Origin of the sequence: Elioraea sp. (genome assembly GCF_022842375.1) — a bacterium.
In the GTDB taxonomy this organism is placed as follows: Bacteria; Pseudomonadota; Alphaproteobacteria; order Acetobacterales; family Acetobacteraceae; genus Elioraea_A.
In genome coordinates this window covers 1-55,206 of the sequence record NZ_JALHPR010000022.1, presented here as the reverse complement: position 1 = coordinate 55,206, position 55,206 = coordinate 1, and the positions used below count along the sequence as shown (strand labels likewise).

Genomic DNA, 55,206 nt, shown 5'->3' with positions numbered 1-55,206 from the left:
AGGGCCGAGACGGCCTCGTCGCACACGAGGAAATCAGGCTGGCTGGCGAGCGCGCGGGCGATGCCGATGCGCTGCTTCTCGCCGCCCGAGAGCTGGTGCGGATAGCGGCCGCGATAGGCAGGCGAGAGGCGAACGAGCGTGAGCAGCCGATCGACTTCCTCGTCGGCCGCCGCACCGCGCGCGATGCCGAACAGCGTGACGGGGCGGCGGATGATCTCGGCCACCGTCTTGCGCGGGTTGAGCGAGCTGTCGGGGTTCTGGAACACGATCTGCGCGCGGCGGCGGAACCCGGCACCCGGGCGTTGCGGTACGGTTTCGCCGGCAAAACGCAGCGTGCCGCCGTCGCTCTCGATCAGCCGCAGCACGAGGCGGCCGAGCGTCGTCTTGCCGCAGCCGGATTCGCCGACGAGGCCAAGCACCTCGCCCTTGCGCACGACAAGGGAGACGCCATCGACGGCACGCACCACGGCCTGTGGCGCGAGATGCGGCCGCCCTCCCGCGAACGAGACGCGGCCCAACCAGCCGCCGAGCGCGAAGCTGCGTGACAGCGCGTTGGCTTCGAGCAACGTCTCGCCCTCGCCGCGCACCGTGCGTTCGGGCAGCGGCGGCACCGGCCAGGCAAGCTCTTCCCCCGCCCTGCGGCAGCGCGCGAGCCGCCCGGTCGCTTCCTCGCCGGGCGGCGAGACGAGCGCCTGCGGCGCGCTGCACGGCGGCTCGACGAAGGCGCAGCGTGTGCGGAAATTGCAACCCGGGTCCGGCTTCGTCAGGTCAGGCAGGCCGCCGGGGATCGGCACCAGTCGCCCGATCCGGCCCTTGTCGGCCCGCGGCAGCGCGCCCATCAGCCCGCGCGTGTACGGATGTGCGGGGATATCGAGCAGCGTGGTGGCCGCCCCCTGCTCGACGACGCGGCCGGCGTAGAGGACCGTCAGGTCATCGCACAGCCGATCGACGATGCCGAGATTGTGGCTGACGAGGAGCAGCGAGAGGCCGCGGCGCGCGCGCAGGCCCTCGAGCAAGTCGAGGATTTGTGCCTCCACCGTCACGTCGAGCGCTGTCGTCGGCTCGTCGAGCAGCAGGAGATCGGGCTCGCAGGCCAGCGCGCCGGCGATCACCGCGCGCTGCTTCATCCCGCCCGACAGCTGGTGCGGATAGGCGCGCGCCACCGTTTCCGCGCGCGGCAGGCCGACCTCGGCGAGCAGCGCGATGGTGCGCGCATCGGCCTCTGACTGCGACATCCCCTTGTGCAGCACCAGCGGCTCGGCGATCTGCGACCCGATGGTGAGCGCCGGATTCAGCGCGGCGGAAGGGTCCTGGAACACGACACCGATGCGCCTGCCGCGCAGCGACGCTGCGTTCGCGAACAGATCCTCGCCATCGAACCGCGCGGCATCCGCCGCGACCGTCGCCCCCTCGCCCAGCAGGCCGAGGATGGCGAGAACGACCGACGACTTGCCCGACCCGCTCTCGCCGACCAGCCCCATCGCCCCGCCACGTGGGATCGCGAGCGAAATGGCCTGGAGTGCGGCGAGTTGCCCCCGCCCCGTGGCGTAGCTGACGGAGAGGCCGCGGAGGTCAAGCAGCGGCCCCTTGCCGGCCTGGCCGGGATCAGCCACGGCCGCGCAGCCTTGGGTCAAGCAGTTCGCGAAGCCCCTCGCCGAGCAGGTTGATCGCGATCAGCAGAACGCAGAGGCAGAGGCCGGGTGCGAGCCCGATCCACGGCGCCTGCTCGATGAACGGCCTGCTTTCGGCAATCATCAGGCCCCACTCGCTCGCAGGCGGTTGCGCACCAAGGCCCAGGAACGAGAGGGCGGAGCCGAGCAGGATCGCGAAGGTGATGCGCAGCGCCGTCTCGACGATGATCGGTGGCCAGGCATTCGGGAGAATTTCCGCCGCGAGGATCCAGGCGGCACTCTCGCCACGCGCACGTGCCGCCTGCACGAAGTCCTCGGCAAGAAGGCCGAGCCCGACCGCGCGCACGATGCGCGTCATGATCGGCACATAAACGAGGCCGACGGCGACGATCGTTTTCCACAGCGCAGGCTCGGTCACGGCAAGGACCAGAAGGCCGAGCAGGATGGGCGGCACGGAGATCAGCACGTCGACCGCGCGCATGATCGCCTCGCTCAGCCAGCCGCGATCGAACGCGGCGATCAGCCCGAGCGGAATGCCGAGGACGAGCGAGAGCGCGGTGGCGCCGAAGCCCATGCCAAGCGAGTAGTGCGCACCGGCAAGCACGCGCGAGAACACGTCACGCCCGAACTCGTCGGTGCCGAACCAGTGCGCCGCCGATGGGGGCTGAAGCCGCACGCGTACCGAGAACGCGTCCGGGTCATACGGCGCGATCCAGGGGCCGATGATGGCGAGCAGCGCGATCGCGCCGACGACGATGCCGCCCCAGACGAGTGAGGAGGGCAGCGCGCGTGACCGGCCGCGCTCGCCCGGGGCGGCGATGCTGCTCATGCCGCGGCACGCCCGTAGCGGATGCGCGGGTTGAGGAAGGCGTAGAGGATGTCGGCCACCAGGTTCGCGACCGCATAGACGGTCGTGACCACCATCATGCCGGCCATCAGCAGCGGCAGGTCATGGTTCTCGATCGCGAAGATCAGCAGCCTGCCGAGCCCGGGATAGGCGAACACGGTTTCGACGACGACAATACCGCCGATCAGGATGCCGACATCGACGGCAAGCACCGTCACGGTCGGCAGCAGCGCGTTCGGCAGCGCATGGCGGCGCAGCACGCGCCCCTCCGGCACGCCGCGCGCGCGGGCGGCCAGCACGTAGCCGCTCTCGAGCGTCTCGATCATCGAGGAGCGGGTGAGGCGCGACACATGCGCGATCAGGCCGCTGACGAGGGTGAACACCGGCAGGATCAGATGCGTGGCCCAGCGCAGCACGCCGCCCTCGCCGATCGGCGTGTAGCCGGTGGCGGGAAGCCAGCCGAGCCAGGCGGCAAAGAGCAGGATCAGCAGGATGCACCAGAAGAACTCGGGCACCGCGATGAAGAAATACTGCGCCAGCGTCAACACGCGATCCGACAGCGTTCCCTTGTGCACGGCAGAGTGGATGCCGAGCGCGATGCCGATGATCGCGACGAGCACGATCGAGATGCCGGCCAGGATGGCGGAGTGGGCGAGCGCATCGGCGATGAGCGGCCCGGCCGGGCGGTCCATCACCAGCGATCGTCCGAAATCACCGCCGAGCAGGCCGCTGAACCAGCGCCAGTATTGCAGCCAGAGCGGATCGTTCAGCCCGAGCCGCGCCTCGAGCGTGGCGACGGCTTCTGCCGTCGCGTACTCGCCGAGGATCATGTAGGCGACGTTGCCCGGCAGGAGGTGAACGATGCCGAAGATCAGCAGCGTCATCGCCCAGAGAACGCCGAGCACTGCGAGCAGGCGGCGCGCGATGTAGCTGGCCATGCGCGCCGCCTCCGGGCTTCAGGTGCCGATGCTGCCGGCGCGCAGATCGAACCAGCGCATCGGGTGCGTCTTCACCCCGCGCACATTGGCGCGGTAGGCACAGGCGAAGTTGACCGAATAGGCGATGAAGCCCGGCGGATCCGCCACCATCGCGCGCTGCAGCGCGAGGTACTCCACCTTCTGTTTCTCCGGGTCGCCGGTCAGCCGCGCCGCGGCCAGCGCACGATCGACCTCGGCGTTCTTGTAGTGCCAGAGGCGCTGGTTCCAGCTTCCCTCGGAGTGCAGGAACGGGTGCGTGCCGGTATCGAGCGTCGGCCGCGCGAAGTAGCCGTCGATGTAGAACGGCGCCTTGCCGGACACCTCGGCGTTGTAGCGGGCGAAGGGCACGCGCTGGATCTCGATATCGAAGCCCGCGGGGCGGGCGAGCTGCTGCAGCGTCACGCCAAGACGCTCGCGCACCGGACGGCCCACGGGGATCACGAGCGGCACCTTCACGCCGTTGCGGTGACCGGCCTCGGCCAGCAGGCGGCGCGCGCCCGCCGGATCGGCCCGGTTGGCGGGAATGTCGGACACGAAGAATGGGTGGTTCGGCGGGATGGGGCTGTGCGTCGGCGCACCTTCGCCGAACAGCACGAGCTCGACCACGTCACGCTTGTCGACCGCCATGTGGAAGGCACGGCGGACGCGGATGTCGTTGAACGGCGCGATCGCGTTGTTCATGATCGCCGCGTCCCACGACCCCGTCGGCACGCTTTCCACGCGCAGCCCGCTGTTGCCGCCGAGCGGCTTCACCTGCTCGGGCGGGATGTCCCACACCACCTCCATGTCACCGGCCTGGAGGGCGGCGATGCGCACGCTCATCTCGGGAACGATCCGGAGCTCGACCGTATCGAAGCGCGGCTGCCCGGCCTCGAAATAGTCCGGGAACCGGGTGAGGATCATGCGGTCGCCGGGCGTATAGCTCCGCATCATGAAGGGGCCCGTGCCGATCGGCGCGGTGGCCAGCTGGTCGACCAGGTCGTGCGGGATGATTTTCACCTGGCGGTCCGACAGGATGTCGGCGAACCCACCATAGGCGTAGGAGAGGCGGAAGATGACCGTGTAGGGGTCAGGCGCCTCCATCTTCTCGATCATCGTGTAGTTGGTGCGCGGTGCCGCGGCGGTCGCGGGATCGAGGATGCGCGTGTAGGTGGCGATTACGTCCTGCGCGGTCATCTCGCGACCGTTATGGAACTTCACGCCGCGGCGGAGCGTGAAGGTCCAGGTCTTGAGATCGTCGCTGAAGGTCCACTTCTCGGCAAGCTCAGGCTCGACCACGAGGTCCTCGCGCATGCGCGTGAGACCGTTGAAGACGAGGTTGTCGTAGATGTACTCCTCGCCGATCGTGGTCTTGGCCGGGTCGAGCGTGCGCAGCGACGCGCCGAGCGCGATCCGGAAGGTGCCGCCGCCGGCCTGCGCGCGGGCATTGCCGGAAAGGACGAAGGGTGCAGCGAGTGCGGCCGCACCAAGGTCACGTCGCGTCAGTCTCACCATCGAAGCCTCCTGTTCGTTGCGCGGAACCCCTCCGCGTCACGATGATCCTTTGGCAGCGTTCGGCGTTACCGCGCGGATGACGAACTCATCCATCCAGGGGATATACTCCTCCCAGAGCGCGCGCAGCCGGGCGATCGGGTCGGCGCCGCTGTCGATGCGGAGATCGACGAGCGGGAACACCTCCTTGTCCACAACAAGAAGGCTCGCCGAGAACACGGGCCCATGCTCGCCGCCCGCCGCCAGCCCGGCCTCGAGGCCGCGCAGCAGACGTTCGGCGAGATGCGCGGCAGGATCGGCCGCGAAGGCCTCGGCCATCGCCGTCGGCACGCCATCATTGGCGAGGATGTTGCCGATGGCCACGCAGTCCTTCGCGTGTCCTGCGCCGAGCGCGGGCTTCACGCGTGCACCATGGACATGCGCCGTGCGCCCTGCGGCATCGATCGCGGCGAGCTGTCGCCAGTCATGATCGGGCGTCGAGGCGACGAGGGCTGCGAGCGTCTCCTCCGCCGTACAGCCGGAGCGGAGCAGCGCGAGCCCGAGCGGGCCGAGGCGCGGATCGGTGCGGTGCTGCGTCAACACCGCGCCGTAGCCGGGCGCGCAGAACGGCACGCGCGAGCCCACGGCGATATTCGAGGTCGACACCGCGGCGCCGAACTGGCCGGTGCGCGCGCACCGCCCGATAAGCGAGAACGTCATGGCCCCCACAACCCTGCTTGCAACCGGCGTTACGGCGCCGTATCGCCGGCGCTCGGTCTCCCGCGCGCATTGAATGCGGAGCCGCGCCGAATGTCCACCCCCAGCGCGAGAGAGGCCCATCCACCACTGGCTCTTGTGCGCTCTCGCCTTCGGTGCTGCGATCATGTCCGGAACAAACACCAGCGGGAGAGGTGATGATGGCACACGAGCGCTTGCGCAAGTTCAACACGCGCGATGTCTACGGGCCACAGGCGCTCGACAATGACGTGTGCATGGTCGTGCGCGCCGGCCGGCATGTCTTCCTGCGCGGCCAGACGGGGTTCGACCTCGACAACAAATTCGTTGGCGTCGGCGACCCTGCGGCGCAGACGGAACAGGCGATGCGGAACGTGAAGGTGCTGCTCGAGGAGGCAGGATCGCAGCTCTCGCACATCTGCCAGCTGCACATCTACATCCTCGACCGCGCGCATCGGGGCCTCGTCTATCCCGTGATCGGGCGGCACCTGAAGGGCGTGTTTCCGGTGATGACGGGGCTGATCATCGCCGGCCTGGCCATCCCCGAGATGCTGGTCGAGATCGACATCACCGCGGTGATCCCGGAGGGCGAGGGCTGACGCGTGGCCTCACGCCGTCAGCCGCGCTGCCGTCGCGACCTCGAGCGGGGGCGGGAGACCTTCGCCCCCGCACGCCGCGAGCAGGATCGTTGCGGTGACGGCGGCCGCGGTCTTGAGCTGGTGCGGGGTCACCTTGTCGCGCGTGTCGGCGCGGGTGAGCAGGAGGGAGAGCGGCGTGTGCGGCCGCTCGAACCCCGCACAGAGGCGGAACGCGGGAATGCCGGCGCGGAGGTAGTTCGCGTGGTCGGAGTTGCCCATGAAGCGCGGCGCGATGCCGAGCGAGAGGCCAGCGGGCGCGAGGGCGCCGCGCAGGAACCCGGCCATGCCCGGCACGCCGGAGGTGAGCGCGGTCAACGCATCGTCACCCGCCACGCTGTCGAGATTGACGTTGAGCTTCCGCCGCGCGCGCTCCCCCTCCCCCATCGCAGCGAGATGCGCAGCGGAGCCTGCGAGCGCCCATTCCTCGATCGTGAAGAACGCGACCTCGAGCCCGTGCGCGAGCCCAGGAACGACATCCGCCACCGCGCGCGCGGCCGCAAGCGCGCAGGCAAGGCCGGAGGCGTTGTCGATCGCGCTCTCGGCCAGGTCATGCCCATCGAGATGCGCGGAGAGGACGATCAGCCCCGCGCCACGCCCCGGAATGGTTCCAAACAGGTTCTGGGCGGCCGTCTCACGGAACGTTCCGGCCACGTGCAGCGTCACCACCTGCCCATCACGCTCCGCCAGGCGCGCGCCGGCCTCGTGGCTGATGCCGGCGCAGGGGATGTGCCCAGGCCCGCCATCGCCGGAGGAGCCCGTGACGGGGCCTGCGGCGGGAACGTGGTTGGCGATCAGGAAGCCGGCGGCACCGGCGGCGCGCGCGGCATCGTACTTCTTCCGCCGGTGCACGTGGTCGCGCCCGATCATGAACTCGTGGCGGACGAGGACGATGGCGCCTCGCACCCGCTCCCCCTCCCGCGCGATATCCTCCGGCAGGCCACGCCCGCAATCGACCAGGGGGGCAGAAAGCCCAGCCTCGCCCGTCGCCGGCGAGCGCACCAGCGCGGCGGCGTCAAGCGCCGCCCCATCGGCGAGCACGACGCGCGCGGGCCCGCGCGACCACCCGCGATAGGGGACGGTCTCGCGGCGTACCGGCGCGATCTCTGCCAGCGCTGTTGCGAGGAAGGCTTGTGCCTTCGCCTCGCTTTCGGTTCCGGCAAAGCGGCCGCCGCAGTCGCACAGTGCCGCGAAGTCATCGACGATGCGCCGTTCGGCCCAGATGCGGCCGAGCACGCGCGCCAGGACTTCGTCAGCCAATACCTCGTTCGTCATGCCGAAGCTCCTTTGCGTCACCGCCACCAGCATGCCACCGCTCGCGCTCACACGGGAGACACCGATGATCGATCCGAAAGTGCACGAAGCAGCACTCGCACCGCTGCTGCCCCACATCCTTGCGATGACCGAGCGCGTCGTCTCGATCGACAGCGGCACCTATGACGCCGCGGGCGTGAACGCCGTGATTGATGTCTGGGCCGGCATGCTCGCCGAGATGGGCTTCACCGTCGATCGCAAGCCCCTGCCCGGCCGCGGCGACCAGATGACGGCGACGCTCACCCTCGGCAACGGCCCGCGCCTGCTCGTCCTCGGCCATGCAGACACGGTGTGGCCGGCGGGAACCGTCGCGCAATGGCCGTTCTCGCGCGACGGTGACCGTATCACCGGCCCAGGCGTGGGCGACATGAAGACGAACGTGGTGATGGCGCTATTCACGCTGCGCCACCTGCTCGGCACCGGTCTGAAGGGGCTCGGCGCCATCACCGTGCTGGTGGTGCCGGACGAGGAGATCGGCAGCCCGCAGAGCCGCGGCTGGATCGAGGGCCACGCACGCGATGCCGATCTCTGCCTCACGCTTGAGCCGTGCCGGCCGAATGGCGGCGTGGTGATCGGCCGCGGCGCCGTCGGCGCGCTCTACGTCACGGCAACGGGTGTCACGGCGCATTGCGGCAGCTATCGCGAGCTGGGGGCCTCGGCGGTCTCCGCGCTCGCACCCCTCGTCGCCGAGTTCGAGGCGTTGACGGATGCATCGCGCGGGCTCGCCGCGACCGTCGGCATCTTTCGCGGCGGCGCTGCGCGCCAGGTGTTTCCGGGCGAGGCGGAGATCCACCTCGACCTGCGCGCACCAGACAAGGCGGGGGCGGACGGGCTGCTCGCCGCGGCGCGTGTGATCGCGGAACGAAAGCCGGCCGATCCCCGCGTGAGCATCGCCATCACCGGCGGGTTCGGCCGCCCGCCCTTCCCGACGACGCCGGGCACGCGCACGCTCTATGCCTGGGCCGAGGAGGCATGCAAGGCGATGGGCCAGCCGATCCACGAGGTGGTCGCGCGCGGCGGCTCTGACGGTTCCTTTGCCGCAGGGCTTGGCGTGCCGACGCTCGATGGCCTCGGCGCCGTCGCGCATGACACGTGCAGCCGGCGCGAGACGGTGGAGGTGTCCTCCATCATCCCCCGCTCCGCCGTTCTCGCCCACCTCATCACGAGCGCGGCGTCGGGGAGGAAGCTCGCGTAGGCCCTCAGGCGCCGGGCGCGGCCTCCGGCCGCTTGGCTCGCCGCACCAGCAGCGGCGCGCAGTTCGCGCGCTTGAAGCAGGATAGGGATCACGACAGCGGCAGGCTGAGCGGCGCGATCTGGTCGCCGCCCCGCCCGGCATAGTCGTTGAGGCCGCTGTCGCGCAGCATCTTCGCCTGACTCTGCGCCAGGATGCCGGCGGCCTCCGAGACATCGAGCATGGTCGGCTTTCCGTCGGCCAGCACCTGCTTCCCTGCCACAAAGACGTGCCGCACCGCGCGGTCGGCCGCGTGGAACACGAGGCTGCGCAGCGGGTCGCGCGGTGGCGCCATCTGCGGATGCGCGAGATCGACGAGCGTGACATCCGCCGCCGCCCCGACCTGGAGCCGCCCGAGATCGGACCGGCCCAGCGCATCAGCGCCGCCGACGGTCGCTGCATGGAACACCATCGCCGTATCCGCCGCATGCAGGTCACGGCCTGCGTTGCGCGCGAGCAGGATGGCAAGCCGCATCTCCTCGATGATGTTGTGGGGCGCCACATCGGTTCCCATTGCCATGCGCACGCCACGGGAACGATAACGGCCGAAATTCTTCAGGTGCTCGCCATAGCGCGCGAAGGGCGACGGGCAATGCGCCACGGCGACGCCATGCTCCGCCATCAGCCCGAGGTCACGCGCCGTGTGCCAGCCGATGGATGGATGCTCGTCGATGAAGATGGCATGGCCGAGGATGGCGCGCGGGCTGAGCAGGCCGAGCGAGGCGGCCCACTGGATGGGCGTCGTGCCGTGGCGCCGCACCATCTCGCGCACCTCCACCACCGCCTGGGCGATATGCGTCGTGAAGGGCCGCCCCTTCTCGGCCGCGAGTGCGGCCGCATCGCGCAGCAGGCCTTCCTCCACCGTATCGATCTGCGCGGGGTAGACGATGCCGCGCAGCAGGCCCGACGCGTCGCTCTCCGCCTCGTCCATCACGGCCTGGGCGCGCTGGAACCCGGCGCGGCCGCGCGCCTCGTCCCACCGCCACTCGACCGATTGCGGCGCGCTCATGCCCCAGCGGGCGGAGGCAAAGCCGGGCCCCACCCAAACGCGCAGGCCGGATTGGCGCATCACGTCCATCCACCCCTCGAAGGGGGAGGAGAGATCGACCACCGCCGTGACGCCGGCGCCCATGAGCTCGGCATAGGCAAGGCGCATCGCCGCCTCGTTGCCCTCGCGGTCAAGCCGGAAGGCCTGGCTGCGCTCGAACAGGCCGCTCATCTGCTGTTCGGGAACGCCGTGATCCTCGCGGATGCCGCGATACGACGGCTCCGACGTCGGGTGCGTGTGCACGTTCACGAGGCCGGGCATGACCAGCATCTGGCGTGCATCGATCGCCCTCGCGCCGTGCGGTGGCGGCGCCTCGCTCGCCGGCGCTATCGCGGCGACGCGGCCGCCCGAGAGCAGCACGTCGACATCGCGCGCATACACATGGCGCTTTGCGGAACCGTCCCACACGACGGCCCAGGAGGCGCCGCGGAGAAGCGTTGTCGTCATGTCGGTCATGGGGCTGCCTTCAGGTCCATCGCGAGGGTGCGCTCATCGTTGCGCGGGGTGTAGGCAAGGCCGCGGCGGGCGGCCCAGATATTCACCTGGTGGTGAAGCGGAATGATCGCGAGATCGGTCATCGCGACGCGCGTGGCTTCGCGGTAGAGCCCCTCGCGCGCCGGCAGCTCGAGCGTGGCGAGCGCACGGTCGAGCACCGCGTCGAACACGGGGTTGGCATAGAGCGATCGGTTCGTGCCGCCGCGCCCGCGCGCACGGTCGGGCGAGGCGATGAGCGCTCCCATGGGGCTGTCCGGCTCTCCCGTTCCCGTGCCCCAGCCGAGCAGCTGGATCGAGAATTCGTCCCGCGCGCTGCGGCCGAAGAACACGGCCGACGGCATCGCCTCGACGCGCGTGCGAACGCCGATGCGCGCCCACATCTGCGCGATCGCCTGGATGATCTGCGCATCGTTCACGTAGCGGTCGTTCGGCCCGTGCAGCGTGAGCGCGAAGCCGTTCGGGAAACCCGCCTCGGCCAGCAGCCGGCGCGCTGCCTCGGGGTCATGGGCGTCAGGCTTCAGCGCAGGCTCGTGGCCGATCACGCCCTCGGGCAGGAACTGGCCCGACGGCGCCGCCTGCCCATCCATGACCTGCGAGACGATGCCCGCCCGGTTGATCGCAAGCGACAGCGCACGGCGGACGCGCACGTCCTTCAGCGGGCTCGCCGCCACGCGCGATCCATCGATCGCCGTGACGAAGGGCGTATCGTCGCGCCGGTGATCGAGCGCGAGGTAGATGTTGCGCACCCCCGGTGCGGCGAACACCGCGAGGCGCTGGTCGCGCGACACGGTCGCGACATCGCGCGTCGGCACCTGGTCGATCAGCTGCACGTCGCCGGCCTGCAGCGCGGCCAGTCGCGCGCTGTCGTTGGCGATCAGCCGCACCGTCACCTTCGACCAGGGCTGCGCCGGCCCCCACCAGGCATCGTTGCGCTCGAACACCGCGCGATCGCCCGGCGTGAAGGAGACGAGCCGGTACGGCCCGGTGCCGATGGCCGCGCGGCCGCTGTTGTAGTCGGCCGTCGTCGCGCCTTCGCCATGCCTGCGGCCAACCATCGGCAGGGCCTGCATCAGCGCGGGGATGAGCGGCGAGGGCGCTGCCGTGCGCAGCCGCACCGTGCGCGGATCGACGACGATCACCTCCTGCACCGGGCGGGTGTATTGCGCGTAGCTCGAGGGGCTGTTCGGCACCGCGGGCACGCGGACGAAGGTGAAGGCGACGTCGTCGGCCGTGAACGGCGTGCCGTCATGGAAGCGGGCGTCGGGGCGGAGCCTGAACTCCCACGTCGTCGCGTCGATCGGCGCCCAGCTCTCGGCAAGCGCCGCCGTCGGGCGGAGGTTGTGGTCAGGATGCAGCAGCCTGTCGAACACGTGCTGCGTCAGCGCGCTGTTGGGCGTGAGGTTGTGGAAGTGCGGATCGAGCGAGGTGAAGGCCCCGCCCACCGCGATCGTAACCTCCGCCGCGGCGGCAGGTGTCGCGAGTGCCAGGAGAAGTGCGGCGGCGCATCGGACGGTCCCGGCCATCTGATCCCCCATGTTCCAGTTTCCCGCAGATGATGCGACACTCGCGGGGGCGTATCAATCCGCCACCGGCCCGACCGAGCAGATGGACCAGCGATGAACCTCCTGATCACCAATGCCCTCGTCGTGACCTGCGACGACGGCCGCCGCATCCTCGAGCGCAGCGCCGTCGCCGTCACCGGCGACAGGATCGCCGCGGTCGGCGAGACGGCGGCGCTGGAGCGTGACTTCCCCACGCATGAGCGCATGCCTGGCCGCGGCCTTGCCGTGTTCCCGGGCTTCATCAACGCCCATACCCACACCATCCTCACCTCGCTGCGCGGCACGGTGGAGGACTGGGACGGCAACGCCGTCTACGGCTACATGTCGCCGATCTCCTACACGATGGAGGGGGAGGAGCGCGCGGTGATGGCGCGCCTCGGCTGCCTCGAGGCGATCCGCTCGGGTGCCACGACGCTGGTCGATCCGTTCCGCCACGTTCCCTCCTACGCACGGCAGATGGCCTCGACTGGCCTCAGGCTCTGGCTTTCCGAGAACTGCGCCGACATCGACACGCGCCGCATCCGCTTCGGCGACTATGCCGTCGACGAGGCCTTTGGCCGAACGTTCCTCGATCGCACCATCGCCGGCATCGAGGCGTTCCACGGCTCCGAGGGCGGCCGCGTGCAGTGCCAGATCGCCGCGCACGCACCCGACAATTGCAGCCCGGCGATACTGCGCGCGCTGAGTGACCTCGCCGCGAAGCACGGCCTGACGCGCACCATCCACCTCGCGCAGAGCGTGGAGGAGATCAACGCCGTGCGTGCGATGCGCGGCTGCACGCCGGCGGAATACCTGCACCGCGAGGGCTTCCTCGGCCCCGACCTCGTCGGCGCGCACTGGACCTACTGCACGCCCGAGGACATCACGATCCTCGCCGAGAGCGGCACGCAGATGGTGCACTGCCCGGCCAACTCATCCCGCCGCGGCCCTCACCCCGTCTTGATCGGGCTGATCCGCGATGCCGGCATCACCATCTCGCTCGGCACCGACAACATGACGGAGGACATGTTCCACGCCCTCAAGATCGGCCAGATCCTGCACCGTGGCGGACGTGGGCGCGCAAAGGAGCTCGGCGTTGACCCGCAGCCCGAGCAGACGCTCGACATGATCACGCGCAATGCCGCGCGCTCCGTCGGGGCGGAGGCGTATCTCGGCCAGGTGGCGCCGGGCATGAAGGCCGACCTGACGGTGATCGACCTCAACCAGCCGGCGATGCGGCCGCTCATCCGCCCGATCGCGAACCTGGTGCATTACGGCCACCCCGGCATCGTGCATTCGGTGATGGTGGACGGCGCGTTCGTGATGCGCGACCGCCGCGTGCTGACGATCGACGAACCAGCGCTGCTCGCCGAGGCGCAGGCCGTGACGCGGCGCGTGTGGGAACGGATGATCGCCGCGAACCCCGACATCCCGCCGCCACCTGGTGGCCTGCGCTGGTACGATGCCTGAGGTGTTTCGAGCGACACCGCTCGACGCCGCGCCCCGGCTTGCGGCCGCCCTCGGCCTCGGCGCGCTCTGGGTCAAGCGGGAGGACCTTGCCGGCACGGCATTCGGCGGCAACAAGCTGCGCCAGATCTCACTGATCCTCGCCGAGGCGCGCAAGGCGGGAGCGGATACGGTGATCACGACTGCCGCGAGCCAGTCGAATTTCTGCCGCGCGCTTAGCGGTGCTGCCGCGCGCGCCGGGCTTGCCTGCCACCTGCTGCTGCGCCGCGCCGGCGGCACCGCGATGCAGGGCAACCTGCTGCTCGACCACGTGTTCGGTGCTGCGATCCACTGGACCGACGTGACCGACCCGTGGGACCCGGCCATCGACGCTGAGCTCGATGCAATCGCGCAGGCGGTGCGGCGCGAGGGTGGGCGTCCCTATCTCGTTCGCCTGCCCGGACGAACCGCAGCACTCGCTGCCTCGGCGTGGGCGCATGGCGCGGCGGAGCTCGCCGCTGATCTCGCCGCCGTCGATGCACGGCCCGACGCTGTCGTCGTCGCCTGCGGCTCGGCGCTCACGGCGTGCGGCCTTGCGCTTGGGCTGCCACGTGCGGGTGTCACGGCATCCGTTCTCGGCGTGTCGGTGCAGCAGCCCGTTACGCGGCTCGGCCCCTGGTGCGATGACGTGATCGCGCGGACGGCCATGCTGCTTGGCTGGACCGACGCGTCGCATCGCCTGGTGCTGACCGACGACCAGATCGCCCCGGGCTATGGCCGCGCGAGCGAGGCCTCGCGGCCCGCCGTGCTGCTCGCCGGCCGTACTGAGGGCCTGGTGCTTGATCCCGTCTATACCGGCAAGGCGCTGGCCGGCCTCGCGGCGGCGGTCGGCGGCCTGATTCCGCGCGCCGGCTCTGCCGTGCTGATCCATTCCGGTGGCGCACCGGGCCTGTTCCTGCATGCCGATGACATGGAGCTCCGATGAGCGCTCTCCTCGACCTCGATCTCGATCGCCCAGGGATGCATCACGGCGCGCTGCGCGTCGCGCACTCCGATGACCGCTCCGCCTATGGCGAGATTGTCATCCCCGTCGCCGCCCTCGTCGGCGGGCGAGGCCCGACGGTGCTCCTGTCGGCCGGCATCCATGGCGACGAGGCGGAGGGGCCGCTGGCGCTCATCCGGCTGATTCATGCGCTCGACCCTGCCTCCGTCGCCGGAACGATCATCGTCTCGCCGATGATGAACCACCCGGCGGTCAAGGCATCGCGGCGCACCAGCCCGCTCGATTCCGGCAACCTCGCACGGATGTTCCCCGGCGATGCGCGCGGCACCGTGACGCAGCGGATCGCAGCAGCGATCGCGACGCTGCTGTTGCCGCGTGTCGAGGCGGTGCTCGATATCCACGGCGGCGGGCGGACGCTCGAATACATCCCCTGCGCCTGGGGCAGGCTGAACCCCGAGCCTGAGCTCGCGCGCCGCACCCTCGCCGCGCTCATGGCGCTCGGGCAGGAACGCACCGTCGTTGTCTCGGCCACCGCGCATGGCGGGACGCTCACCTCCGAATCGATCGCCCAGGGCAAGCTGATCGCCGGAACCGAGATTGGCGGTGCCGGCGGCGTGCGGCCGGATACCGTTGCGGCGGCGGAGCGTGCCGCGCGGCGCTTCCTCGCCCATCTCGGCCTGCTGCCGGCGGAGGCCCCGATGCCGACGCGACTGATGCGGCTGCGTCCTGCGCATTTCGTGCGCGCCCCTGGCCGTGGGCTGTTCGACCCTGCCTTCACGCTCGGCGATACGGTGCGCGCCGGCGATGCCGCCGGCACGCTCCATGACGCCGATCGCCCCTGGCGCGCGGGCGAGACGTTGCGGTTCCAGTCAGACGGGCTCGTGGTCGCGCGCGGCGTGCCGGCGATGGTCGAGCCTGGCGATGTCGTCGCCCACCTCGCCGAGGATACCGACGAGGCGGCGCTGCTAGCCTAGGTGAGCCTGTCGGGCGGCGCGCCCGCTTCCTGCCACCTGGCGAAGGCGTCGCGCACCGCGTCGGTTGGCGGGTAGAGGCCGCGCACGGGTTCCCCCGCCTCGACGCGCAGCCGCACATAGGCCTCGATCGCCTCGCGCGCCGCCACTTCTGCCTTCGCCTTCTCCCACGATGCCGCAGGGCAGACGACGACGCCGTCCTCGTCTGCCGCCACCCAGTCGCCGGGTAACACCGTCACGCCCCCGATGGCGACGGGAAGCCCATGATCGACGAGCATGAGCCCCGCGGTGGACGAGGCAGGCGCGGGGCCGCGGCAGAACACCGGCAGGCCGAGGGCGCGGAGTGCGACGACATCGCGCATCCCGCCGTCGCACACCACGCCCACCGCACCAAGGCGCTGCAGCCGGGTGGCCAACATCTCGCCGAGGATGCCGGCATCCTCGCGGCCGGCAGCGTCGATCACCACGACATCGCCCGCGCGCACCTGCTCCCACGCATCGAAGAAGGGGGCAGCTTCGTTGTAGGGCGAGAGCGCGGCCGCGCGATCCTCCCGCAGCGGCAGGTAGCGCACCGTGACTGCGCGCCCGGCGAAACGACATGTGGCCGGATCGAGCGGCGAGAGCCCGCGCGGGGCTATCGTGCGCAACCCCTCGGCGCGCAGCAGCACCGAGGAGAGAGCGGCGGTCGGGATCGTCACTTCGGCAGCAGCGGCGTGACGCGCGCCACGAGGCTCGCCATCGCCGCCTCCGGCGTCTTCATGCCGAGCACGGCTGCCTCCGCCTCCTCCTTGAAGATGTCGCCCGCCCGCGCCGCTTCGTCGAAGGCGGGCATCGGCACGCGCGCGACCGTCAATACGCGGCGTTCCTCATCGGCATAGGGGACATTCTCGCGGAACTTTGCATCCTCGTAGGTCGAGGCGCGCACGGGGCCGTTGCCGTTCAACGCGGCGGCGAGCGTCGAGGGCTTGGACAGCATCGTCTTGATGAAGCTCCAGGAGAGTTCCTTCCGCCTGGCGTTCTTGGGGATCACCATGCCCCAGAACTCGACCTTTGCGGGTGCGACCTCGAAGCGCGAGCGCAGCGTCGCACTGATCGGAACGGCGATCGTCTTGATCTCGCCGGGGAACTTGCTGCGCGCCGGATCGTTGTAGATGCGGTTGCGGCCCATCGAGTTCAGCGCCATCGCCGCGCGGCCCTGCTGCACCCAGGTGTTCACGTCCTCCGACTGGATGGTGGCGAAGTTGCGCGGGAAGGCGCCGGCCTGGAACAGCTCCCGCAGCGTGCGGATCGCGTTCAGCATCGGCGGCTCGTTCGCCACGATGCGGAAATCGGGCGTGATGAAATCGCCGTCCCACGCCCGCGCGAGATCGATCACGTTGGGGTAGGTGACGCCCGGCATGACGAGGCCGACGACGGGCGTGCCATCGGCGCGGCGATAGCTGCAGCGCTTCGCGACCTCGATCACCTCCTCGATCGTCTCGGGCGGCTTGGTGATGCCGCGTTCGGCGAGGATCGCGGCGTTGTAGTGCAGTCCGCTCGAGGCATGGCGGAACGGCATGGCGGCGAGCGTGCCGCCGATGCGGAACCCGTCGAGCAGGCCCTTGAACACGTCATCCGGCGCCTCGATCGGGTCGCGCGCCATCCAGGGGTCGAGCGGCTCGAACAGCGAGGCGACGCGCGGCACCATCTGCGGGTTCAGCACGAAGCCGACATCCACCGTGGTCTCGCCGAGCGAGGCTTCCCGGAACAGCCGTTCCGACAGCGGTCCGGTATCGAAGGTGGTCCACTGCACGGCCGGGTTGCCCGCGCGCGTCCAGGCTTCGGCGATGTTGCCGCCCTGCGCGCCCGTCGCCACCGTCTGGTGGACGCGGTGAGCGAACACCGCAAGCGGCGTGGCCGCCTGCCCGAACGCCAGGCCGGCGGGGAGCGCGGCGGCGGTGCCGAGCAGCGTGCGGCGCGTGATCGCTGTCATCTGTGTTTCCTCCCGGTCTTCTTGCTTGGTTGTGTCTCTGCGAAGAGCGCGGCAATCGCGGCCTCCGCCGTCTCGAAATGCCTCGCCATCGCACGTTCCGCCGCCACAGGGTCCCGCCCCGCGACGGCGGTGACGACGCGCGTGTGGCGCTTCAGCGTGGCTTTCCAGTCAGCCGCGTCGCGGGGCGTGCGGCTGTTCAGCAGCGCCATCACCTCATGCGTCAACGGCCTGAGGCTCGCGACCTGGAGCCGCACGAGCCGGTTGCCAGAGAGCGCGGCGAGATGGTCGTGGAAGTCGAGATCGGCCTCGATCCAGGCCTCCACGTCGCCCATCGCCGCCGCGAGCCTGGCGGCGATCGCGCGGAGCCGCACGATGCCGGCCTCGTCCGCACGTTCGGCAGCAAGGCGCGCGACCTGGGGTTCGATGATGCGGCGAAGCTCGACCGCCTCGGCCAGCCCCTCGCGCGAGCGGCCGACGGCGAAGCGGAGGATGCGCGCGAGCGGGGCGGCATCGGGCGTGCGCACCCGCGTCGCCCGCCCCTGCCCGATCTCGACGACGCCGACCGCAGCGAGTTGGTGCAGTGCCTCGCGCACCACCTGCTTGGACACGCCGAACCGTTCCGCGAGCCGCGCCTCCGACGGCAGCGCCTCGCCCGGGCCGAGCCTGCCGTCGAGCAGCGCGTCGGAGAGCTGCGCGACGATCCCGTCGGCCAGCTTCACGGGGGCGAGCAGCGTCGCGCCGATCGGGTCGTGGAACGCGTCCATCCCGCCACGCTAGACCCGGAACGACCTGCCTAGCAACTCCCCAACTGTTCGGATACGTTTACGGCATGAGCGACCTCCTGATCACCCGCGTGACCGCCCACCCCCTCCGCGCCACGCTGGCCACCGCCCAGCGCACCAGCCAGGGTGACTGGCCGGCCCTCGAGATCGTCGTGGTCGAGGTCGAGACGGCGTGCGGTCTCACTGGCATCGGCGAATGCCTCGCCCGCCGCGGTGCGGCAGGCTACGCCCGCTTCATCGACGCGGCGCTGACGCCGAAGCTGATCGGCCGCTCGGCGCATGACCGCCGCGCCCTCTGGGCCGCGATGCGCGGCACGCTCACCGGCCGCACGGGGGGCATGCTGATCGAGGCGATCGCTGGCATCGACATCGCTCTGTGGGACCTCGCGGGACAGGATGCAGGCCAGCCGATCTGGCGCCTGCTCGGCGGTGCCGGGCGGCAGAGCATCGTCGCCTACGCCTCCTCGCTGAACTGGAGTGACGACGCGCGCGCAGAGCAGGAGCTTGCGTCTGCCCGCGCGCGCGGCTTCACGCAGGTGAAGGTCAAGATCGGCAGGCCAGCCGATGCCGCGATCCGCCGCATCCGCATGCTCCGCCGCCTCGCAGGGCCTGACCTCGTGCTGGCCGTCGATGCCAACTGGATCTACGACGCGGACGAGGCGCTGGCCGTCGGCCGTGCCCTGGCGGACGAAGGCTATGCCTGGTTCGAGGAGCCGATCCACCCAGACGATCACGCAGGCTACCGCCACCTCCGCCGCCACCTGCCGATCCGCCTCGCGGCCGGGGAAAGCGACTTCACCGCGGCCGACAGCGCCGACCTGGTGGTGGATCGCACCCTTGGCCTGATCCAGCCCGATGTCGCGCGGTCGGGCGGCATCACCGAGACCTGGCGCATCGCCGAGCACGCGGCGCTGCACCATGTCGCCTATGCCCCGCATGTCGGCTGGTCGGGCGGCATCTGCTCGGCCGCGTCGGTGCATCTCGCGGCTGCGGCGGAGAGCTTCCTCACCTTCGAGTGCATGGTGTTCGACAACCCGCTGAGGCAAGCGCTCACCCGCCCCGTCATCGGCGATGTCGGCGCGCTCACGGCCGATGGGAGGCTCGCGGTGCCCGATGCGCCTGGGCTCGGCGTCACGCTCGACCGTGACGCGCTCGCTCGCCACCTGATCCGGGACTGAAATGCGCGAGGCGCTCGCGACACGGCTCGGCATGATCGCGCCGGCGCAGGCGCTGATCGCCGCCGTGATCGCGGGCCCCGCGCTCTACCTCGTCTGGCTCTCGTTCCACACGTCGTCCTATGGCGCCGCCGCCGTGTTCGTCGGCCTCGAGAACTATGCGCGCGTGCTGGGCGATGCGTATTTCTGGCGCGCGCTCGCCAACACCGCGGTCATCGTGCTCGTCGTCGTGCATCTCGAATTGCTGCTCGGCCTCGCCATGGCGCTGCTGTTCGCGTCGGGCGTGCCGCTGCGCCGCGTGATGCTCGCGGTCGTGATCGCCCCCTATGCGGTGAGCGAGGTCGCCGCGGTGGTGATGTGGCGCTTCATGACCGACCCCGACGTCGGCCACGTCTCCGCACTCCTGCGCGCGGTTGGATTGCCGATGCTCGAATGGTCGGTCGTGCCGGCGCATGGCATGGTGCTGGTGGCACTGCTCTCGGTGTGGCTGCACCTGCCCTTCACCTTCCTGATCCTCTATGCCGCGCGGCTTGCGCTGCCGACCGAGCTCTACGAAGCCGCGCGGATCGACGGCGCGACGGGCTGGCAGGCGTTCCGGCGCATCACGCTGCCGCTACTCATTCCCGCGCTGCTGGTCGCCGCGCTGTTCCGGCTGATCTTCGCGTTCCGCCTGTTCAGCGAGGTGTGGCTGCTGACGCAGGGCGGGCCGGCACGCTCGACCGAGGTGGTGGCCGTCTATCTCTACCTCGAGGCGTTCCGCTACAACGCCTTCGGCGCGGCGGCGGCGACGGGCTGGCTGATGGTGGTCGGCTCCCTCGTCCTCGCCGCCCCCTATCTCTGGCGCCTGAAGCGGGCAGCACGCGATGCGGCGTAGGCAGTTCGCGACCGTGGGCAAGCTCGCCGCCTGCGCGCTGATCGCGCTCTGGTCGCTCGCGCCGATCGTGCTCATCGTCACCTCGTCGCTCAAGCCCGAGAACGAGATCTTCGCCGTGCCGCCCACGCTCGGCTTCTCGCCGACGCTGAAGCACTACGCCGCGCTGTGGGAGCGGTGGCCGGATTTCTTCGCAGCCCTCGGCAACAGCCTGATCGTGACCGTAGGCGCGACGCTCATCGCGCTCGCCGCCTCCATCCCGGCCGGCTACGCCTACTCACGGTTCCAGCAGCGCTGGGTGCAGGCCTCGGCGTTCTGGCTCATCGTCGTTCGCCTCATCCCGCCGATCGTCGTGACCCTGCCGCTATTCCCGCTCGTCAACGCGCTCGGGCTTGCCGATACGCACCTGCTGCTCGCCGTGCTCTACGCCACGTTCTTCGTCTCGCTGGGTGCGGTCGTCATGCGCTCCTTCTTCGACCAGGTTCCGCGCGAGCTCGACGAGGCAGCGGCGGTCGACGGTGCGGGGCGGTGGATGACGCTCATCCGCATCATCGCCCCGCTCGGCGCGCAAGGGGCGCTCGCAGTCGCCGTCTTCGTCATCGTGTTCGCGTGGAACGATTTCCTGTTCGCCTTCATCTTCTCCGCCACGCGCGCCAAGACGGCCCCGCTCGTGCTGAGCGAGATGGTCGGCAATTTCGACGGCGTCGACTGGGGCGTGCTGTTCGCCGCCGCGACGGTCCAGCTTGCACCCATCCTCGTGTTCGTGCTCGCCGCGCAGAAGCATCTCGTCGCCGGCCTCAGCGCGGGGGCAACAAAAGGCTAGCGCTGCGGCACGCCAAGCAGCACTGGGCCGGCATGGCGCACGGCGAGCCGTGTGACAGGTGGCGGCAGACCTGGAAGGTCGCGCGCTGCGGCCATGCGTGCCCAGCCAGTATCGTCCTCCACCACCATCGCCGCCTGGTCGACAGCGCCGATGACGACATCACCGAACATCAGGTCGATCGCGTTGGCACGAATCTGGAACGTTCCGGCGTAGATGAGCGGGACACGCTCCGGGATCGCGATGCGCCAGCGCGGCACGGCGCGAAATCCCGCCTGGTAGGCGAGGGCGCCCGTCCGCCGCGCGCCCTGGATCGCGAGGTAGTGGTAGCCGGGCGCGAGCAGGAGAACGAGGGCGCCGTCACGGCGTGCGGCCTCGCTCGGGAACCGCGCCGCGATGATCCGGCCCTCAGGCACGCCGCCGCTGTCGAAGTCGCCGCGGGCAAGGCCGAGGCTGTCATCACCAACGGCGTGGTCGAACGGCAGGATGTCGCGGCCATCCTCGGCCGTCACGACGAAGCGCAACAGCACGGCGGCGGCCTCGCCGCGCCGCACGGGCGCGAGCGCCTGATCATCGAACGGTGCAACGACAGCGCATGCGGCAGCGGAAAGCACCCCCATCAGCGCGGTACGCCTACGAACAGCGCCTGCCATCAGCCCATGTCCTCAGGAAGTCGCCAAAGCCCTCGTGCATCGGTCGTGTGCAGCGTTCCGCGCGCGTGACGACATCGTGATCATCGAGCTGGACGAGCAGGAGGTGATGTGTCGGCACGTCGACGATGCCGCCCGCGGCACGCATCCCGCCGGCGATGATCCAGAGCAGCTTCAGCTGCACGCGGTCCCATGCGTAGATGAGCACGCGCCGCTCCTCCCAGATCGCCGCAGGTTCGCCGAGCGCGGCCACCAGTTCCGGGCGCGACATGCGCCCAAGTGCGATCGTGCCCGCATCGCCCGGCGCGATCTCCCGCCCCTCGCTCACCACACCCTCGCCCTGCGGCAGGGGGATGACGATGCAGGCGGCCAGCAGCATCACCAAGCCGGCGGAGGCAACGGCGCGGGGCCCGAAGCTCTGAGGGCCGGTGCATCTGGCCATGATTTGTGAGCCTACTGGATCGGCGCGGCGATGCGCTGATCCAGGTCAAGGCGACGGGCCTGGTTGGTGCCCCATGCGTGCACCGGCGCACAAGCAAGCGGTGGCCACGCGGCAGAGAGATGCCCATGCACCCAGACGACCCCTCGTCCATGGCGGAGCGGATCGGCCAGCGCGCCGGCCTGCGCGCGCGCTTTCCCGGCCCGGCCCACCCGGGGCCCGCAGCGCTGCGCATGCTGCGGCTGCTCGCCGCCGTGTTCCGCGGCGAGGCACGGTGGCGCGCGCTCGCGCTCGCCGCCTTCATTGCCACGGCAACCGGCGCACTCATCGCGCTGATGGTGCGCTTCGCGCTCTGGAATGCCGATTTCTTCGATGCGATCGAGCAGAAATCCTGGCCCGGGCTCACGCGCCAGGCCTGGCTGTTCCTCATCATCCTCGGCGGCGCGATGGTGATCCATGCCTCGGCGCTGCAGGCAAGGCGGATGCTGCAGATCACGCTGCGCCGGCACATCACCCTCACCCTCATCGGGACATGGATGACCGATGGCCGGCATGCGCGGCTGAAGGATACGGCCGCGGCACAGGCGAACGAGGACGGTCGCATCGCCGAGGACGGGCGGGTGGTGTGCGAGCTGGTCGTCGATTTCCTCTCCTCGTTCCTCTACGCGATGCTGCAGTTCGTCGTGTTCGTCGGCATGCTGTGGCTCACCTCCGGCCCGGTGACGATCAGCGCAGGCGTGCTCTCCCTCACCATCCCGGGCCACATGGTATGGGTCGCACTCGCCTACGCCTCGCTTGGCGCCGCGATCACCGTCAGGGTTGGGCACCCGCTCGTGCGCGCGACCGACAGGCGGCAGACCGCGGAAGCGGCGTTCCGCGGCGGGCTGCTCCAGGCCGTGTCGCATTCGAGCACCATCGCGCTCGCCCGTGCCGAGGCAGGGGAACGGCGCCGGCTGTCGAGCCGGTTCGACCGCGTGCGCGCCACCTGGGCGGAACAGACGATCTCGTTCCGCCGCATGACCTTCCTCACCGCTGGCTTCGGCTTCCTCACCACGGCGCTTCCGCTCCTGCTGCTCGCCCCACGCCATTTCGACGGCGAGATGAGCCTCGGCACGATGATGCAGGTTGCGCTCGCCTTCGGGCAGGTGACGGCGGCGTTGTTCTGGATGTCCGACAACTACCCGCTGATCGCGCAATGGGAAGCCTCCGCCGCGCGCGTGCTGGCATTGTACGAGGCCGCCACCGACATCGGCCACGAGCCCGAGCGGGAGCGACCGGACGAGGTCGAGCGCGTGGCGGAGAACGGGCCCGGCCTCACCTTCCGCGATGTCAGCCTCGTCTCGCCCGCGGGCGCGGTGCTCGTGTCGCGGTTCAATGCCGCCGTGGCGCCGGGCGAGCGCGTTCTGGTCGAAGCGACGCCACCTGCCGCGGCAGCCTTGTTCCGCGCTGTCGCCGGCCTCTCGGTCTGGGGCAGCGGGCGGATCGAGCTGCCGGAGGGGGCCGTGCCGTTCTTCATCGGCGAGCAGCCGCATCTGCCCGAGGCGACGCTCGCCGACATCCTCGCCGAGCCGCGCGCACCTGCCGACGTCCCGCGCGCCGAGGCGGCGGCGGCGCTGGTCGAGGTCGGCCTCGCCTCGCTCATCCCCTCGCTCGGCACGTTCGCCGCATGGGAGCAGGAGCTCAGCATCGAGGACCAGCAGCGTCTCGGCATCGCGCGCGCGCTGCTGCACAAGCCAGGCTGGATCTTCATCCATGATGCGACGAGCGCTCTCGAGGCATCCGCCGAGGAGGAGATGATGACGCTGCTCGTCACGCACCTGCCAGGTGCGGCGATCGTGACGATCGCGCATCGGCCGGCGATCGAGCAACTGCACCAGCGTCGCATCGCGCTGACGCGACCGCCTCCCGCGCGCTAGCCGCCATCCTTGGCGATGTCGAGCGCGAGCGCATAGACGGCGCGCTTCGCTCGCCCGGTCGCTGCCGCCACCTCTGCCGCCGCATCCTTCACCGACGCACCCGCCCCGAGGGCGCGGGAGAGCAGGGCCGTGACCTCGTCGTCGCCAGCCTCGGCCGCCCCAGTGCCGGGCGCGACCACGATCGTCACCTCCCCGCGCGGGGGAGCCTCGGCGTAGCGGGCGGCGAGCGCGGGCAGGCTGTCGCGCGCAACCTCCTCGAACATCTTCGTGAGCTCGCGCGCCACAACCCCCTGGCGGGGCCCGAGGAGGTCGGCGAGGTCGGCCAGCGTCGCCCCCGTGCGCTGCGGCGCCTCGAACAGCACGAGCGTTGCCGTGAGCCCCGCATCCTCCGCCGCGCGGAGAGCACTGATGCGCGCCCGCCGCGGCCCGGCCTTCGGCGGCAGGAAGCCCAGGAACAGGAACGGGTGCGGCGGCAGGCCGGACAGCGCGAGCGCCGTCAATGCCGCCGAGGGGCCGGGGGCGGCAGTGACGCGCAGGCCCGCCGCGACCGCTGCCGAGACAAGCCGGTACCCGGGGTCGGAGACCAGCGGCATACCGGCATCGGAGACGAGCGCGACGCGCCTGCCGCCAGCCAGGGCAGCGAGTACCCGCGGCGTCATCGCCGTTTCGTTGTGTTCGTGGTAGGGCGTGAGGGTGCGGGTGATACCGTGGCGGGCGAGCAGCTTCCCGGTCACCCTGCTATCCTCGCACAGCACCGTGTCGGCCGCGGCGAGCACGGCAAGGCCACGGGGGGCCATGTCACCCAGGTTTCCGATCGGGGTGGCGACGAGTGTGAGCGTTCCGGGCGCGCCCGCGGCATCGCCGCCAGGCGGAGGCCCGGCGGAAGAGAGGGGGATTAACGGTGGTTCGTCGTGTCCGGTCATGCCTGGTCCCGCTGGGTCTCCTCACCCTAGCTCTTGCAGCCTGTGCCGGGCCACAGGCGCCGGCACCGCGCCCTGGCGCCCAGGCGCCCGCGCCCATCGCACCGGCGATGGTTCAGCGCCCTGCGATCGGGGCCGACGGGACCATACGCGCGGCGTTGCTGCTGCCGTTGTCGGGGCCGCAGGCCGCCGTCGGCCGCGCGATGCTCGATGCCGCGACGCTCGCGCTGTTCCAGCACAACGCCCCGCTCGTGCTGCTGCCAAAGGACACGCGGGGCACGCCGGATGGTGCGGCGGCGGCTGCGCAGGCAGCGCTGGCTGAGGGGGCAGGCCTGATCCTGGGCCCCCTATTCGCCGCCGAGACCGAGGCCGTGGCGCCGATCGCCCGGGCAGCAGGCGTGAACGTTCTGGCCTTCACCACGGATGCCTCCGCCGCGCGCGACAACGTGTTCGTGCTCGGCCAGCTGCCAGGTCCCGCTGTGCGCCGCGTCGTTGCCGCCGCCCGCGCCGGCGGGGCGGAGCGGTTCGCCGCGATCGTGCCCGACACGCCCTATGGCCGCGTGGTCCTCGAGGCCTATCGCCAGGCGGTCACGGATTCGGGCGGCACGCTGGTGCGCGAGGAGGTGTATTCCGGCAACCCGACGGGTGCGGTGCAGCGGCTCGCCGACTATGCCCGCCGCCGCGGGCCGATCGATGCGCAGATCCGCGCCGCCCGCGCCCTCGGCACGGCGGAGGGGCGGCGCCGCGCGGCCGAGATCGCGCGCGACGCCCGCATCCCGCCGCCCGAGTTCGATGCGCTGATCCTCGCCGATGGGGGCGAGCGGCTGCGCGCCGTCGCCTCGCTGCTGCCCTACTACGACATCGACAACCCGCCAGTGCGCTTCCTCGGCACGCCGCTGCTCGCCGCGATGACCGATGCCGGCACCGAACCCGCCCTCGTCGGCACGGTCTATGGCGCACCTGACGAGGCGCGCCGCGCGGCGTTCGAGGCGCGGTACGGCGAGGCCTTCGGCACCACCCCGCCGCTCGTTGCGGGCGTAGCGTTCGATGCCGCGGCGATCGCGGCCGTGCTGGCGGAGGGGCGTGATGCCTCGCGTGCAGCGATCATGGATCCGGTCGGCTTCGCTGGCGTGCTGGGCATCGTCAGGCTTTTGCCGGATGGCACGAACCAGCGCGGCCTGTCGCTGATGGAGGTGAGCCGCGGCGGCTCCCGCGTCGTCGAGGCCGCGCCGGAACGGTTCGACGAACGGACATTCTGAGCGACCCCAGCCGATGCCGCAGCGCCTTCCGCCACCGACGCCATGGATGCCGCTCGCCCTCGCTGCGGCGATCGGCGCGGCACCGGCCTCGCTGTTCGCGCTCGCCGCATCCGTCGGCATGCTCGACCCGATTGTGGCCACCGTCGGGGCCCTCGCCGCCGGTGCCGCGGCTGTCACGCTCGGCTGGCTCTGGCAGCGCGACATCGCACGGCTGACAGCAGCGCTGAAAGCAGCCGAGGCAGGAGAGGCGATCGCGGCCCTGCCATTCCTGCCGCCGCTCAAGCGCATCGCCGAGGCTTCCGCGCGGCTGGCAAGCGGCCTGCGCCAGCGCGGCGTCGAGGCAGCGGCGAACGCCGATGCAGCGGTGCGGATCGTCGCCCGCCTGCCCGATCCGCTTGCCGTTCTCGGCGCGGATGCACAGCCCGTCGCTCTGAACCCCGCCGCGCGCGCACTGCTGGGCGTCGACGGGGCTGACCTTGCCGCACTCCTGCGCAACCCGGCCCTTCGCAGCGCGGTCGACCGCGCACTGGCCGGCGCCGGGCCGCAGACCGCGGAGATCACGCTGCCCGTGCCGATCGAGCGCGAGCTGCTCGCCCAGGCCATCCTGCTCGATCCGCCGCTGGCCGACGGCGGGCGCCTTCTCCTCGTGCTGTCCGATCGCACGCGCGAGCGGCGGCTCGAGCAGATGCGCGCGGATTTCGTGGCGAACGCGAGCCATGAGCTGCGCACGCCGTTGACCAGCCTGATCGGCTTCATCGAGACGCTGCTCGGCCCCGCCGCCGATGACCGCGAGGCGCAGGCCCGCTTCCTGCCGATCATGGCGGAGCAGGCAAGCCGCATGGGCCGGCTGATCGAAGACCTGCTGAGCCTCTCGCGCATCGAGTTGACGGAGCATACGCCACCGACGGCAGAGCTCGACATCGCCGTTCTCGCCCGCCGCAGCGCGGAGGCGCTGGGCCCGCGGCTCGCGGCGCGTCGCCTCACGCTCGACCTCACCGCCGAGGAGGGTTTGCCGCACATCGTCGGCGATGCGGATCAACTGTCCCAGGTTCTCGGCAACCTGCTCGACAACGCCGTGAAGTATGGCCGCGAGGGCGGGCGCATCGGCCTCGCACTCCGCCGCGACGGGCCTGGCGGGGAGAAGGCGCGGCGCCGCGCGGGCGTGGCCGTTGCCGTGTCGGATGATGGCGCCGGCATTCCGCGCCTGCACATCCCGCGCCTGACGGAGCGGTTCTACCGCGTCGACGCCGCGCGCTCACGCGCGGTGGGCGGCACGGGGCTCGGGCTTGCCATCGTCAAGCACATCGTCAACCGGCACCGCGGCGTGCTCGAGATCGAGAGCGAGGAAGGCCACGGCAGCACCTTCACCGTCTGGCTTCCCGCCGCCGTTCAGGCGGAGCCGCGATAGGCCGCCCAGGCGGTGCGCATCGCCGCGATGTCATCGGCGCCGAGGCTCGGCGGATCGGGCGTGACGGCAAGCAGCGTGAGCCAGGTGCGGGCGAGGTCCTCCACCACCACCGCGAGCGCGATGGCGGCCGCGAGCGTCGGGCCGGCAGCGAGCGCGCCGTGATGGGCGAGCAGGCAGGCATCGCGCCCGGCGAGCGCGGCAGCGGCATGCGCGGCCAGCACCTCGCCGCCAGGCGTGGCATAGGGCGCGCAGGGAATGTCCGCCCCGCCGGCGGCGACCACCATGTAGTGAACGGCCGGAATGTTCCGCTTCAACGCCGACGCTGCCGTTGCATGTGGGCTGTGGGTGTGCACCACGGCGGCGAGGTCAGGCCGCGCGGCAAGGATGGCGCGGTGCAGCTGCCACTCGCTCGTCGGCTTTCCCCCGCCAAGCACGCGGCCCTCGGCGTCGAGGGTGACGATGTCGCTCTCGGTGACGGTCGCGAGGTCACGGCCCGTCGGCGTCACCAGCAATTCGTTGCCGTTTCGCAGCGACACGTTACCGGCCGTGCCGGTGACGAGGCCACGGCGCGCGACCTCTCGCGCAGCCTCGGCCAGTGCGGCGCGCACGTTCATGTCCCGCTCGGCAGGAAGATGAACACCACGGCCGCGACGAGGCAGAGGGCCGCGGCCGCGTAGTTCCAGGTAAGGCGCTCGCCGAGGACCCAGACGGCGAAGCCGGCGAACACCGCCATGGTGATCACCTCCTGCATCACCTTCAGCTGCTGTGCCGAGTAGGTGCCGAAGCCGATGCGGTTTGCGGGAACGGCGAGGCAGTATTCGAAGAAGGCGATGCCCCAGGAGACGAGGATGGCGAAGCCGATCGACCAGTGCGGGCGCTTCAGGTGGCCATACCAGGCAAAGGTCATCAGCACGTTGGAGCCAAGCAGCAGGATCGGCGGCAGCACGAAGGCAGGCCACGAGCCGGCGGGCGGGAGGGTCATCACGATGTCTCCTTCGATGCTGGCGGAAACCGGCGCAGCAGCACGAGCATGACGGCCAGGCCCGGCAGCGCCGCCGCCGTGGTCAGGAGAAAGAACGGCGTCCACCCCATCGCCTGGGCGAGATAGCCCGAGGCACCGCCGATCGTGCGCAGCGGCAGCGCGGCGAGGGAGGAGAGCAGCGCATACTGCGTGGCGGTGAAGGCCGTGCTCGTCAGGCTCGAGAGGTAGGCGACGAAGGCGGCATCGGCCAGCCCATCGGTCGCGTTCTCGACGCCCACCTGGGCCCAGAGCAGCGCCACCACCCGCCCCGACTCCGCGAGCGGGACATACATGAGGTTCGACAGCATCTGCGCAACGCCCGTGACGACCAACGCGCGCCCCGTGCCGATCCCGGCCACCAGCACGCCGCCGACAGCGACGCCCGCGAGCGTGGCGAACAGCCCGAACACGCCGGCGACGGCCGCCACATCCTCGCGCGAGAAGCCGAGCGAGCGGTAGAACGGTGCGGTCATGATGCCGGCCAGCGCCTCGCCGAGCTTGAAGAGCGCGACGAAAGCAAGGATCAGCCACGCACCGGGGCGTGAGAGGAAATCGCGGAACGGCGCGACGACAGCGGCCGACACCCAGTTGCCCCAGCCAGCGCGCGAGACGCCGGGTGGCGGCGGCGGCTCGGTCGCGAGGAAGAGCGTGGTCGCGAGCCCGATCGCCATCAGCCCTGCCATGGCGAGGAACGCGCCAGGCCAGCCGGTGCGCCCGACCATGAACAGCACGCCCGCATTCGCCGCGAGCAGCGCGATCCGATAGCCCCACACATAGGCCGCAAGCCCGAGGCCCTGGCGCTCGGGCGGCAGGCTCTCGATCCGGAACGCGTCGATCGCGATATCCTGCGTCGCGGAGAGGAAGGCGATGAGAACCGCGACGGCGACCGTTGCGGTGGCATTGCGCGACGGATCGGTCAACGCCATCGCCGCGATCGCCACCGCGAGCAGCGCCTGCACCGGGGCAAGCCAGCCGCGGCGGCGGCCGAGCGCGGGAAGCGGGGCGCGGGCATGGTCAAGCAGCGGCGCCCAGAGGAATTTCAGCGAATAGGAGAAGCCGATCAGCGCGGTGAGGCCGATCTGGCCGAGCGGAACGTTGCTTTCAGCGAACCATTGCCGCAGCGTGAAGCCGGTCAGCGGCAGGGGGAGCCCGGCGGAGAAGCCGAGCAGGAGCATGACGGCGAGCGGACGGTCGATCCGCAGCGCGCGCATGCGCCCGTCAGTTCCCGCCCGCGGGCGCAGCGAATTCCGGTACCATCACCGAGAGCAGCGCGAGCGCAGGCTTGTCGCGCCCGGCGCGCGCGGCGGCCCCCGCCTCGTCGATCGCGCGCGCGACGATCTGCACGTCCACCACGCGCGGCCGCGCGACGAGAAGCCCGGGAACGGCAAGCGGCACAAGCTCCTCCCGCCCATGGAACAGCTCCTCGTAGAGCTTCTCGCCGGGGCGAAGGCCGGTGAACTGCACCTTCACGTCGACGTCGGGGCGAAGCCCGGCAAGCCTGATCATCTTGTGCGCAAGGTCGAGGATGCGCACCTGCTTGCCCATGTCGAGAACGAAGATCGCGCCACGCTCGACCGTCTCGGCGACGGAACCACCCCGGATCATCGTCGCCATCGCCTGCAGCACGAGGCCCACGGCCTCCTTCGTCGTCATGAAGTAGCGCACCATGTCGGGGTGCGTGACGGTCAGCGGGCCGCCGCGCGCGAGCTGCGCCTGGAACAGCGGCACGACCGATCCGGTCGACCCCAGAACATTGCCGAACCGCACCGTGACGAACCGCGTCGGGCTCGCCGCGTCCTTGGTCCTGAGGTCGAGGCCCTGGCAGTACATCTCGGCCAGCCGCTTGGTGGCCCCCATCACCGAGGTCGGGTTCACGGCCTTGTCGGTCGAGATCAGCACCACCGCCTCGGCGCCGACCGTGACAGCCGCATCAGCGACGTTGCGGGTGCCGCAGGCGTTGGTGAGGATCGCTTCGAGCGGGTTCGCCTCGACCAGCGGAACGTGCTTGAGCGCAGCTGCGTGGAACACGAGCTCCGGCCGCGAGCGCGCGAACAGGGCAGCGATGCGCTCGCGGTCACGGATGTCCATGATCACCGCCTCGCGCGCGAGCCTCGGCTGCGCGACCGCGATCTCCATGTCGATCGCGTAGAGCGCGAACTCGCCGTTGTCGACGAGCGTGAGGTGGGCCGGTCCCGCTTCCGCCACCTGGCGCACAAGCTCCGACCCGATCGACCCGCCGGCACCGGTGACGAGAACCCGCTTGCCGCGCGCGACGGCCGCGATCATCGCACGGTCGATCGGCGTCTCGGGCCTGTCGAGCAGCGATTGCGGATCGGCGGGCGCATCGTCACGCCGGCGCCTGGGTTGCCGCGGGCGGAGATCGGCCGGCCGCGGCACCTCAAAGAGCGGCAGGCCATGGTCGGCCGCCGCATCGCGCAGCTGCGTCAGCGCGAGGCCGGAGACGGCGCGCGAGGCGACCGCGACCGCGACCGGCGCATCCTTCGTTCCCGCGAGACGGTCGAGCACCACGCCAAGCTCGAGCAGCGTGCCGAGCACCGGCGCGCCGTGCAGCCGCTGCCCCACCATGTTCGGATCGACCGCGACGACGCCAACGACGCGGTGCCGCGCCCCGCTCTGCCGTGCGAGAGCACGCAGCAGAAGCTCCGCCTGGTCGCCGGCGCCGGCGAGGATGATGGGCGCCGCGTCAGGATCGCGGTGGACGCCGAGCAGCAGCGCGAGGCGATAGGCGCCGCGCGCGCCGATCACGAAGCTCGGCAGCAGGAGGAGCAGCAGCGCGATCGTGCCCGGCCGCGGCGGGTTGGGCAGGGCGAGGTGGGCGATGAGGCTTCCCGCCAGCGCGGCGAGGATGGCGGCGGCCGCAGCACGCGCCATCTCGACCGTGCCGCCGTGGCGCCAGCTGTCTCGCGGCACGCCGAGGGCTGCGAAGATGCCCAAACCCAGCGCCGCGAGGCCCAGCATGCGCGGGGCGAGCACCTCGGGCGGAACGCCGAACCAGGCGATCTCGGGCAGGGAGGCAGCGGCGGCGGCGAGCGCGGCGAGGCCCGTGTCGGCGAGCAGCGTTGTCTGCCGGCGCGAGAGCAGGCGGCGGAGGGACGGGACCAGCATCAGCGTTGGGTGTCGGGCGCCTCGGGTGAAGCGACTCGGGCAGCAAGCGGCCGGTCGCGGGCGGGCACCCTAGTTGAGCGGCCCCCCGCGATCAAACATGGCCGGTCAGCCCCCTGCTGTCAGCTTCGGGCTAGCTCCTGCTCGACCAGGGTCGCCCAATAGCTGGCACCCAGGGGCAGGATCGCATCGTTGAAATCGTATTTCGGGTTGTGCACGGGAACGGCGCCCACGCCATCCGCCCCCCGCTGGCCGATGCGGACGAAGCAGCCGGGTACCTTCTGCGCCATGTAGGCGAAATCCTCCCCGCCGAGGGTGAGCGGCTTCTCGCGGTGAACGCGGGCGGGGTCGAGCAGCCTGGCCGCCGCTGCCGCCGCACGCTCGGTCGCGTCGGGGTTGTTCATGACGATGGGGTAGCCGCGGGCGTATTCGAACCGCACCGCGGCACCCTGGCTCTCGGCGGTGGCCTTCGCGATCGCGCCCATCTGCGCTTCCAGGAGGTCCTGCGTCTCGGGCTTCATGGTGCGCACGGTGCCGTTGATGAAGGCCGTCTCGGGAATCACGTTGCCCGCGCTGCCGGCATGGAACTGCGTGATCGACAGGACGGCGGCGTCCGCCGGGTCGACGCGGCGTGAGATCAGTGTCTGGTACGCCATCACGATCTGCGCGCCGATGGTGATGGGGTCGATCGTCATGTGCGGGCGCGCGGCGTGGCCGCCACGGCCATCGATGTGGATCGTGAAACGATCCGAGGCCGCACTGTTCGGCCCGGCGACGACGTACATCTCGCCCACCGGCAGCGAGGTGTCGTTGTGCGCGCCGTAGACGGCGTCCGCCGGGAACAGATCGAACAGCCCTTCCTCGACCATCATGCGCCCGCCACCCGCCCCTTCCTCGGCCGGCTGGAACACGAAATGCACCGTGCCGTCGAAATTCTTCGTCTCGGCGAGGTAGCGCGCGGCACCGAGCAGCATGGTGGTGTGCCCGTCATGCCCGCAGGCATGCATGCGGCCGGGGGTGGTGGAGCGGTGGGCGAAGCCGTTCGCTTCCTCCATCGGCAGCGCATCCATGTCGGCGCGGATGGCGATGGCGCGGTTCGACGTGCCGACCTTCAGCGAGCCGACGACGCCCGTGACGGCGAGCCCCGTGTGCACCGCGATGCCCCAGGAGGCGAGCTTCTCCGCCACGATCGCCGCCGTGCGGTGCTCCTCGAGCCCGAGCTCCGGGTGGGCGTGAAGGTCACGCCGCCAAGCGGTGAGGTCATCGGCGAAGGCAGCGATGCGGTTGTGGACGGGCATGGACGGCTCCGGTCACGCGGGGGAGGGTGGCGGAAGGAAGCATGCGGGGGCGAAGGGGGGAAGGGAGGGGCTGTCGGGTCAGACATCACCCTGAAACGTGGCGGGCGCACACAGCCGCCATCGGCAACACCATGCGAGAGCGTGTCATGCAGAACCGCCTCCCCCTGCTCTTCCTCGCCGCGGCCGCCCTCTGCCTCGTCGCGGGCACAGGTCTCGGCATCGCCATGGGTGTCGCGCATGATTTTCGCTTCGCGCCCGTGCACGCGCACCTGAACCTGCTCGGCTGGACGTCGCTCGCGCTCATGGGGCTCACCTTCCGCGCGTATCCGGAACTCACCGCCAACCGTGCGGCAGCGGCCGCGCAACTCGTGCTCTCGGGTACGGCGGCGCTGTTCTTCCCGCTCGGCATCGCGATCTCGATCGACAGCGGCAACCCCGCGGCGGCGATCGCCCTCTCCCTCGTCTGGCTCGCTGGTGCTGTGCTGTTCCTCGCGCGCCTCGCCCTGCTCGCGCTCAGCGGCGTGACGCAGCGCACAGGAGAGAAACACGATGTGCGCCACGCGACATCGGCCTGAAACGAAACGCGCGCATGGTTCCGACACAGGAACCAACCCGGATACCGTGCCATGCAGCGCCCCAGCATCCTCCTCCTTGCCGCGGCTGACCTTGCCGCCGTCGCCGCCGTCGTGGCGCTGGTCGCGACCGGCAGCGTCGGCCCGCTCAGCCTCACGCCGGAACAGGCGCATCTGAACCTCCTCGGCTGGGCCTCGGTCGCTGCCATCTGGCTCGCGCACGCACGCCTGCCGGTGCTGATCGAGAACCGTGCGGCGACGATCGCGCAGGCCGTCCTTTCCGGTGGCGCGGCGCTCGGCTTCCCCGGCGCCATCGCCATCGCCGAGGCGGGAGACGGGCGCGCGCTCACCGCCCTCACGCTCGTGTGGATCGCGGGCGCGGTGCTGTTCCTGGCGCGACTGATGCGGCTTGCGCTCGGCCAACGCGCCCCCGCCGCCGCGTGACCGGGCGGGCGCGACGCGCCATGCTGCGCCGATGGATGACGAACCGCCGCTGAACCCCACCAACTCGCTCGGCCTTCGCCTGGTGATGGGCGTGGTCGCGCCGGCGACGAACACCACCGTGCAGCCGGAGATGGAGGCGCTGCGGCCCGAGGGCGTGATCAACGCCCATGCGCGCATCCCGAACCCCGACTGGCTGGTGGCGACGGATGCCGATGCGGCCTCCGCCCGCGCCGCGATGGTCGCAGGCCTTGGTGCCGCGCTCGACACGCTCGTCCCGGCGAGGCCCGATCACGTGATCCTTGGCGTGATGGTGGAGAATTTCGTCGGTGACGGCGAGGCGGGTGCCAAGCTGCTCGCCGATGCGTCAGCCCGCGTTGGCTGCCCCGTCACGGCGACGACGCATGCGATCCTCGCCGCCCTTGCCGCGCTCGACATCCGGCGCATAGCACTGCTCTCGCCGTTCATGCCGGAGGGCGAGCGGGCGGCGAGGCGGTTCCTGGAGGCGGCGGGGCATGAGGTCGTGCGAAGCCACGCGATGGCGATCCCTGGCCCGGCGGCCATCGCGCGCGTGCCCTTGATGCGGCTGCGCGAGGCCGTGCGCGAACTCGACTGTCCGGAGGCGGAGGCGATCGTGCAGGTCGGCACCAACCTGCCCTTCGCGGGCGTGGCGCTGGAGGCGGAAACGGCGCTCGGCAAGCCGGTGATCGCCTCGAACCCGGCGACCTACTGGCACGCACTCCGCCGCGCCGGCATCGATGACCGGCGCAGCGACGCGGGCAGGCTGTTCAGGTCCGCTTAGTCCACGTGCATGCGAGAGACTGCCTGGAAACTCGCTGCTGTGAGTCGGCTGGCGCAGTGTCCGAGAACCGGCGCGCAGCGGGCTGGAGGCCCGTGAGCACCGGAAGCGCAGGACACAAAGCCAGACGGCCCCAAGAACACTTTTTGGAGCAGTTAGAGTTTACGGGCGGTCTCTCAGGCGGCGTCTTCCTCGGACCGCCGCTCCGCCCGCTTGCGGGCGTTCGGGTCGAGGAAGCGCTTGCGGAGGCGGACGGCAGCGGGCGTCACCTCGACCAGCTCGTCATCCTCGATATAGGCGATTGCCTGCTCGAGGCTCATCTTGCGCGGCGGCACGAGAAGCATCGCATCATCCTTGCCGGCAGCACGGATGTTGGTGAGCTTCTTCTCCTTGATCGGGTTCACGTCGAGGTCGCCGGGGCGGGAGTTCTCGCCGAGGATCAGCCCCTCGTACACCTTGTCGCCAGGGCTCACGAACAGCGTGCCGCGCTCCTGCAAATAGAACAGCGCGTAGTGGATCGCCTCGCCATCGGCGTTGCTGATCAGCGTGCCGTTCCGGCGCCCCTCGATCGGGCCCTTCCACGGGCCGTAGCCGGCGAACAGGCGGTTCATGATGCCGGTGCCGCGCGTGTCGGTCAGGAATTCGCCGTGATAGCCGATCAGCCCGCGGCTCGGGATCAGGAAGGTCAGCCGCGTCTTGCCGCCGCCCGAGGGGCGCATGTCGCGCAGCTCGCCCTTGCGCTGCGACATCTTCTCGACGACGGAGCCCGTATAGGCCTCGTCGACGTCGATCAGCGCCTCTTCCATCGGCTCCTCGCGGGCACCCGTCTCCTCGTTGCGGCGGGTGATCACGCGCGGGCGGCCAATCGCGAGCTCGAACCCCTCGCGGCGCATCTGCTCGATCAGCACGCCGAGCTGGAGCTCGCCGCGGCCGGACACCTCGAAGGCCTCCGCCTCCTCGCTGTCCTTCACCTTGATCGCGATGTTGCCTTCGGATTCGCGGTAGAGGCGGTCACGGATCTGCCGCGACGTGACCTTCTTGCCCTCGCGGCCGGCAAGCGGGCCGTCATTGATGCGGAAGGTCATCGACAGCGTCGGCGGGTCAACGGGCGTGGCCGGCAGCGGCACGGCCTGCTCGGGCGCGCAGATCGTGTCGGGGACGGTCGCCTCGGCAAGGCCGGCGATGGCGATGATGTCGCCCGCCTCCGCCTCCTCGACCGGCACGCGATCGAGGCCGCGGAAGCTCATCAGCTTCGAGAGGCGGCCCGTCTCGACCACCGTGCCGTCAGGCCGCATCACCTTCAGCGGCATGTTCACCCGCGCGCGGCCCTGCTCGAGCCGGCCGGTGAGAACACGCCCGAGGAAGTTGTCGTAGTCGAGGATGGTCGCGGCCATCGCGAAGGGCGCGTCGGCGTCGAGCTTGGGCGCGGGGATGTGCGAGAGGATCAGCTCGAACATCGCCGAGAGGTCCTTGCGCGGACCGTCCATCGTCATGTCGGCCCAGCCCTGGCGGCCGGAGGCATACAGCATGGGGAAATCGAGCTGGTCGTCATCAGCGCCCATGGCGGCGAAGAGGTCGAACACCTCGTTGTGCACCTCGTCGGCGCGTGCGTCCTGGCGGTCGACCTTGTTCACGACGACGATCGGGCGAAGCCCGCGGGCCAGCGCCTTGCCGACGACGAACTTGGTCTGAGGCAGGGGCCCCTCGGCGGCATCGACCAGCACGATCGCGCCATCGACCATGTTCAGGATGCGCTCGACCTCGCCGCCGAAATCGGCGTGGCCCGGCGTGTCGACAATGTTGATGCGGTTGCCGTTCCAGACGACCGAGGTGCACTTGGCGAGGATGGTGATGCCACGCTCACGCTCGAGGTCGTTGCGGTCGAGCGCACGCTCGGCCACCTGCTGGTTGTCGCGGAACGCGCCCGACTGCCGCAGCAGCTGGTCGACCAGCGTGGTCTTGCCATGATCGACATGCGCGATGATCGCGATGTTCCGGATGTTGGTCGTGCTCATCGGGCAATCCTGTTGTGGCAAACGCCAGCGCCCCGGGCACATCGGATCGCATGCCCGTGGTCTGTCAGGTCTGCCGTGCGGCTTCGTTCCGGGCACACATAGTGGCCCGGGCGGGCGGATGCGAGGAAAAAGACAGCATGACTGTCCTGTGACGGGCTTCGTAGGCCCTCAAGCGCCGGGCGGCCGCGTCCGCGGCCTTGGCTCGCGCCATAGGGCGCGGCGCGCCCCGGCAGCGAGCGAAGCGAGCACAAGGGGCAACGCCATGCATCGCGCGCTTGCTCGCTGCGCTCGCTGCCCTCAAGCGCCGGGCGGGTGCGTCAGGTCTGGTCGGGGGGCGGCTCGTCGGGGGGCGTCGCGCCCTTGATGGCGTACCAATCCTCCTCCGGCACCGCCTTCTTCACCTCGACGCCGCCACCGCCCCAGTGGAACTCGCCCCCGTCGGGGGTGAGGGGGGCGGCAAGCTCCGCGTCCATCAGCAGCTTGCCCGAGGCGAAGGCGGCAGCGGCGGCGAACACGCCCTGCAGGAAGCTGCCATCGGGGGCCGGCATCCGCGGCATGTCAGTCACCTCGAGCGTGAGGTAGCGGGCCGCGCCGACCTGCCAGGCAGCCTCCGCCGCACGGTCACGCTCGAGCGCCGAGAGCCTGGCCCTGAGCGAGGCGATCGCCGCCTCCTGGGCCAGCAACACCTGCGCCATCACCCCGGCCGGGTCGGCCAGCGCCCCGGCCTGGTCAGCGGCGTAGCGCATCGCCTCGGGGTCGTGCGAGAGCCCGGCGAGGCCGCCAAGTCGCTCGAACAGCCTCGCGATCAGCGTTGCCTCGTCCCCGGTCATGCGCCCCTCACCACATCGCGATCAGGCGGCGAGGCCGAGCCGCTCTGCCGCCAGCGCGGCCAGAGGGCGCACCGGCCGCGCGCCGTAGTGGCTGATCGCCTCTGCCGCTGCCAGCGACCCGAGCCGCCCGCTCATCGCGAGGCCAAGCCCGCGCACGTGCCCGGCCAGGAACCCCGCCGCATAGGCATCGCCCGCCCCGGTCGTGTCGACCACCTGGGCAGGCTCGGCGTCGATCACGTGCACCTCGTTGCCGGCGACGATGATCGACCCCTTCTCACTCCGCGTCAGGCAGGCGACCTTGGTCTCCGCCCGCACCGCCGCGAGTGCCTCGTCGAACCGGCTCACCTCGTAGAGCGAGAGGATCTCGGCCTCGTTGGCGAAGAGGATGTCCACCTCCTCGCGCACCAGGGCGCGGAAGGCGGCGCGGTGACGGCCGACACAGAACGGGTCCGACAGCGAGAGCGACACCTCGCGCCCCGCCTGATGGGCGAGGGCCGCGGCCTTGCGGAACGCCGCCTGCGCGGCAGGCGGGTCGAACAGGTAGCCCTCGAGATAGGTCACGGCGGAGGCGGCGACCAGCGCCTCGTCGATGTCCCCCTCGGCCAGGTTCACGCAGGCGCCGAGATAGGTGTTCATGCTCCGCTGCGCATCGGGGGTGACGAGGATGAGGCAGCGCGCCGTCGGCGGGCCATCGGCAGCGGGCGGTGTGGTGAAGGCGACGCCGGCTGCCCGGATGTCGTGGGCGAACACGGCGCCGAGCTGATCATTCCTCACCTTGCCGATGAAGGCGCCGGGGGGGCCGGCCTGGCCCACCAGGCTCGCATAGGCCGCCATCGTGTTGCCGGCCGATCCGCCCGACACCTCGACCGCGGGACCCATCGCGGCATAGAGCGCCACGGCGCGGGCATCGTCGATCAGCGTCATCGTGCCCTTGTCGATGCCCTCAGCCGCGAGGAACGCATCGTCGCAGCGGCCGAGCACGTCAACGATCGCGTTGCCGATCCCCAGAACGCCATATGTCGCCGCAATCCTGTTCATCACCACTCCCGCCATGCATCACCATAACCGTACTTTGCTTAGCCTGCCGCGCGAGGTTCCGCCATGATCGCACTCGCATGATCACGGCCTGGTTCCTCGCCATCGAACAGTTGACTGACAAGCGCATGCGGCGGCCGCTCCTGCTCGGCCTCGCCGCCGCGGCGCTGATCTTCGCGCTGTTGTTCGGCGCCGGGCTTTGGCTAATCGCGGGTGCGGCGGTCGATGGCGGCTGGCTGGAACGCCTGCTCGAGGCGCTGGGCGGCATCGCGGCCTTCGCCTTTGCGGTGCTGCTGTTCGGGCCGGCGACGCTGATCGTCGCGGGCCTGCTGCTCGACGGCGTGGCCGATGCGGTGGAAGCGCGGCACTACCCGACCCTGCCGCCTGCCCGGCACAGCGGCGTGGGCGAGCAGCTTCGCGCAGGCCTCGGCCTCGCCGGGCGGGTGCTGCTGCTGACGCTCTGCGCGGTGCCGATCGCCGTGCTGCTGCCAGGCGTCGGCTGGCTCATCTGGCTCGCGGTCTCTGCCTACGCGCTCTCGCGCGAGTATGGCGAGCTTGCCGCGCTCCGCCGCCTCGACCTGGCCGACGCACGGGCCTGGCGGCGTCGGAACCGGCTCACGCTGTTCCTCGCCGGCCTGCCGGCGGCGGCGCTGATGCTCGTGCCGATCGCCAACCTTCTCGTCCCGGTGCTGGGCGCCGCTGCCTTCACGCACCTCGCGGCACGGCTCGGCGCTGCCTCACCTGGCGTGGCCTCACCCGGGGCGCGCATCTGAAGCCTGCGTTTTGGCCGTTCGCGTGCGTTGCGACGCATGTGCACGGGTGTATGATCGATTTCCGCGCTGCGTGGTGCCGACCGTTGCGCGCCGCGCAGCACCCAGAAACGACCAAGGCCGAGGAAGACACCCCTGTCCCTGTTCCCGAAGACGCGCAAACCGTCAGACCCGCCGGCGCAGCCGCAGGCAGCGCCGACCGATCAACGCCCCACGATCCGCAGCAACGAGAGCACGACACAGATGTCGACAAAGCCTGGCTTCCCCGCGACCGGCATTCCCCCCGCACCGGCCGCCACGCCGGGAATGACAGGCATGCGCCCTGCCGCCGCCCCAGCGGCCAAGCCCGCAGGCTCCGACCGCCGCTCGCTCGTCGTCGGCCGCGGCATCGCGCTCGCCGGCGGGGTGATCAGCGATTGCGAACGCCTCGAGGTCCACGGCACGGTGGAGGTGAGCCTCAATCACGCGGTGGAGCTCTCGATCGCCGAATCGGGCGTGTTCCGTGGCGAAGCCGAGATCGACGAGGCCGACATCTCCGGCGCGTTCGATGGCGCGATCACCGCCAAGTCGCGGCTGGTAGTGCGCGCGACGGGCAGGCTCTCCGGCACGATCCGCTGCGCGCGGTTGACGGTCGAGGACGGGGCACAGGTGTCGGGCCGCATCGAGATGATCGCCGCCGCCCCGGCAGCGGTCGCCGCGCCAGCACCGGCAGCCGCGCCCACCACGGCACCTGACCCCTACGCCGCGCCGGCGGAACCCGCCTACGCGCGGACCTGACACCAGGCCGCTGCCGCAGGCGGCGCCGCGCCCCGCAACCTCCAGACCTGGGCCTCAGGAGCGCCGCAAAGAGCGTCATGCCCCGACCGAAACTCGCCGCCCTCGCGCTCATCGCGGGGGCGGCCGCCCTCCAGGCCTGCGGAACCCCTCAACCCACGCGCGATGAGGGCCGTGCCAACCCGCCTGAGGCTGCCGCCAGCGCGTCTGGCGGCGCCCCTTTCGTCCCCGCCTCGGCCACGCTCGCGGCCGTGCCGCGCGCCGCCGCGACGTCACCGCGCTCACCCGCCCCGGCGCCACAATTCTCCGAGGGCCGCTCGCCACGATCGGCCCGCGACCTCGCCGGGCTGACCGACGGGCAGCTTCTCGCCGTGATGGGGGAGCCTGACCTGAAGCGTGACGAGGAGGGAACCCAGGCCTGGCTCTACCGCAGCCCAGCCTGCCTCCTCGACGTATTCCTCGAGGCGGAGGAGCTGGGGGGCGAACCGCGCGTGGTGCTCGCCACCGCACGGCAGACGGGGGCCGCACGCATCGCCGAGGAAACCTGCCTCCGCGGCCTCGCCCGCGCTCGAGCAGGCCTCAGGCAGCCCTTCCAGCCTTAGGAACTGGGCCTCTCAGCCGTAGCGAAGCAATCTGGGGCCATGGGCCGCGAGCCAGCCCTTTGCGGCCTCGGTATGCGGCGTCAGATGCGCGACTGCTGCCCAGAAGCGCGGGCCATGGTTCATCTCGGCGAGATGCGCCACCTCGTGCGCGATGACGTAGTCGAGGACCCAGGACGGGGTCAGCACGAGACGCCATGAGAAGGCGAGCGTGCCGTCGGGCGCGCAGGAGGCCCAGCGGCTTCGCTGGTCCTTGATGCTGATGCGGGCCACGCGGCGGCCGATGCGTCCGGCATGGATGGTGGCGCGCGGGGCGATCTCGGCCCTCGCATGCTCGCGCAGCCAGGCGGTGACGCGGCGCGGCACGAACGCAGCCTCGCCCGAAACGTGGATCTCCTCGCCTTCGAGCCAGACGCCCCCGACCTCGCCCGGGCAGTGGCGGATCGCGTACGGGCGGCCGAGCAGGGGAACGAGAGCGCCATCGGCGAAGGGAACGCGCGGCGAGAGTGCCGCCAGCCGCTCAGCCACCCAGCTGCTGTGCGCGCGCAGCAGCGCGATGCCCTGGCTGCGCCCGGCGCGCGGCGGCAGCGTCACCACCACGGCCCCCGCGGCAGGGTCGATGCGCAGAGTGACGCGGCGGGCGCGCGGGCTGCGCCGCCACTCGACCTCCATCACCCCATCCTCGAGCGGCAGGGTTTCGCGCGCCGTGCTCTGCGTCGTGAGCAGCGGGAAGGCGGTGCGGGAGCTCGGGGGGCGGGGCATGTCGGCACCAACATGCCAAGCAAAGGGGGGCGGGTTCAACCACAGAGGAAGATGGGTCTCCGTGATTGGGCAGACGGCCGCGCTGTCGGGGCGTAGTGTCGGCGGCACGTGAGCGCCACCAGCACCATTCCGGCACGCCCCGATGCCACGGCATTCCTGCTTCTCGCTGCCCTCGGCACGCTCTGGGGCCTCACGCCCGCGATCGGAAAGACAGGCTTCACGCTGGGCGCGGTCCCACTCGGCTACGTGGCCCGCGCAGCGACGGTTGCTGCGATCGCTCTCTTCATCGCCGGCGCGGCGCGGCGTCGCATCCTGCCGCTCGACCGCCAGGGCCTGCGCTTTCATCTCGGCAGCGGGCTCATCGGATTCGCGGTGCCGAACCTGGTGAGCTTTCTCGCGCTGCGGCACGTGCCGGCAGGACTGTTCTCGCTCGTCATCCCGGCCGCACCGCTCGTGACCTTCGTGCTCACCGCCGTGATGGGGATCGAGCGACCGACGATGCGGCGTGCGGGCGGGGTGGTCATCGCCCTCGCCGGCACGCTGCTCGCGCTCAGCCCAGGCGCCGCGCTGCCGCCTGGCGGGGCGATCGGCTGGGCATTCGCGTGCCTCGCCGTGCCGGTGTGCTACGCGGTCTCGAACGTGTTCGCGGTGAAGTTCCGCCCCGCCGGGGCCGACCCCCTGGCGCTGGCCTGCGGCACCGCGGCGGGCGCGTCATTCTGGCTCACGCTCGCCTCCTTCCTGCCGGGCGAGCCCTGGGGGCAGATTGCACCGTTCCGGGCACCGAACATCTCCGATGCGCTCGCGGTGTCACAGGGGCTGCTGACGGCCGTTGCGTATGCGATCTATTTCCGCCTCCTGACGCGCCATGGCGGCGTGTTCGCCTCGCAGGTCGGCTACGTTCTCGTCGTCACGGGGCTCGGCTGGGGCGCACTGATTTTCGGCGAGGTGCCGGGGCTGCTGGTGGTGCCGGCGACAGTGCTGATCTTCATCGGCCTCGCGCTCGTCACCTCCCGCAGCAGACGCGGCCGATAGGCAACACGCGGCATCGCGGCCATTCTCATGAAGTTGCATCTGTGGTACCCGCTTCCGACGAATGATGTCTGCAAGAGGATCTCATCGTGGTTGCCTCTGAGGAGCAAAGCCGGCACGGCAGAATTTGCTATCTCACCGTCAGCTATAGCGGTGATATTGATCGTTTTGCTCTACTTCGCAGATCTTTGACGCTGTTTTCTCCTGGCATAGACCATGTTCTATATGTCGACCAGGATGATCTTCCCCTTTTCATGGACCGTTTCAGGACTGAGCAGGGCCTGACTATCCACTCCACCCGGAACGTCCTGCAGCCTCAGATCGAGCGCGCACGAAAGTTCTGGCGCCGGCTCAGGAAGCCGTTCACGGAGCGGTTCGGATGGCGACTCTTCGTCGACGTGAAATTGTCGGGGTGGAGAATCCAGCAGGTCGTGAAACTTGCAGCGGCGGCGCGCGTGCCATACGACGCGATCGCCTTCCTCGATTCCGACGATTTCCTTTGCGGCAACATGACTGCCCAGGACTACTTCATCGGGGATGACCTTGTCCTGCTGGAGACGCCAGCGAGGACATACGAGGATTATTTATTTGATTCTTTTCGGCAGTCGCTCACAGGTCACTCGCTCATGGACGAGGCATCCTGCTTCAACTATATCCATACGCCGCCGCGTTTTCTCCGGCGTACAGTCGCACGCACGCTGGCACATCTCGAAGCCACACATGTTTGTTGGCAGCGGGCTGTCATCGCAGCGGAAATGCCCTCCGAGTACGCTCTTCTTGGCTGGACCGCGCGTGTTCTTGAGAATTATGCCGGCTACAAGCATAATCCAATGGGGCCCCAAAACTGGGCTTACGTCGTGAAATCCTCCGATCAGCTTGACCAAGCAATGGAGACCTGTCGGTCCGAGCGAGGCAAGCGGGCGTTTTTCCTGATCCAGTCGAACATGGGTGACAGCCAGTACATTCCCCGTGCGCGTGCGCTGATCGAGGAGCTCGCGCAACGGCAATAGCACGCCAAGCGCCCCCACTCGGACGCGGAGCGGTCTTCAATTGGCTCGCAGCCACGACGCGCCGACGGTTCGCTCGCGCCCCTGAGGTCGGTGCCGCTCACGTCAGGGGGGTGAAGTCACGGGGGCCAAGTCACGGGGGCCAAGTCACGGGGGCCAAGTCACGGGGGCCAAGTCACGGGGGCCAGAAAAGCAGCAGCAGCGGCAGTGCGACCGCGACGACGACGACTTCGAGCGGCAGGCCGAGCGGCCAGTAGTCGCCGAAGCGGAACCCGCCTGGGCCCAGGATCAGCGTGTTGTTCTGGTGCCCGATCGGGGTGAGGAACGAGCATGACGCGCCGATCGCCACCGCCATCAGGAACGGATCGGCCGAGGCGCCGAGCGACGCAGCGGTGCTGACGGCGATCGGGCACATCACCGCGGCGCAGGCCGTGTTGTTCACCACATCGGACATGAACATGGTGACGACGATGATCACGAGCAGCGCGGTCACTGTGCTGCCGCCGGCGATGCCGCCGATGACGGAGGCGGCGATCACCTCCGCCAGCCCCGTGGCGGCGACGGCATCAGCCACCGGCATCAGCGCGCCGAGCAGCACGATCACCGGCCAATCGATTGCGGTGTAGACGCTGCGCGGCGGCACCACGTTCGTGACCATCGCGCCGAGCATGGCGGCGGCGAACGCCACCGCCGCGGGAACGCCGAGCACGGTGGCCAACACTGCGCCGGCCAGCAGGCCGACCGAGAGGATGATCTGCGTCCTGTCGGGCAGACGCAGCGATCGTTCCGCCAGCGGTGCGCAGCCATAGTCGGCGGCAAAGCTCGCGATCGCGTCCTCGTCACCCTGCATCAGGATCACGTCGCCGGGCAGCAGAGGTGTCGCGCGCAGCCGCTCCGTCGTGCGCCGCCCCTGGCGCGAGAGGGCGAGCAGGTTCACCCCGAAGCGCGAGCGGAGCGAGATGTCGCTCGCCGTGCGGCCAGCGATGGCAGCGCCCGGCAGCACCACGAGCTCGATCAATGCCGGGCCGGCAGCCGCCTTGCTCTCGGCCGCCTTCTCCCCGCTCGGCCTGGCATCGACCTTGCTGGCCTCCTTCACTGCCTCCTCGAGAACGAGGCCGAGCTCGGCGAGCAGGGCCGAGAGCGCATCGGGATCGGCTTCGACCTGCAGGATGTCGCCTTCGCGGATGTCTGTCCGTGCATAGGGCGTACGCACGCGCACCTGGTGGCGAAGGAGGCCGAGCACCTGCGCATTCGCCGTCTCGAGCGCCTGTTCGATGTCGGCAAGCGTCATGCCGATCGCCTTCGCACCGGCAGGCACCTTCGCTTCCGTCAGATAGTTCGCCGTATCGAAGCCGCCGAGGCCTGCCTCCGGGCGCACCGGAACGAGGAAGCGCGCGGCCAGCACGATGAACAGCGTTCCCGCGATCGCCACGGGAAGGCCAACGGGGGTGAAATCGAACATGCCGAACGGCGCGGCCCCGTTCTGTGCCCGGAACGATGCCACGACAAGGTTGGGCGGTGTTCCGATCAGCGTGACGATGCCGCCCAGCACCGTGCCGAATGCCAACGGCATCAGCACGCGGCCCGGCGGGATCTGCTTGCGCTTGGCGAGCTGGATGGCGAGCGGCATCACCATCGCGAGCGCGCCGACATTGTTCATGAAGGCCGACAGCCCCGTGGCCACCACCGTCAACGCGCCGATCGACACCGTCTCGCCGGCATCCTTCGGCAGCACGCGCAAGGCCAGCGCGTCGACCGCACCCGATCGCTGCAGCCCGCGGCTCAACACCAGCACGCAAGCGACGGTGATCACAGCCGGGTGCCCGAAGCCGGCGAAGGCCGCCTCGCCGTCGACGAGGCCGGCGGCGACGGCGGCGATCAGCGCAGCCAGCGCCACCATGTCATGCCGCCACCGCCCCAGGATGAACATCGCGATCGCAGCGACGATGATCGCCGCGAGCAGCCCCTGGGGCAGTGTCACGGCACCCGGCCGCCGCTTCCGCTGCCGGTATCGTCGTCGCGCGCGAGGCCGTAGGGGCGCACGAGCGCCCAGACATGGGCGGGGATCATGTGCTTCATGCGCGCAGGCTTCTCGCGCCTGAGGTGCACCACCGTCTCGACCGCCTTCATCTCGACGCGCGCACGCGCGAATTCGAGGCCGCGGGGGCCGATTCGCGGCATCAGCCACGAGACGATCGGCCGCACCCAGTTCGGCATGCGCCTGAGCGGCATGCCGCCGGCCGCGCGCAGCGTGTTGGCGAGGAAGCCCTTCACCGGCCCCGCCCGCTTGCCCGCGCTGCCCGGTGCGGTGAGCACCACCTCATCGCCGAGAAGGTCGAGCAGGCGCTCGCCGCGCTCGTTGCGAACAAGCAGCCACTGCTCGCCCTGCCCGCCCATGTAGCCGATTGTGATGTCGGCCAGCACGTTGGTGTAGTCGACGCAGGTGCGGCAGGTGAGCGGGAAGAAATCCGGCGGCAGGCGCGAGATCGGCAGGTCGAGGAACGGGATCTCGCGGCGCGTGCCGTCGGCGAAGCGAAGCTCGACCGTGTAGTCGGCGCGGAACTCGAGATAGGTGATCGTGTCGGGTGCATCCGACAGCAACGCAAGGAAGCGGTGAAAGTTGTCTGTCGTCGTGTTGTCGGAGCACGGCGTGCCGATCACGGTGATGCTCTCGAAACCCAGGCGCTCCTCGATCGCCCGCAACGCATACACCTGGCAGGGGATGCCGATCACCGCGATGCGCCTGTGGCCGGCCGCGGCGGCGGGTTCGAGCAGGGCGAGCAGCGGCGCATAGCCCATGCGCATGCCGCGGACGCCCGCCATGCCCTCGGCGCGGGTGACAAGGACGGGAACCGGCCGCCAGCGATCATCCTCGGCCGGCGCCATGGTCAGCACCGCGTCGACCGCACCGGTCTCGAGCAGGCGTTCGGCGAGGCGCGTCGTGATGCCGGTCCACTGCGCGCCCTCGATCGGCGCGGCCATGCGCGCGCGCAGCATGCGGCGGAACGGACCGAAATGGAGTTCGTCGGGCCGCGACGAGTCGCGCGCACGGCCATGCACCTTCGCTTCCATCGCGGGATAGTCAGGCGCGATGAACTGGCAGGCGGTGCCACAGGCCCTATGGTCGGCCATGCGCGAGACGCCGCAATCGGTGCAGAGGCCGCGCGGCTCCGGCGCTCGCAGCGACGGCGCCGTCATGCCCTGGGTCACGCCACGAGCCAATTGTCGAGCAGCCGGACGCTGCCGAGCCTGGCGGCCGCGACGAGGCGTGCGGGCTCGGTCGCCCGGTCGAGCGGCTGCATCGTCTCGGCGGCGACGAGCGCGAGATACTCCACGCCGAAGCCTGCCTGCGCCAGCCGCGCCATGGCCGCCCCAAGCACGGCGGTTGCGTCCGCGCCCGCGGCGATCGCCGACGCGGTGGCGAAGCCCTCGCGGGCCAGCAACGGGGCTGTCGTACGCTCCGCCGCCATGAGGAACCGGTTGCGCGAGGAGAGGGCGAGGCCGTCGTCCTCCCGCACGGTCGGCACGGGGAGGATGGCGATCGGGATGTCGAGGTCACGCACCACGCGGCGGATCACCTGCAATTGCTGCCAGTCCTTCTCGCCGAACACTGCCACATCGGCGCGCGCCTGGAGGAACAGCTTCGTGCACACCGTCGCCACGCCACCGAAATGGCCGGGCCTCGCCGCGCCCTCGAACCGCTCGGCAGGGCCGCCGACGGTCACGGCGGTCGCACGGTCGGGCGCGTACATCGCCTCCGGCGCGGGAACCCAGGCGAGGTCGCAACCGGCCGCCGCCAGCATCGCAAGGTCGGCCTCCTCGGTGCGGGGATAGCGCGCGAGGTCGGAGGCCGCGTTGAATTGCAGCGGGTTGACGAAGATCGAGGCGACGACGCGATCCGCCACCGCGCGCGCTGCGGCGACGAGGGCGATGTGGCCGGCGTGCAGCGCCCCCATCGTCGGCACCAGCGCGACGCGGCCCCGCATGGCCGCGCGGGAGGCGCGGAGCGAGGTGAGGTCGCGCGTAACAGTCATTGCCGCCACAATCGTTCCTCGCGGGGACCTACGCTACTTCATCGAACATCTACAACAAAAAATTCTTCAGAACATCATATAGAAACGCGACACCGATGCCTGTGAAAATGGCCATGATCAATAACTTTTGGGACTGTATCGTGTTGCGCTTAGCGGCGCTCTCATACTCGAGCAGCGGATACAACCATCTTGCATACTGAAACGAAAGCCTTCCAAAAAGACCAACAAGTAGAACGGAATAGAGATATATTGCAACTAAGGCGACAAGAGATTGTCCCAACGGCTCGTTAGGGACGTAAAGCTGTATCCGCCAAAGCAAATAAAGATACATCGGAAATACAAATACATATAAGTATAAATCATAGACGCCGCTGAAATGGATAAAATACCGCACAGATGACTTGTTCTTTAAGAACTCATTTATTTTATGGTACGTTTCTATGACCCAGGATTCACTATCGCCCTCTATCGTTATTTCACTCCCATTCGCAGTTGGATTAGAGGGCATCGTCAAGAAGTCTATCGCCAAGCTTGGACGTTTAAAGTCCAGGAAAATATTCATGAAGTTATTGGGTGGGAAGTTGGCGCGGGCCTCGAAAGGAATCCGCGTGTTTATGTAAATGGATTGGACATCCTCTGGAAAAGAGTCTCCTGAGAAATCAGGCACTCCGTTACCAGCATAGCTGTCACCATCGGGCTTGTTGACTCTGTAACTGATCAGGAAAACCTCTCGTACCCGAGCAGAAAATTCATCTTTTTTATCCGCGTCACCCTGAAATGAATCAATCTGTATTGTGACAGATTTTTTCAACTGAGACTCTACGATATGGAACAAACGCTCGATGTCATTCCTACTGAGCTGGGCGCTAGACACTTGAATCTGACGTTGAAAATATGGGTGCCCACTCATCTTTATCCCTAATTCTTGATGTTCGCCTTTTTTGCTTACTGTCCGTGAAACCTGCTTATCACTACGCGGCCTTCGCGAGCCCCGCGATGCCGGTCGCATCGAACGCGGCGAGGTAGGCGGCCGCGGCTTCGGGCTTCAGCGGCAGGTTCGGGGGGCGGATGCGGCGCCAGGCGGCGTTGCCCGTCTGCCGCGCCACAACCTCGCGCAGGCCCCCGATCAGCGGGGCCGACGTCGCGACCTTGCGGGTTGCAGTGAGGATCGCCTGCGCTGCCTCCTCGGCGGCACGGTCACCCGCGCGGAAGGCGCGCACCACCGCGCCGCCCGCGGTGCAGTTCACGTTCGACGCGGCCGTGATGCAGCCGGCACCCCCCTCATGCAGGATGCGCGCGAGGAACTCGTCGGAGCCGGAATAGACCTCGAATCCATCGGCGGCGAAGGCATCGATCATCGCCTTCATGTTCGCGTAGTCGCCGGAGCTGTCTTTCACGCCCTTGACCACGCCGGGGAACGCCTTGAGCAGCCGGCCGATGAGGTCGAGACTGAACGGCACCGCCGATTGCTGGGGGAAGTGGTAGACGTACACCTTCACGCCGCCGCCGACGCGGTTGATCACTTCCGAGAAGTAGGCGAACAGCCCGTCATCGGAGGGGTTCTTGTAGTAGAAGGGCGGCAGCATCAGCACGCCGGGGCAGCCGAGGCGCTTCGCGACCTTCGTCAGTTCCACCGCATCGGAGAAGGCGGGGCAGCCGGTGCCGGGCATCAGCTTCGCCGCCGGGATGCCGGCAGCAACCAGCCCTTCCATCACGGCGATGCGCTCGGCCACCGAGAAGCTGTTCGCCTCGCCCGTGGTGCCGAGGATGCCCAGCCCGTTGCAGCCATTGGCCAGCAGCCAGCGGCAATGCGCCGCCATCAGGCCGATGTCGGGTGCGAGGTCAGCGTCCATCGGCGTCAGCACCGCCGCGTTCACGCCGCCGTAGATCGCTTGCTCGAGCATCGTTGCCATTGGTCATTCCTCCCGCAGGTATGGGCGGAGGAAAGGCCCGCGCGCGCGCGCCGTCAACCCGGTGGGCTCTTGGCACCCTTCGGCCAGCGCCGCGGCCAGGCGACGACGTGGTCCTCGACCGGCCCTGCATCGCGCTCGCTGATCGCCCGCCCGCGCACCGACACGCCCGCCTCGTGCACCGTCTCGGACGAGCCGGAGACGAGCGGGTGCCACCAGGCGAGGTCACGGCCATCGGCGACCAGGCGATAGGCGCAGGTGGGCGGAAGCCAGTCGACGCGGCGGACGACCTCAGGCGTCAGCCGCACGCAATCGGGCACGCGGCGCTGGCGCTTCGCATAGTCGGTGCAGCGGCAGGCGGCGACGTCGAGCAGCCGGCAGGCGACGCGGGTGAAGGCGAGGGCGCCATCGTCGGCATCGCGCAGCTTGTGCAGGCAGCAGCGACCGCAGCCGTCGCAGAGGCTTTCCCACTCGGCAGCACTCATCTCCTCGAGCGTCTTCTGCCGCCAGAACGGCAGCTCCGGCGGCACGGGAGTGGCAGACACGGCCGGAGGCTCAACCCTGCGAGAAATTGGCGAGCGCGGCGCGCAGGTTGTCGGCGCCCGGGTTGTGCACTTCCATCGTCAGGACGATCTGCTCGGCCGAGACCTGGCGACCGAAATACGCGGCGTTGTCGTTGTTGCGGCGCGACATCAGGCTACCCTCGAGCGTGATGCCGGCGAACAGCCCCCGCGATTTCGCCACCGATACGATATCGGCCCTGAGCGCGGACGTTGTGCCACCCTCGATGCCGGCACCGATGGTCGCGACCGCGATCGAGGCATCGCCGCCGATCTTGAACTGGTTCTGCAGCACCGCGTTCAGCGCGCGGTCGTTCATGATGAAGATCATGATCTGGCTGTCCGACACGCCGATCTGCAATCCGATCGAGCCGGATCCGATGCTGTAGAAGGCAGGCGACGACCAGTTTCCGCCGCCGTCGCGCGCCAGCAGCACGCCGTAGCCGCCCTCGCCGCCGACGATGAAGCCGCCGCGGAACACGCGCGGGAACACCATCACCGCGCGCGCGCGGCGTAGCGCAGGCTTCACGTCGCCCGCATGCTGGTCGGTCATGATCTCGTTGACGGTCAACGTCGCACGGTCGACCAGCGCCTGCTGCTCCGCTGCCGCCAGCGCGCTGCGTGGAGCGACGAGCGGCGCGGCGACAAGTGCCGCCGTGCCGGCGAGCAGGAAGCGTCGCGTATGGGTCCTGTTCATGCGCAGGGTCCTTCCCCCAGGATCGTTCACATTGGCATGGGCCAGAGCCCCGAATCGCGTCAACGCCTTTGCTGCGCCGCGGGCCGCACGTTCTCGCGCGCTATTCACCGACATTGAGCAGCAGCCCCTTCTGCCGCGCGATGCGGAACACCCAGGCGAACAACCAGGCCGCGAGCCCGAGCCAGACGACATTGAGCACCGCGGCCGCGGCGAGGTGGCCAGTCGCCACGCTTCCCTCCAGCAGCGCCGCACGCATGCCCTCGAACACATGCGTCGCGGGGATCGCGAGCGCGACCGGTTGCAACCAGGACGGGAGGATCGACACGGGATAGAACACGGCCGAGAGCGGGGCGAGGCCGAACAGCACGCTCCACGCCAGCGCCTCGGCGCCCGCACCGTGGCGCAGCACCATGGCGGTGACGGCAAGTGCCACGGCCCAGCCCATCGCCATCAGCAGCGCGAAGAACGCGATCAGCACGAAGCCCATGTCGGTGATCGCGAAGGCGTAGAGCGCCCAAGCGAGCAGGATCGCCGGCACGATGCCCGCCGTCATGCGGAGCACGCTCATGGTGACGAGGCCGGCGACCAGTTCCCACGGCCTGATCGGCGAGACGAAGAGGTTGCCGAGGTTGCGCGACCACACCTCCTCCAGGAAGGAGATGGCAAAGCCCATCTGGCTCCTGAGGCACACCTCCCACAGCAGCACCGCCCCGATCAGCACGCCCGACGCCGCCGCCGCCCAGCCGGAGGAGCGGACCATGAACTCCGACACGAAGCCCCAGATGGTCATCTGCAGGATCGGCCAGTAGGCCAGTTCGAGCAGCCTGGGCCATGAGCGGCGGTAGAGCGCGAGGTGGCGATAGACGAGCCCCCAGACGCGGCGGCCGGAGAGTGCCACTGGCCCGCTCATCTCCCGGCCTCGGCGGCAACGCCTGTCCCACGAGCAATATCAAGAAAAACCTGCTCGAGGTCCTCGCGGCCATACCTGTCGATCAGCGCGGCGGGGCTGCCCCGGTCGACCACACGGCCAGCCTTGAGCATCACCACGTCGGAGCAGAGGCGCTCGACCTCGGCCATGTTGTGGCTCGCCAGCACGATCGTCGCGCCCGTGCTGTCGCGGTAGCGCTCGAGCCAGCCGCGCACCGTATCGGCCGTGTCGGGGTCGAGGCTCGCCGTCGGCTCGTCGAGCAGCAGCACCGCGGGGGTGTTGATCAGCGCCTTGGCAAGTGCGACGCGCGTCTTCTGCCCGGCCGAGAGCTCCCCCGCCGGCCGGTCGAGGAAGCGGCCGAGGTCAAGCTCCTCGGCCAGCTGCGCGATGCGCTTGCGCAGTCCCCCGACGCCATAAAGATGGCCGTAGACGGTGAGATTCTCGCGCACCGAGAGCCGGTGCGGCAGCGCGACATAGGGCGAGGAGAAGTTCATGCGCGACAGTGCCGCGAACCGGTTGGTCGCCATGTCGTGGCCGAGCACGGTGATGCGCCCGCCATCGGGGATCAGCAGGCCGAGCAGCATGGCGATCGTCGTCGTCTTGCCGGCCCCGTTTCCCCCGAGCAGGCCGAGCACCGTGCCAGGCCGCGCATCGAATCCCACCTGGTCGACCGCCGTCACCGGCCCGTAACGCTTCACCAGCCCCTCGGCGACGATCGCGGGGGCGTCCGCAGTGTCCCTCATGCCTGGATGTTCCTCATGGCGGAGGCTTGGACCCGTCCCGCAAGGAGCGCAAGTCACGCGGTGGTTGCGCACCCTTCCGCGTCGCCCGGCGTCCCTCTACCTTGGCGCGAGAGCCTCGTGAGCAAGCCCGAACCAGAAACACCCCGTGCCCGGCACCAGCGACGACATCATCCAAGCCCCCGCCAGCCTGCCCGAGGGCCTGCGCGTCTATGCCGTGGGCGACATCCACGGCAGCATCGACAAGCTAGACGCGCTGCACGAGCTGATCGCCGAGGACGCCGCACGCGCGCCTGAGGCGCGTCGGGCGATCGTGTATCTCGGCGACTATGTCGATCGCGGCACCGACAGCCAGGGCGTGATCGAGCGCCTTCTGCCTCCCCCCCGCTTCGGTGCCGAGGCTGTGCACCTCGCCGGCAACCACGAGGCGATGATGCTCGATGCCCTGACACGCCCCGGGGATGACGCAGCGATCGCCCGCTGGATCGACAATGGCGGTGCGGCGGCCCTCGCCTCCTGGGGCATCGATGCCTATGGGAGCGACCCGGCCGGCTGGGCCGCGGCGATCCCACCGGAGCAGCTCGCCTTCCTCCGCCAGCTCCGCCGCCGGGCCGCCTTCGGGGGGTATCTCTTCGTCCATGCCGGGGTAAGGCCGGGTGTTGCCCTCGACGCCCAGGACCCTGACGACCTGCTGTGGATCCGCGAGCCGTTCCTGTCGTCCACGGCCGATTTCGGTGCGGTGGTGGTGCATGGCCACACGCCGGGGCGGGACGTGGTGGTGCGCAAGAACCGCATCGGCCTCGACACCGGCGCGGTATTCGGCGGCCACCTCACCTGCGCCGCGTTCTGGTCCGACAAGCTGACGCTGATCCAGGCATGACGATGGGCATCGCCGGATCCGACGAACACGCAGGGACGCTGGCGAGACCGCCGCACGTGACGGATGCACCACGATCGGCTAGGCCAGGGTAATGCCAGACCCAGTGACACCGGACCCAGCGACACCCGGGGGGGACCTCGCCCTCGACCCGCACCGCGCCGATCTCGCCAACGGCCTCGCCGCGCTCAAGCGCGCCTCCGTCCTCGTCATCGGCGACGCGATGCTCGACCGGTACGTGTACGGCACGGTGACGCGCGTGAGCCCGGAGGCGCCGATCCCGGTGATCGCGGTCGAGCGCGAGGTGGCGATGCCGGGGGGTGCTGGCAACGTGGTGCGCAACATCACCGCACTCGGCGCCTCCTGCGCCTTCGTCACGGTGGTGGGCGACGACGTCGCGGGCTCCGACCTCACCGCCATCATCGGCGGGCAGCTGAAGGTCGAGCCGTGGCTGCTCGTCCAGGGCGGGCGGCAGACCACGCTCAAGACACGCTACATCGCCGGCGGCCAACAGCTTCTGCGCGCCGACCGCGAGACCACCGACCCGATCCACCCGAAGCTCGCCGAGCGCCTGGTGCGCATCGCCGGCGAGGCGATGGCCGCGTGCCGTGCCGTGGTGATCAGCGACTATCGGAAAGGCGTGCTCGCCGGCACCTCGGCACGCACCATCATCGCCGCGGCGAACGCAGCCGGGCGCATCACCGTGGTCGATCCCAAGGGGCCCGACTATGCGCGCTATACCGGTGCCGACGTGGTGACGCCGAACCGCCGCGAGCTCGCCGAAGCCTCGGGAATGCCGACCGACACGCCGGGGGAGGTGGTGGCGGCGGCGAAGGCGATGATCGCCGCGCACGGCTTCGGCGCGGTGCTCTGCACACGGTCCGAGGACGGAATGACCCTGGTGCGGAAGGATGGCAGCATCACCCATTTCGCCGCGGAGGCGCAGGAGGTGTTCGACGTCTCCGGCGCCGGCGACACGGTGGTGGCCACGCTGGCCGCCTCGCTTGCCGCCGGGCTGCCGATCGAGGTCGCGGCGCGGCTGGCCAACATCGCGGCCGGCGTCGTCGTCGGCAAGATCGGCACGGCGGTGGCGCGCGAGGCCGAGATGCTCGCCGTTCTCGCCCCGGCCACGGGGGCGCTGCGCAAGGTCGTCACCCGCGACGAGGCGGCCGAGCAGATCGAGCGCTGGCGCCGGCGCGGCTGGCGCATCGGCTTCACCAATGGCTGCTTCGACCTGCTGCATCCGGGCCATGTGCACCTGCTGGCCCAGGCGCGCGCGCAGTGCGACCGCCTCGTCGTCGGCCTCAACTCCGATGCCTCCGTCCGCCGCCTCAAGGGCGCGACGAGGCCGGTGCAGACAGAGGCCGCGCGCGCGGCCGTTCTCGCCTCGCTCGCCGATGTCGATCTCGTCACGGTGTTCGAGGAGGATACGCCCGAGGCGCTGCTCGGCGCCCTCCGCCCCGACGTTCTTGTGAAGGGGGCCGACTACACGATCGAGACGGTGGTGGGCGCCGAGCTGGTGCGCGGCTGGGGCGGGCGCGTGTTCCTGGCCGAACTCCTGCCCGGCAACAGCACCACCGCGACGATCGCCCGGCTGCGCGGGTGAGGCGGCGGTCCGCTCTCGCGGCGCTCCTGATGCTCGCCGCCTGCGGGCAGCGGATCACCGTTTCCGAAACGATCGAGACGGCACCGCTGCCGATGCCGCTCACGCCGGCGCTGATCGTGCCTGGCGTGATGCTGCCGGCCACACTGGACGACCGCGATGCCCGCGAGGTCGAGGCGCGCGCCGCACTGGCGCGCGCGATCGGCGAGCGGCCGACGGCGGAGCC

54 protein-coding genes (1 of these 54 only partly in view) are annotated in these 55,206 nt (G+C 70.1%); 22 read left to right on the top strand and 32 right to left on the bottom strand.

What is annotated here, in order from left to right:
• The 5 genes in view from Q0C38_RS16990 to Q0C38_RS16970 are tightly spaced (at most 36 nt apart) and all read right to left on the bottom strand, a layout consistent with a single transcriptional unit that may run on beyond the window.
• Positions 1-1,613, bottom strand: the 5' portion of a protein-coding gene (locus Q0C38_RS16990; protein ID WP_291298306.1) for an ABC transporter ATP-binding protein. Its footprint begins 454 nt before the window's first position; only the first 1,613 of its 2,067 coding nucleotides appear in the window; the start codon lies at positions 1,611-1,613; its stop codon lies beyond the left edge, outside the window.
• The gene (locus Q0C38_RS16985; RefSeq protein ID WP_291298305.1) at positions 1,606-2,460 is read right to left on the bottom strand and encodes an ABC transporter permease; all 855 of its coding nucleotides are present in this window, start codon (positions 2,458-2,460) and stop codon (positions 1,606-1,608) included. Before Q0C38_RS16985 ends, Q0C38_RS16990 begins: the two co-directional genes overlap by 8 nt.
• Complete coding sequence (locus Q0C38_RS16980) at positions 2,457-3,416, bottom strand: ABC transporter permease (protein WP_291298304.1); 960 nt, start codon at positions 3,414-3,416, stop codon at positions 2,457-2,459. Before Q0C38_RS16980 ends, Q0C38_RS16985 begins: the two co-directional genes overlap by 4 nt.
• A gap of 18 nt (positions 3,417-3,434) precedes the next feature.
• Positions 3,435-4,949 (bottom strand): ABC transporter substrate-binding protein, encoded by a 1,515-nt coding sequence (locus Q0C38_RS16975; RefSeq protein WP_291298303.1) that lies wholly within the window; start codon positions 4,947-4,949, stop codon positions 3,435-3,437.
• 36 nt (positions 4,950-4,985) lie between these two features.
• Positions 4,986-5,645 carry a DUF1028 domain-containing protein gene (locus Q0C38_RS16970; protein WP_291298302.1) on the bottom strand — a complete coding sequence of 220 codons (660 nt, stop codon included), beginning with the start codon at positions 5,643-5,645 and terminating at the stop codon, positions 4,986-4,988.
• Positions 5,646-5,842: 197 nt separating this feature from the next.
• On the opposite strand from Q0C38_RS16970, the gene Q0C38_RS16965 reads away from it, so the two are divergent.
• Positions 5,843-6,259, top strand: coding sequence for a RidA family protein (locus Q0C38_RS16965; protein ID WP_291298301.1), 417 nt, complete (start codon positions 5,843-5,845; stop codon positions 6,257-6,259).
• Between the two features lie 9 nt (positions 6,260-6,268).
• On the opposite strand, the gene Q0C38_RS16960 is transcribed toward Q0C38_RS16965, so the two are convergent.
• Positions 6,269-7,570 carry a M28 family peptidase gene (locus tag Q0C38_RS16960; RefSeq protein WP_291298300.1) on the bottom strand — a complete coding sequence of 434 codons (1,302 nt, stop codon included), beginning with the start codon at positions 7,568-7,570 and terminating at the stop codon, positions 6,269-6,271.
• A gap of 64 nt (positions 7,571-7,634) precedes the next feature.
• On the opposite strand from Q0C38_RS16960, the gene Q0C38_RS16955 reads away from it, so the two are divergent.
• Positions 7,635-8,804 (top strand): M20/M25/M40 family metallo-hydrolase, encoded by a 1,170-nt coding sequence (locus Q0C38_RS16955; RefSeq protein WP_291298299.1) that lies wholly within the window; start codon positions 7,635-7,637, stop codon positions 8,802-8,804.
• Positions 8,805-8,892: 88 nt separating this feature from the next.
• On the opposite strand, the gene Q0C38_RS16950 is transcribed toward Q0C38_RS16955, so the two are convergent.
• Positions 8,893-10,335 (bottom strand): amidohydrolase family protein, encoded by a 1,443-nt coding sequence (locus Q0C38_RS16950; protein WP_291298298.1) that lies wholly within the window; start codon positions 10,333-10,335, stop codon positions 8,893-8,895.
• Positions 10,336-10,340: 5 nt separating this feature from the next.
• Positions 10,341-11,906 (bottom strand): ABC transporter substrate-binding protein, encoded by a 1,566-nt coding sequence (locus tag Q0C38_RS16945; protein ID WP_291298297.1) that lies wholly within the window; start codon positions 11,904-11,906, stop codon positions 10,341-10,343.
• A gap of 93 nt (positions 11,907-11,999) precedes the next feature.
• Between Q0C38_RS16945 and Q0C38_RS16940 the strand changes: the two genes are divergently transcribed.
• From Q0C38_RS16940 to Q0C38_RS16930, 3 genes are read left to right on the top strand one after another with little or no spacing between them, the layout of a single operon-like run.
• On the top strand, positions 12,000-13,394 hold the full coding sequence (locus Q0C38_RS16940) for an amidohydrolase family protein (protein ID WP_291298296.1): 1,395 nt from the start codon (positions 12,000-12,002) through the stop codon (positions 13,392-13,394).
• Entirely contained in the window at positions 13,387-14,355 is a 969-nt protein-coding gene (locus tag Q0C38_RS16935; protein ID WP_291298295.1) for a pyridoxal-phosphate dependent enzyme, read from the top strand. Before Q0C38_RS16940 ends, Q0C38_RS16935 begins: the two co-directional genes overlap by 8 nt.
• Entirely contained in the window at positions 14,352-15,347 is a 996-nt protein-coding gene (locus Q0C38_RS16930; RefSeq protein WP_291298294.1) for a succinylglutamate desuccinylase/aspartoacylase family protein, read from the top strand. Before Q0C38_RS16935 ends, Q0C38_RS16930 begins: the two co-directional genes overlap by 4 nt.
• On the opposite strand, the gene Q0C38_RS16925 is transcribed toward Q0C38_RS16930, so the two are convergent.
• From Q0C38_RS16925 to Q0C38_RS16915, 3 genes are read right to left on the bottom strand one after another with little or no spacing between them, the layout of a single operon-like run.
• A complete protein-coding gene (locus tag Q0C38_RS16925) occupies positions 15,344-16,042 on the bottom strand; it encodes a ribonuclease activity regulator RraA (RefSeq protein WP_291298293.1) in 699 nt (232 codons plus the stop codon). The two genes, Q0C38_RS16930 and Q0C38_RS16925, sit on opposite strands and share 4 nt — an antisense overlap.
• Positions 16,039-17,316 (bottom strand): ABC transporter substrate-binding protein, encoded by a 1,278-nt coding sequence (locus Q0C38_RS16920; protein WP_291298292.1) that lies wholly within the window; start codon positions 17,314-17,316, stop codon positions 16,039-16,041. Before Q0C38_RS16920 ends, Q0C38_RS16925 begins: the two co-directional genes overlap by 4 nt.
• Positions 17,313-18,080: a FadR/GntR family transcriptional regulator gene (locus Q0C38_RS16915; RefSeq protein WP_291298291.1), complete on the bottom strand. Its 768-nt coding sequence runs from the start codon at positions 18,078-18,080 to the stop codon at positions 17,313-17,315. The genes Q0C38_RS16920 and Q0C38_RS16915 overlap by 4 nt, the downstream gene beginning before the upstream one ends.
• A 65-nt stretch (positions 18,081-18,145) precedes the next feature.
• Between Q0C38_RS16915 and Q0C38_RS16910 the strand changes: the two genes are divergently transcribed.
• Genes Q0C38_RS16910 through Q0C38_RS16900 form a run of 3 tightly spaced genes read left to right on the top strand, consistent with a single transcriptional unit; the run spans position 18,146 to position 20,967 of the window.
• Positions 18,146-19,276 (top strand): mandelate racemase/muconate lactonizing enzyme family protein, encoded by a 1,131-nt coding sequence (locus Q0C38_RS16910; protein ID WP_291298290.1) that lies wholly within the window; start codon positions 18,146-18,148, stop codon positions 19,274-19,276.
• A gap of 1 nt (position 19,277) precedes the next feature.
• On the top strand, positions 19,278-20,147 hold the full coding sequence (locus Q0C38_RS16905) for a carbohydrate ABC transporter permease (RefSeq protein WP_291298289.1): 870 nt from the start codon (positions 19,278-19,280) through the stop codon (positions 20,145-20,147).
• Complete coding sequence (locus Q0C38_RS16900) at positions 20,137-20,967, top strand: carbohydrate ABC transporter permease (protein ID WP_291298288.1); 831 nt, start codon at positions 20,137-20,139, stop codon at positions 20,965-20,967. Before Q0C38_RS16905 ends, Q0C38_RS16900 begins: the two co-directional genes overlap by 11 nt.
• On the opposite strand, the gene Q0C38_RS16895 is transcribed toward Q0C38_RS16900, so the two are convergent.
• Positions 20,964-21,617 (bottom strand): hypothetical protein, encoded by a 654-nt coding sequence (locus Q0C38_RS16895; RefSeq protein WP_291298287.1) that lies wholly within the window; start codon positions 21,615-21,617, stop codon positions 20,964-20,966. The genes Q0C38_RS16900 and Q0C38_RS16895 overlap by 4 nt on opposite strands.
• Complete coding sequence (locus tag Q0C38_RS16890; RefSeq protein ID WP_291298286.1) at positions 21,598-21,993, bottom strand: hypothetical protein; 396 nt, start codon at positions 21,991-21,993, stop codon at positions 21,598-21,600. The genes Q0C38_RS16895 and Q0C38_RS16890 overlap by 20 nt, the downstream gene beginning before the upstream one ends.
• A gap of 188 nt (positions 21,994-22,181) precedes the next feature.
• Here Q0C38_RS16890 and Q0C38_RS16885 point away from each other — a divergent pair, with 188 nt between their 5' ends.
• Entirely contained in the window at positions 22,182-23,969 is a 1,788-nt protein-coding gene (locus Q0C38_RS16885) for an ABC transporter ATP-binding protein/permease (protein ID WP_291298285.1), read from the top strand.
• On the opposite strand, the gene rsmI is transcribed toward Q0C38_RS16885, so the two are convergent.
• A complete protein-coding gene (rsmI, locus tag Q0C38_RS16880; protein WP_408870040.1) occupies positions 23,966-24,892 on the bottom strand; it encodes a 16S rRNA (cytidine(1402)-2'-O)-methyltransferase in 927 nt (308 codons plus the stop codon). The genes Q0C38_RS16885 and rsmI overlap by 4 nt on opposite strands.
• Before the next feature lie 107 nt (positions 24,893-24,999).
• Here rsmI and Q0C38_RS16875 point away from each other — a divergent pair, with 107 nt between their 5' ends.
• Together Q0C38_RS16875 and Q0C38_RS16870 are read left to right on the top strand one after the other, a co-directional pair.
• Positions 25,000-26,148 carry a penicillin-binding protein activator gene (locus Q0C38_RS16875; protein ID WP_291298284.1) on the top strand — a complete coding sequence of 383 codons (1,149 nt, stop codon included), beginning with the start codon at positions 25,000-25,002 and terminating at the stop codon, positions 26,146-26,148.
• A gap of 46 nt (positions 26,149-26,194) precedes the next feature.
• Positions 26,195-27,556 carry an ATP-binding protein gene (locus Q0C38_RS16870; RefSeq protein WP_291298283.1) on the top strand — a complete coding sequence of 454 codons (1,362 nt, stop codon included), beginning with the start codon at positions 26,195-26,197 and terminating at the stop codon, positions 27,554-27,556.
• On the opposite strand, the gene Q0C38_RS16865 is transcribed toward Q0C38_RS16870, so the two are convergent.
• From Q0C38_RS16865 to Q0C38_RS16845, 5 genes are all read right to left on the bottom strand, one after another.
• Positions 27,538-28,170 carry a class II aldolase/adducin family protein gene (locus Q0C38_RS16865; RefSeq protein ID WP_291298282.1) on the bottom strand — a complete coding sequence of 211 codons (633 nt, stop codon included), beginning with the start codon at positions 28,168-28,170 and terminating at the stop codon, positions 27,538-27,540. The two genes, Q0C38_RS16870 and Q0C38_RS16865, sit on opposite strands and share 19 nt — an antisense overlap.
• A complete protein-coding gene (locus Q0C38_RS16860) occupies positions 28,167-28,538 on the bottom strand; it encodes a DMT family protein (RefSeq protein ID WP_291298281.1) in 372 nt (123 codons plus the stop codon). Before Q0C38_RS16860 ends, Q0C38_RS16865 begins: the two co-directional genes overlap by 4 nt.
• On the bottom strand, positions 28,538-29,788 hold the full coding sequence (locus Q0C38_RS16855; RefSeq protein ID WP_291298280.1) for an AmpG family muropeptide MFS transporter: 1,251 nt from the start codon (positions 29,786-29,788) through the stop codon (positions 28,538-28,540). Before Q0C38_RS16855 ends, Q0C38_RS16860 begins: the two co-directional genes overlap by 1 nt.
• Positions 29,789-29,795: 7 nt before the next feature.
• Complete coding sequence (locus tag Q0C38_RS16850) at positions 29,796-31,703, bottom strand: nucleoside-diphosphate sugar epimerase/dehydratase (protein WP_291298279.1); 1,908 nt, start codon at positions 31,701-31,703, stop codon at positions 29,796-29,798.
• Positions 31,704-31,822: 119 nt separating this feature from the next.
• Positions 31,823-32,998, bottom strand: a complete 1,176-nt coding sequence (locus Q0C38_RS16845; RefSeq protein WP_291298278.1) for a M20 aminoacylase family protein — start codon at positions 32,996-32,998, stop codon at positions 31,823-31,825.
• A gap of 146 nt (positions 32,999-33,144) precedes the next feature.
• Between Q0C38_RS16845 and Q0C38_RS16840 the strand changes: the two genes are divergently transcribed.
• Genes Q0C38_RS16840 through Q0C38_RS16830 form a run of 3 tightly spaced genes read left to right on the top strand, consistent with a single transcriptional unit; the run spans position 33,145 to position 34,813 of the window.
• Entirely contained in the window at positions 33,145-33,573 is a 429-nt protein-coding gene (locus Q0C38_RS16840; protein ID WP_291298277.1) for a hypothetical protein, read from the top strand.
• A gap of 51 nt (positions 33,574-33,624) precedes the next feature.
• Positions 33,625-34,014, top strand: a complete 390-nt coding sequence (locus Q0C38_RS16835; protein WP_291298276.1) for a hypothetical protein — start codon at positions 33,625-33,627, stop codon at positions 34,012-34,014.
• Between the two features lie 31 nt (positions 34,015-34,045).
• Entirely contained in the window at positions 34,046-34,813 is a 768-nt protein-coding gene (locus tag Q0C38_RS16830) for an arylmalonate decarboxylase (RefSeq protein ID WP_291298275.1), read from the top strand.
• A 173-nt stretch (positions 34,814-34,986) separates the two neighbouring features.
• Here the strand turns inward: Q0C38_RS16830 and typA are convergent, their stop codons facing one another.
• The 3 genes from typA to Q0C38_RS16815 form a co-directional block, all read right to left on the bottom strand.
• Positions 34,987-36,825 (bottom strand): translational GTPase TypA, encoded by a 1,839-nt coding sequence (gene typA, locus Q0C38_RS16825; RefSeq protein ID WP_291298274.1) that lies wholly within the window; start codon positions 36,823-36,825, stop codon positions 34,987-34,989.
• A 317-nt stretch (positions 36,826-37,142) separates the two neighbouring features.
• Positions 37,143-37,655, bottom strand: a complete 513-nt coding sequence (locus Q0C38_RS16820) for a DUF2076 family protein (protein ID WP_291298273.1) — start codon at positions 37,653-37,655, stop codon at positions 37,143-37,145.
• A 21-nt stretch (positions 37,656-37,676) separates the two neighbouring features.
• A complete protein-coding gene (locus Q0C38_RS16815; RefSeq protein ID WP_291298272.1) occupies positions 37,677-38,693 on the bottom strand; it encodes an adenosine kinase in 1,017 nt (338 codons plus the stop codon).
• A 77-nt stretch (positions 38,694-38,770) separates the two neighbouring features.
• On the opposite strand from Q0C38_RS16815, the gene Q0C38_RS16810 reads away from it, so the two are divergent.
• From Q0C38_RS16810 to Q0C38_RS16800, 3 genes are all read left to right on the top strand, one after another.
• Entirely contained in the window at positions 38,771-39,463 is a 693-nt protein-coding gene (locus tag Q0C38_RS16810; RefSeq protein WP_291298271.1) for an EI24 domain-containing protein, read from the top strand.
• A 240-nt stretch (positions 39,464-39,703) separates the two neighbouring features.
• A complete protein-coding gene (locus Q0C38_RS16805; protein WP_291298270.1) occupies positions 39,704-40,237 on the top strand; it encodes a polymer-forming cytoskeletal protein in 534 nt (177 codons plus the stop codon).
• Positions 40,238-40,314: 77 nt separating this feature from the next.
• Positions 40,315-40,836 carry a hypothetical protein gene (locus Q0C38_RS16800; protein WP_291298269.1) on the top strand — a complete coding sequence of 174 codons (522 nt, stop codon included), beginning with the start codon at positions 40,315-40,317 and terminating at the stop codon, positions 40,834-40,836.
• A 12-nt stretch (positions 40,837-40,848) separates the two neighbouring features.
• On the opposite strand, the gene Q0C38_RS16795 is transcribed toward Q0C38_RS16800, so the two are convergent.
• On the bottom strand, positions 40,849-41,595 hold the full coding sequence (locus Q0C38_RS16795) for a M48 family metallopeptidase (RefSeq protein ID WP_291298268.1): 747 nt from the start codon (positions 41,593-41,595) through the stop codon (positions 40,849-40,851).
• 108 nt (positions 41,596-41,703) lie between these two features.
• On the opposite strand from Q0C38_RS16795, the gene Q0C38_RS16790 reads away from it, so the two are divergent.
• Together Q0C38_RS16790 and Q0C38_RS16785 are read left to right on the top strand one after the other, a co-directional pair.
• Positions 41,704-42,627, top strand: coding sequence for a DMT family transporter (locus Q0C38_RS16790; RefSeq protein ID WP_291298267.1), 924 nt, complete (start codon positions 41,704-41,706; stop codon positions 42,625-42,627).
• Positions 42,628-42,713: 86 nt separating this feature from the next.
• On the top strand, positions 42,714-43,634 hold the full coding sequence (locus Q0C38_RS16785) for a DUF6492 family protein (RefSeq protein ID WP_291298266.1): 921 nt from the start codon (positions 42,714-42,716) through the stop codon (positions 43,632-43,634).
• A 172-nt stretch (positions 43,635-43,806) separates the two neighbouring features.
• Here Q0C38_RS16785 and Q0C38_RS16780 read toward each other — a convergent pair whose 3' ends face one another.
• From Q0C38_RS16780 to Q0C38_RS16740, 9 genes are all read right to left on the bottom strand, one after another.
• On the bottom strand, positions 43,807-45,612 hold the full coding sequence (locus Q0C38_RS16780) for an SLC13 family permease (protein WP_291298265.1): 1,806 nt from the start codon (positions 45,610-45,612) through the stop codon (positions 43,807-43,809).
• The gene (locus Q0C38_RS16775) at positions 45,609-46,829 is read right to left on the bottom strand and encodes a Coenzyme F420 hydrogenase/dehydrogenase, beta subunit C-terminal domain (RefSeq protein WP_291298264.1); all 1,221 of its coding nucleotides are present in this window, start codon (positions 46,827-46,829) and stop codon (positions 45,609-45,611) included. The genes Q0C38_RS16780 and Q0C38_RS16775 overlap by 4 nt, the downstream gene beginning before the upstream one ends.
• An 8-nt stretch (positions 46,830-46,837) precedes the next feature.
• Positions 46,838-47,665 carry a pantoate--beta-alanine ligase gene (gene panC, locus Q0C38_RS16770; RefSeq protein WP_291298263.1) on the bottom strand — a complete coding sequence of 276 codons (828 nt, stop codon included), beginning with the start codon at positions 47,663-47,665 and terminating at the stop codon, positions 46,838-46,840.
• Positions 47,666-47,714: 49 nt separating this feature from the next.
• On the bottom strand, positions 47,715-48,674 hold the full coding sequence (locus Q0C38_RS16765) for a hypothetical protein (RefSeq protein ID WP_291298262.1): 960 nt from the start codon (positions 48,672-48,674) through the stop codon (positions 47,715-47,717).
• Positions 48,637-49,578: a dihydrodipicolinate synthase family protein gene (locus tag Q0C38_RS16760; protein WP_291298261.1), complete on the bottom strand. Its 942-nt coding sequence runs from the start codon at positions 49,576-49,578 to the stop codon at positions 48,637-48,639. The genes Q0C38_RS16765 and Q0C38_RS16760 overlap by 38 nt, the downstream gene beginning before the upstream one ends.
• Before the next feature lie 53 nt (positions 49,579-49,631).
• Positions 49,632-50,105 carry a YcgN family cysteine cluster protein gene (locus tag Q0C38_RS16755; protein WP_291298328.1) on the bottom strand — a complete coding sequence of 158 codons (474 nt, stop codon included), beginning with the start codon at positions 50,103-50,105 and terminating at the stop codon, positions 49,632-49,634.
• A gap of 25 nt (positions 50,106-50,130) precedes the next feature.
• The gene (locus tag Q0C38_RS16750) at positions 50,131-50,832 is read right to left on the bottom strand and encodes a lipid-binding SYLF domain-containing protein (protein WP_291298260.1); all 702 of its coding nucleotides are present in this window, start codon (positions 50,830-50,832) and stop codon (positions 50,131-50,133) included.
• Positions 50,833-50,932: 100 nt separating this feature from the next.
• Complete coding sequence (locus Q0C38_RS16745; protein ID WP_291298259.1) at positions 50,933-51,742, bottom strand: ABC transporter permease; 810 nt, start codon at positions 51,740-51,742, stop codon at positions 50,933-50,935.
• On the bottom strand, positions 51,739-52,503 hold the full coding sequence (locus Q0C38_RS16740) for an ABC transporter ATP-binding protein (RefSeq protein WP_291298258.1): 765 nt from the start codon (positions 52,501-52,503) through the stop codon (positions 51,739-51,741). The genes Q0C38_RS16745 and Q0C38_RS16740 overlap by 4 nt, the downstream gene beginning before the upstream one ends.
• 145 nt (positions 52,504-52,648) lie before the next feature.
• Here Q0C38_RS16740 and Q0C38_RS16735 point away from each other — a divergent pair, with 145 nt between their 5' ends.
• The 3 genes from Q0C38_RS16735 to Q0C38_RS16725 all read left to right on the top strand — a co-directional run.
• A complete protein-coding gene (locus Q0C38_RS16735; RefSeq protein WP_291298257.1) occupies positions 52,649-53,380 on the top strand; it encodes a metallophosphoesterase family protein in 732 nt (243 codons plus the stop codon).
• Between the two features lie 91 nt (positions 53,381-53,471).
• Positions 53,472-54,983, top strand: coding sequence for a D-glycero-beta-D-manno-heptose-7-phosphate kinase (gene rfaE1, locus Q0C38_RS16730; RefSeq protein WP_291298256.1), 1,512 nt, complete (start codon positions 53,472-53,474; stop codon positions 54,981-54,983).
• Positions 54,980-55,206 (top strand): hypothetical protein (locus Q0C38_RS16725; protein ID WP_291298255.1); only part of this gene is annotated, 227 nt, incomplete at its 3' end. The genes rfaE1 and Q0C38_RS16725, both read left to right, overlap by 4 nt.

Bases quoted from the DNA above. Each gene is read 5' to 3' on its own strand.
- Q0C38_RS16985 (WP_291298305.1), bottom strand. From the start codon at position 2,460: ATGAGCAGCATCGCCGCCCCGGGCGAGCGCGGCCGGTCACGCGCGCTG.
- Q0C38_RS16980 (WP_291298304.1), bottom strand. From the start codon at position 3,416: ATGGCCAGCTACATCGCGCGCCGCCTGCTCGCAGTGCTCGGCGTTCTC.
- Q0C38_RS16975 (WP_291298303.1), bottom strand. From the start codon at position 4,949: ATGGTGAGACTGACGCGACGTGACCTTGGTGCGGCCGCACTCGCTGCA.
- Q0C38_RS16970 (WP_291298302.1), bottom strand. From the start codon at position 5,645: ATGACGTTCTCGCTTATCGGGCGGTGCGCGCGCACCGGCCAGTTCGGC.
- Q0C38_RS16965 (WP_291298301.1), top strand. From the start codon at position 5,843: ATGGCACACGAGCGCTTGCGCAAGTTCAACACGCGCGATGTCTACGGG.
- Q0C38_RS16960 (WP_291298300.1), bottom strand. From the start codon at position 7,570: ATGACGAACGAGGTATTGGCTGACGAAGTCCTGGCGCGCGTGCTCGGC.
- Q0C38_RS16955 (WP_291298299.1), top strand. From the start codon at position 7,635: ATGATCGATCCGAAAGTGCACGAAGCAGCACTCGCACCGCTGCTGCCC.
- Q0C38_RS16950 (WP_291298298.1), bottom strand. From the start codon at position 10,335: ATGACGACAACGCTTCTCCGCGGCGCCTCCTGGGCCGTCGTGTGGGAC.
- Q0C38_RS16945 (WP_291298297.1), bottom strand. From the start codon at position 11,906: ATGGCCGGGACCGTCCGATGCGCCGCCGCACTTCTCCTGGCACTCGCG.
- Q0C38_RS16940 (WP_291298296.1), top strand. From the start codon at position 12,000: ATGAACCTCCTGATCACCAATGCCCTCGTCGTGACCTGCGACGACGGC.
- Q0C38_RS16935 (WP_291298295.1), top strand. From the start codon at position 13,387: ATGCCTGAGGTGTTTCGAGCGACACCGCTCGACGCCGCGCCCCGGCTT.
- Q0C38_RS16930 (WP_291298294.1), top strand. From the start codon at position 14,352: ATGAGCGCTCTCCTCGACCTCGATCTCGATCGCCCAGGGATGCATCAC.
- Q0C38_RS16920 (WP_291298292.1), bottom strand. From the start codon at position 17,316: ATGACAGCGATCACGCGCCGCACGCTGCTCGGCACCGCCGCCGCGCTC.
- Q0C38_RS16915 (WP_291298291.1), bottom strand. From the start codon at position 18,080: ATGGACGCGTTCCACGACCCGATCGGCGCGACGCTGCTCGCCCCCGTG.
- Q0C38_RS16910 (WP_291298290.1), top strand. From the start codon at position 18,146: ATGAGCGACCTCCTGATCACCCGCGTGACCGCCCACCCCCTCCGCGCC.
- Q0C38_RS16905 (WP_291298289.1), top strand. From the start codon at position 19,278: ATGCGCGAGGCGCTCGCGACACGGCTCGGCATGATCGCGCCGGCGCAG.
- Q0C38_RS16900 (WP_291298288.1), top strand. From the start codon at position 20,137: ATGCGGCGTAGGCAGTTCGCGACCGTGGGCAAGCTCGCCGCCTGCGCG.
- Q0C38_RS16895 (WP_291298287.1), bottom strand. From the start codon at position 21,617: ATGGCAGGCGCTGTTCGTAGGCGTACCGCGCTGATGGGGGTGCTTTCC.
- Q0C38_RS16890 (WP_291298286.1), bottom strand. From the start codon at position 21,993: ATGCTGCTGGCCGCCTGCATCGTCATCCCCCTGCCGCAGGGCGAGGGT.
- Q0C38_RS16885 (WP_291298285.1), top strand. From the start codon at position 22,182: ATGCACCCAGACGACCCCTCGTCCATGGCGGAGCGGATCGGCCAGCGC.
- rsmI (WP_408870040.1), bottom strand. From the start codon at position 24,892: ATGACCGGACACGACGAACCACCGTTAATCCCCCTCTCTTCCGCCGGG.
- Q0C38_RS16875 (WP_291298284.1), top strand. From the start codon at position 25,000: ATGGTTCAGCGCCCTGCGATCGGGGCCGACGGGACCATACGCGCGGCG.
- Q0C38_RS16870 (WP_291298283.1), top strand. From the start codon at position 26,195: ATGCCGCTCGCCCTCGCTGCGGCGATCGGCGCGGCACCGGCCTCGCTG.
- Q0C38_RS16865 (WP_291298282.1), bottom strand. From the start codon at position 28,170: ATGAACGTGCGCGCCGCACTGGCCGAGGCTGCGCGAGAGGTCGCGCGC.
- Q0C38_RS16860 (WP_291298281.1), bottom strand. From the start codon at position 28,538: ATGACCCTCCCGCCCGCCGGCTCGTGGCCTGCCTTCGTGCTGCCGCCG.
- Q0C38_RS16855 (WP_291298280.1), bottom strand. From the start codon at position 29,788: ATGCGCGCGCTGCGGATCGACCGTCCGCTCGCCGTCATGCTCCTGCTC.
- Q0C38_RS16850 (WP_291298279.1), bottom strand. From the start codon at position 31,703: ATGCTGGTCCCGTCCCTCCGCCGCCTGCTCTCGCGCCGGCAGACAACG.
- Q0C38_RS16845 (WP_291298278.1), bottom strand. From the start codon at position 32,998: ATGCCCGTCCACAACCGCATCGCTGCCTTCGCCGATGACCTCACCGCT.
- Q0C38_RS16840 (WP_291298277.1), top strand. From the start codon at position 33,145: ATGCAGAACCGCCTCCCCCTGCTCTTCCTCGCCGCGGCCGCCCTCTGC.
- Q0C38_RS16835 (WP_291298276.1), top strand. From the start codon at position 33,625: ATGCAGCGCCCCAGCATCCTCCTCCTTGCCGCGGCTGACCTTGCCGCC.
- Q0C38_RS16830 (WP_291298275.1), top strand. From the start codon at position 34,046: ATGGATGACGAACCGCCGCTGAACCCCACCAACTCGCTCGGCCTTCGC.
- typA (WP_291298274.1), bottom strand. From the start codon at position 36,825: ATGAGCACGACCAACATCCGGAACATCGCGATCATCGCGCATGTCGAT.
- Q0C38_RS16820 (WP_291298273.1), bottom strand. From the start codon at position 37,655: ATGACCGGGGACGAGGCAACGCTGATCGCGAGGCTGTTCGAGCGACTT.
- Q0C38_RS16815 (WP_291298272.1), bottom strand. From the start codon at position 38,693: ATGAACAGGATTGCGGCGACATATGGCGTTCTGGGGATCGGCAACGCG.
- Q0C38_RS16810 (WP_291298271.1), top strand. From the start codon at position 38,771: ATGATCACGGCCTGGTTCCTCGCCATCGAACAGTTGACTGACAAGCGC.
- Q0C38_RS16805 (WP_291298270.1), top strand. From the start codon at position 39,704: ATGTCGACAAAGCCTGGCTTCCCCGCGACCGGCATTCCCCCCGCACCG.
- Q0C38_RS16800 (WP_291298269.1), top strand. From the start codon at position 40,315: ATGCCCCGACCGAAACTCGCCGCCCTCGCGCTCATCGCGGGGGCGGCC.
- Q0C38_RS16795 (WP_291298268.1), bottom strand. From the start codon at position 41,595: ATGCCCCGCCCCCCGAGCTCCCGCACCGCCTTCCCGCTGCTCACGACG.
- Q0C38_RS16775 (WP_291298264.1), bottom strand. From the start codon at position 46,829: ATGACGGCGCCGTCGCTGCGAGCGCCGGAGCCGCGCGGCCTCTGCACC.
- panC (WP_291298263.1), bottom strand. From the start codon at position 47,665: ATGACTGTTACGCGCGACCTCACCTCGCTCCGCGCCTCCCGCGCGGCC.
- Q0C38_RS16765 (WP_291298262.1), bottom strand. From the start codon at position 48,674: ATGCGACCGGCATCGCGGGGCTCGCGAAGGCCGCGTAGTGATAAGCAG.
- Q0C38_RS16760 (WP_291298261.1), bottom strand. From the start codon at position 49,578: ATGGCAACGATGCTCGAGCAAGCGATCTACGGCGGCGTGAACGCGGCG.
- Q0C38_RS16750 (WP_291298260.1), bottom strand. From the start codon at position 50,832: ATGAACAGGACCCATACGCGACGCTTCCTGCTCGCCGGCACGGCGGCA.
- Q0C38_RS16745 (WP_291298259.1), bottom strand. From the start codon at position 51,742: ATGAGCGGGCCAGTGGCACTCTCCGGCCGCCGCGTCTGGGGGCTCGTC.
- Q0C38_RS16740 (WP_291298258.1), bottom strand. From the start codon at position 52,503: ATGAGGGACACTGCGGACGCCCCCGCGATCGTCGCCGAGGGGCTGGTG.
- rfaE1 (WP_291298256.1), top strand. From the start codon at position 53,472: ATGCCAGACCCAGTGACACCGGACCCAGCGACACCCGGGGGGGACCTC.